The 45914-nt window shown below is 46.1% G+C and carries 50 protein-coding genes, 1 tRNA gene and 1 pseudogene (1 of these 52 only partly in view); 35 read left to right on the top strand and 17 right to left on the bottom strand.

What is annotated here, in order from left to right; translation table 11 throughout:
* Positions 1-222 precede the first annotated feature (222 nt).
* The 7 genes and pseudogenes from rpmH to mnmC all read left to right on the top strand — a co-directional run.
* On the top strand, positions 223-357 hold the full coding sequence (rpmH, locus tag FD960_RS10450; RefSeq protein ID WP_082784010.1) for a 50S ribosomal protein L34: 135 nt from the start codon (positions 223-225) through the stop codon (positions 355-357).
* Positions 358-365: 8 nt separating this feature from the next.
* A complete protein-coding gene (locus FD960_RS10445) occupies positions 366-683 on the top strand; it encodes a ribonuclease P protein component (RefSeq protein ID WP_215299165.1) in 318 nt (105 codons plus the stop codon).
* On the top strand, positions 574-921 hold the full coding sequence (gene yidD / locus FD960_RS10525) for a membrane protein insertion efficiency factor YidD (protein WP_371817431.1): 348 nt from the start codon (positions 574-576) through the stop codon (positions 919-921). The genes FD960_RS10445 and yidD overlap by 110 nt, the downstream gene beginning before the upstream one ends.
* Positions 922-931: 10 nt before the next feature.
* Positions 932-2611 carry a membrane protein insertase YidC gene (gene yidC, locus FD960_RS10435; protein ID WP_215299163.1) on the top strand — a complete coding sequence of 560 codons (1680 nt, stop codon included), beginning with the start codon at positions 932-934 and terminating at the stop codon, positions 2609-2611.
* 41 nt (positions 2612-2652) lie between these two features.
* A complete protein-coding gene (mnmE, locus tag FD960_RS10430) occupies positions 2653-4029 on the top strand; it encodes a tRNA uridine-5-carboxymethylaminomethyl(34) synthesis GTPase MnmE (RefSeq protein ID WP_215300688.1) in 1377 nt (458 codons plus the stop codon).
* Between the two features lie 87 nt (positions 4030-4116).
* Positions 4117-5982, top strand: coding sequence for a phosphoenolpyruvate carboxykinase (GTP) (locus FD960_RS10425; protein WP_215299162.1), 1866 nt, complete (start codon positions 4117-4119; stop codon positions 5980-5982).
* Positions 5983-6024: 42 nt separating this feature from the next.
* Positions 6025-7116, top strand: a pseudogene (gene mnmC / locus FD960_RS10500) (FAD-dependent 5-carboxymethylaminomethyl-2-thiouridine(34) oxidoreductase MnmC); the annotation flags it as partial.
* On the opposite strand, the gene FD960_RS10420 reads toward mnmC, so the two are convergent.
* Together FD960_RS10420 and dprA are read right to left on the bottom strand one after the other, a co-directional pair.
* On the bottom strand, positions 7086-9764 hold the full coding sequence (locus FD960_RS10420) for a DNA topoisomerase III (protein ID WP_215299161.1): 2679 nt from the start codon (positions 9762-9764) through the stop codon (positions 7086-7088). The pseudogene mnmC and the gene FD960_RS10420 sit on opposite strands and share 31 nt — an antisense overlap.
* 223 nt (positions 9765-9987) lie before the next feature.
* Positions 9988-10659 carry a DNA-processing protein DprA gene (dprA, locus tag FD960_RS10415; protein ID WP_215299160.1) on the bottom strand — a complete coding sequence of 224 codons (672 nt, stop codon included), beginning with the start codon at positions 10657-10659 and terminating at the stop codon, positions 9988-9990.
* Positions 10660-10730: 71 nt separating this feature from the next.
* Between dprA and def the strand changes: the two genes are divergently transcribed.
* The 8 genes from def to FD960_RS10375 all read left to right on the top strand — a co-directional run bounded on the left by def (position 10731) and on the right by FD960_RS10375 (position 19608).
* Positions 10731-11246, top strand: a complete 516-nt coding sequence (def, locus tag FD960_RS10410) for a peptide deformylase (protein ID WP_215299159.1) — start codon at positions 10731-10733, stop codon at positions 11244-11246.
* 7 nt (positions 11247-11253) lie between these two features.
* Positions 11254-12258: a methionyl-tRNA formyltransferase gene (gene fmt, locus FD960_RS10405; protein WP_215299158.1), complete on the top strand. Its 1005-nt coding sequence runs from the start codon at positions 11254-11256 to the stop codon at positions 12256-12258.
* The gene (gene rsmB, locus FD960_RS10400) at positions 12251-13564 is read left to right on the top strand and encodes a 16S rRNA (cytosine(967)-C(5))-methyltransferase RsmB (RefSeq protein ID WP_215299157.1); all 1314 of its coding nucleotides are present in this window, start codon (positions 12251-12253) and stop codon (positions 13562-13564) included. Before fmt ends, rsmB begins: the two co-directional genes overlap by 8 nt.
* Positions 13561-14142 carry a DUF4390 domain-containing protein gene (locus FD960_RS10395; RefSeq protein ID WP_215299156.1) on the top strand — a complete coding sequence of 194 codons (582 nt, stop codon included), beginning with the start codon at positions 13561-13563 and terminating at the stop codon, positions 14140-14142. The genes rsmB and FD960_RS10395 overlap by 4 nt, the downstream gene beginning before the upstream one ends.
* Before the next feature lie 74 nt (positions 14143-14216).
* On the top strand, positions 14217-16445 hold the full coding sequence (locus tag FD960_RS10390) for an ATP-binding protein (RefSeq protein WP_371817456.1): 2229 nt from the start codon (positions 14217-14219) through the stop codon (positions 16443-16445).
* 2 nt (positions 16446-16447) lie between these two features.
* Positions 16448-17131: a response regulator gene (locus tag FD960_RS10385; RefSeq protein WP_215299154.1), complete on the top strand. Its 684-nt coding sequence runs from the start codon at positions 16448-16450 to the stop codon at positions 17129-17131.
* 112 nt (positions 17132-17243) lie between these two features.
* Positions 17244-19448, top strand: a complete 2205-nt coding sequence (locus FD960_RS10380) for an OsmC domain/YcaO domain-containing protein (protein ID WP_215299153.1) — start codon at positions 17244-17246, stop codon at positions 19446-19448.
* Positions 19449-19532: 84 nt separating this feature from the next.
* Positions 19533-19608 (top strand) — tRNA-Phe (locus FD960_RS10375).
* Between the two features lie 108 nt (positions 19609-19716).
* Here the strand turns inward: FD960_RS10375 and FD960_RS10370 are convergent.
* The 3 genes from FD960_RS10370 to FD960_RS10360 form a co-directional block, all read right to left on the bottom strand.
* Complete coding sequence (locus tag FD960_RS10370) at positions 19717-20688, bottom strand: dienelactone hydrolase family protein (protein ID WP_072584022.1); 972 nt, start codon at positions 20686-20688, stop codon at positions 19717-19719.
* A gap of 215 nt (positions 20689-20903) precedes the next feature.
* Positions 20904-21380, bottom strand: coding sequence for a Dps family protein (locus FD960_RS10365; RefSeq protein ID WP_215299152.1), 477 nt, complete (start codon positions 21378-21380; stop codon positions 20904-20906).
* A gap of 500 nt (positions 21381-21880) precedes the next feature.
* On the bottom strand, positions 21881-22309 hold the full coding sequence (locus FD960_RS10360; protein ID WP_215299151.1) for a hypothetical protein: 429 nt from the start codon (positions 22307-22309) through the stop codon (positions 21881-21883).
* Positions 22310-22673: 364 nt separating this feature from the next.
* Here FD960_RS10360 and FD960_RS10355 point away from each other — a divergent pair, with 364 nt between their 5' ends.
* The 11 genes from FD960_RS10355 (at position 22674) to FD960_RS10305 (ending at position 31164) form a co-directional block, all read left to right on the top strand.
* Positions 22674-23048: a hypothetical protein gene (locus FD960_RS10355; protein ID WP_215299150.1), complete on the top strand. Its 375-nt coding sequence runs from the start codon at positions 22674-22676 to the stop codon at positions 23046-23048.
* Positions 23049-23181: 133 nt separating this feature from the next.
* A complete protein-coding gene (locus FD960_RS10350; protein WP_215299149.1) occupies positions 23182-23835 on the top strand; it encodes a pirin family protein in 654 nt (217 codons plus the stop codon).
* Between the two features lie 171 nt (positions 23836-24006).
* The gene (locus FD960_RS10345; protein WP_215300687.1) at positions 24007-25110 is read left to right on the top strand and encodes a patatin-like phospholipase family protein; all 1104 of its coding nucleotides are present in this window, start codon (positions 24007-24009) and stop codon (positions 25108-25110) included.
* A gap of 155 nt (positions 25111-25265) precedes the next feature.
* Positions 25266-25697 (top strand): DUF3106 domain-containing protein, encoded by a 432-nt coding sequence (locus FD960_RS10340; RefSeq protein ID WP_215299148.1) that lies wholly within the window; start codon positions 25266-25268, stop codon positions 25695-25697.
* Positions 25698-25858: 161 nt separating this feature from the next.
* Positions 25859-26644, top strand: coding sequence for a hypothetical protein (locus FD960_RS10335; RefSeq protein ID WP_215299147.1), 786 nt, complete (start codon positions 25859-25861; stop codon positions 26642-26644).
* A gap of 161 nt (positions 26645-26805) precedes the next feature.
* Positions 26806-27762: a sodium-dependent bicarbonate transport family permease gene (locus FD960_RS10330; RefSeq protein ID WP_215299146.1), complete on the top strand. Its 957-nt coding sequence runs from the start codon at positions 26806-26808 to the stop codon at positions 27760-27762.
* 172 nt (positions 27763-27934) lie between these two features.
* Positions 27935-28306, top strand: a complete 372-nt coding sequence (locus FD960_RS10325) for a hypothetical protein (protein ID WP_215299145.1) — start codon at positions 27935-27937, stop codon at positions 28304-28306.
* Positions 28307-28530: 224 nt separating this feature from the next.
* Positions 28531-29214 (top strand): haloacid dehalogenase type II, encoded by a 684-nt coding sequence (locus tag FD960_RS10320; protein WP_215299144.1) that lies wholly within the window; start codon positions 28531-28533, stop codon positions 29212-29214.
* Positions 29215-29243: 29 nt separating this feature from the next.
* The gene (locus FD960_RS10315; RefSeq protein ID WP_215299143.1) at positions 29244-29816 is read left to right on the top strand and encodes an SRPBCC family protein; all 573 of its coding nucleotides are present in this window, start codon (positions 29244-29246) and stop codon (positions 29814-29816) included.
* Positions 29817-29869: 53 nt separating this feature from the next.
* Positions 29870-30562: an MgtC/SapB family protein gene (locus FD960_RS10310; protein ID WP_215299142.1), complete on the top strand. Its 693-nt coding sequence runs from the start codon at positions 29870-29872 to the stop codon at positions 30560-30562.
* Positions 30563-30609: 47 nt separating this feature from the next.
* Entirely contained in the window at positions 30610-31164 is a 555-nt protein-coding gene (locus FD960_RS10305; RefSeq protein WP_215299141.1) for a peroxiredoxin, read from the top strand.
* A gap of 20 nt (positions 31165-31184) precedes the next feature.
* Here the strand turns inward: FD960_RS10305 and pagP are convergent, their stop codons facing one another.
* Complete coding sequence (gene pagP / locus FD960_RS10300) at positions 31185-31733, bottom strand: lipid IV(A) palmitoyltransferase PagP (RefSeq protein ID WP_215299140.1); 549 nt, start codon at positions 31731-31733, stop codon at positions 31185-31187.
* Between the two features lie 185 nt (positions 31734-31918).
* Between pagP and FD960_RS10295 the strand changes: the two genes are divergently transcribed.
* From FD960_RS10295 to FD960_RS10285, 3 genes are all read left to right on the top strand, one after another.
* Positions 31919-32476: a phasin family protein gene (locus FD960_RS10295; RefSeq protein ID WP_215299139.1), complete on the top strand. Its 558-nt coding sequence runs from the start codon at positions 31919-31921 to the stop codon at positions 32474-32476.
* A gap of 208 nt (positions 32477-32684) precedes the next feature.
* Entirely contained in the window at positions 32685-33437 is a 753-nt protein-coding gene (locus FD960_RS10290; protein WP_215299138.1) for a transporter substrate-binding domain-containing protein, read from the top strand.
* 74 nt (positions 33438-33511) lie between these two features.
* A complete protein-coding gene (locus FD960_RS10285; protein WP_215299137.1) occupies positions 33512-33751 on the top strand; it encodes a hypothetical protein in 240 nt (79 codons plus the stop codon).
* A gap of 46 nt (positions 33752-33797) precedes the next feature.
* Here the strand turns inward: FD960_RS10285 and FD960_RS10280 are convergent, their stop codons facing one another.
* The 4 genes from FD960_RS10280 to FD960_RS10265 form a co-directional block, all read right to left on the bottom strand.
* Positions 33798-34442, bottom strand: coding sequence for a histidine phosphatase family protein (locus FD960_RS10280; protein WP_215299136.1), 645 nt, complete (start codon positions 34440-34442; stop codon positions 33798-33800).
* A gap of 20 nt (positions 34443-34462) precedes the next feature.
* A complete protein-coding gene (locus FD960_RS10275; RefSeq protein ID WP_215299135.1) occupies positions 34463-34858 on the bottom strand; it encodes a GNAT family N-acetyltransferase in 396 nt (131 codons plus the stop codon).
* Positions 34855-35304 carry an MOSC domain-containing protein gene (locus FD960_RS10270; protein ID WP_215299134.1) on the bottom strand — a complete coding sequence of 150 codons (450 nt, stop codon included), beginning with the start codon at positions 35302-35304 and terminating at the stop codon, positions 34855-34857. Before FD960_RS10270 ends, FD960_RS10275 begins: the two co-directional genes overlap by 4 nt.
* A gap of 109 nt (positions 35305-35413) precedes the next feature.
* Complete coding sequence (locus FD960_RS10265) at positions 35414-35608, bottom strand: hypothetical protein (RefSeq protein WP_215299133.1); 195 nt, start codon at positions 35606-35608, stop codon at positions 35414-35416.
* 128 nt (positions 35609-35736) lie between these two features.
* Here FD960_RS10265 and FD960_RS10260 point away from each other — a divergent pair, with 128 nt between their 5' ends.
* Entirely contained in the window at positions 35737-35961 is a 225-nt protein-coding gene (locus FD960_RS10260; RefSeq protein WP_215299132.1) for a DUF2798 domain-containing protein, read from the top strand.
* Complete coding sequence (locus FD960_RS10255) at positions 35962-36249, top strand: hypothetical protein (protein ID WP_215299131.1); 288 nt, start codon at positions 35962-35964, stop codon at positions 36247-36249.
* Between the two features lie 2 nt (positions 36250-36251).
* Here the strand turns inward: FD960_RS10255 and FD960_RS10250 are convergent, their stop codons facing one another.
* Both FD960_RS10250 and FD960_RS10245 read right to left on the bottom strand, forming a co-directional pair.
* On the bottom strand, positions 36252-37871 hold the full coding sequence (locus FD960_RS10250) for a peptide chain release factor 3 (protein WP_371817455.1): 1620 nt from the start codon (positions 37869-37871) through the stop codon (positions 36252-36254).
* A gap of 66 nt (positions 37872-37937) precedes the next feature.
* Entirely contained in the window at positions 37938-38675 is a 738-nt protein-coding gene (locus FD960_RS10245) for a pseudouridine synthase (protein ID WP_215299130.1), read from the bottom strand.
* Positions 38676-38771: 96 nt separating this feature from the next.
* Between FD960_RS10245 and FD960_RS10240 the strand changes: the two genes are divergently transcribed.
* On the top strand, positions 38772-40106 hold the full coding sequence (locus FD960_RS10240) for a dicarboxylate/amino acid:cation symporter (protein ID WP_215299129.1): 1335 nt from the start codon (positions 38772-38774) through the stop codon (positions 40104-40106).
* Positions 40107-40142: 36 nt separating this feature from the next.
* Here FD960_RS10240 and FD960_RS10235 read toward each other — a convergent pair whose 3' ends face one another.
* From FD960_RS10235 to can, 4 genes are read right to left on the bottom strand one after another with little or no spacing between them, the layout of a single operon-like run.
* Positions 40143-41561 (bottom strand): protein kinase, encoded by a 1419-nt coding sequence (locus FD960_RS10235; RefSeq protein ID WP_215299128.1) that lies wholly within the window; start codon positions 41559-41561, stop codon positions 40143-40145.
* A 7-nt stretch (positions 41562-41568) separates the two neighbouring features.
* On the bottom strand, positions 41569-42321 hold the full coding sequence (locus FD960_RS10230; RefSeq protein ID WP_215299127.1) for a metallophosphoesterase: 753 nt from the start codon (positions 42319-42321) through the stop codon (positions 41569-41571).
* A gap of 38 nt (positions 42322-42359) precedes the next feature.
* Positions 42360-43247, bottom strand: coding sequence for a lipid A biosynthesis acyltransferase (locus FD960_RS10225; RefSeq protein ID WP_215299126.1), 888 nt, complete (start codon positions 43245-43247; stop codon positions 42360-42362).
* An 8-nt stretch (positions 43248-43255) separates the two neighbouring features.
* Entirely contained in the window at positions 43256-43921 is a 666-nt protein-coding gene (gene can / locus FD960_RS10220; RefSeq protein WP_215299125.1) for a carbonate dehydratase, read from the bottom strand.
* 22 nt (positions 43922-43943) lie between these two features.
* Between can and FD960_RS10215 the strand changes: the two genes are divergently transcribed.
* Positions 43944-44240 carry a DUF167 domain-containing protein gene (locus FD960_RS10215; protein ID WP_215299124.1) on the top strand — a complete coding sequence of 99 codons (297 nt, stop codon included), beginning with the start codon at positions 43944-43946 and terminating at the stop codon, positions 44238-44240.
* 3 nt (positions 44241-44243) lie between these two features.
* Here FD960_RS10215 and FD960_RS10210 read toward each other — a convergent pair whose 3' ends face one another.
* A complete protein-coding gene (locus tag FD960_RS10210) occupies positions 44244-45146 on the bottom strand; it encodes an aspartyl/asparaginyl beta-hydroxylase domain-containing protein (RefSeq protein ID WP_215299123.1) in 903 nt (300 codons plus the stop codon).
* Between the two features lie 163 nt (positions 45147-45309).
* Between FD960_RS10210 and FD960_RS10205 the strand changes: the two genes are divergently transcribed.
* Positions 45310-45675: a hypothetical protein gene (locus FD960_RS10205; protein WP_215299122.1), complete on the top strand. Its 366-nt coding sequence runs from the start codon at positions 45310-45312 to the stop codon at positions 45673-45675.
* A 76-nt stretch (positions 45676-45751) separates the two neighbouring features.
* A protein-coding gene (locus tag FD960_RS10200; protein WP_143742185.1) for an HU family DNA-binding protein crosses the window boundary here: on the top strand, positions 45752-45914 show its 5' portion. 158 nt of this gene lie beyond the right edge of the window; only the first 163 of its 321 coding nucleotides appear in the window; its start codon is at positions 45752-45754; its stop codon lies beyond the right edge, outside the window.

Genomic DNA, 45914 nt, shown 5'->3' with positions numbered 1-45914 from the left:
ATTTTTGGAGGATCCATTGTAGCGATCCCATAAAGTTATCCACAAGCTGCAAAAACGTGGAAAACCTGTGGATAACTTGTGTATAAAACTATAAAAGTCATTAAAAACAGAGGTTTAGCTAATTTAAACCACCAAAGTAGAGAAAAATACCTATATATTCATCGGTATCGGTTGACCTTTTGCTTTGCAACAAGGAAAATACGGGGTTTTGCAGGATGAATCATGAAAAGAACATACCAACCCTCAGTAACACGTCGCAAACGTACCCACGGATTCCGTGTACGTATGAAAACTAAGAGTGGACGCGCAGTATTAAATGCACGTCGCGCTAAAGGCCGCAAACGTCTAGCTGTTTAATTTAATCGTTGAACAGCGCTAGGATTTCTGAGTTACTAAAAACACGCCCCAAGACAAGTTTGTATTGGGGTTTGTATTTTGCATTTTCAGAACAAGGCGCAAAGCCAGATTTGGGTATTGCGGTAGCTAAAAAATTAGCTAAACGTGCGGTAGATCGCAACCAATTAAAGCGCATGATCCGTGAAATGGTTCGAGCCGCTCAAGCAACAGGCCTTAATGGTGATGTTGTTGTTAAGCTTAAAAAGCCAATTGGTCGCGAAACCCGCGGCAGACTCAGAAGAAAAGAAAAAGAAGTTCTGCGAACGCAAGTTGCAGGGCTTATTTAACGTGCGCCTGTTAAACAAGGTCGCCATTAATTTGGTGAGGCTTTATCAAGTAACACTCAGCCCATTTGTGGGAATGCATTGTAAGTTTGAGCCCTCTTGTTCGCAGTATGCATGCGACTGTTTTGCTCATTACGGATTTTTTAAAAGCTTTGGAATGATGGTCTGGCGTATTTTGCGTTGCAATCCATGGTCACAAGGTGGTCATGACCCCGCTGTAAAACAAACATCTCATTATTAAGTGAATGCAAATGGACTTTAAAAAAACGATTCTTTGGGCGGTATTTTCAATGTCTGCCCTCATGCTCTACAACAATTGGCAGGTTCATGAAGGTAAGCCATCCTTATTTGGTGGCAACCCAAGCAGCAGTGTTGTCGCAACAAATGACAAGGCCTCACCCACTAAGGTAGACACTCCGGCGCCACTTCCAGGCTCTACCACTCCTGCGATTGCTCAAACCCCCAACATTAATTCTGGCGACATTGAAACATCGGAAAAGTTTGTACTGCAAAACGACGTGTTGGTTTTAGAGATTAGCGCTAACGGCGCAAATGTAGTGGATGCAAAGCTGACTAAGCAGTTGACCGCAGATAAGAAGCCAGTAGAGTTATTTCAGTACACACCAACCCATAAATACTTTGCCCGTTCAGGTTTGATTTCTCTCGGAAATGCAGACCTACCAAACCACACGAGCAACTTTAAATTGGCGCAATCTGGTAAAGATGGCTCAGGCAGACCGTTTATTGTTTTGGCAAGTGAGCGCAATGGTGTCAAGCTTGAGAAAACTTTCATCCTTAACCCCGGAAGTTATGTTGTTGAGATCGGCCATCGCGTAACGCAATCGACCGTCAACACCAATCCATTGGTGCTCTACACAGAGTTGGTGCGTGACGCATCGCAAGAGCAAAAAATTGGACCTTTTGGCGGCGCATTCTCCGCAAGCACATTTACTGGCCCCGCTGCGTATACCGATAAAGAAAAATTCAATAAGCTGGAGTTCACAGCAATTGATAAAAATAAAATTACTATTCCAACCCAGGCTGCTGCTGGCGATCCTGCATGGGTTGCAATCGTTCAGCATTATTTCGCAAGCGCTTGGATTCCTGGCGACAAATTCGCTCGCGATATTTACGCTGGAAGAATTGATAACGGCTTATATCGCATTGGTATGCAAACACCTTTGGGTGTCGTGGCTCCGGGCGCGGTTGTTGTTGAAAAGGCAAGACTATTTGTTGGTCCACAAGAAGAAAGTGTCTTGGAAACAATCGCCCCAGGCTTTGCCTTATTAAAAGACTATGGCTACCTCACCATTCTTGCTAAACCTATTTTTTGGTTGTTAGAAAATATTCATGCCTATGTTGGCAACTGGGGCTGGTCAATCATTCTTTTGACCATTCTCATTAAGTTGGTTTTCTTCCCACTTTCAGCGGCGAGCTATAAGTCCATGGCTCGCATGAAAGAAGTTCAGCCACGCTTGCTCGCTATGAAGGAGCAATACAAGGGTGAGCCACAAAAGTTAAATCAAGCAATGATGGAGATGTATCGCAAGGAAAAAATTAATCCTTTGGGTGGTTGCTTGCCGGTAGTAATTCAGATACCAGTATTTATTTCTTTATATTGGGTGCTCCTCTCTTCTGTAGAGATGCGCAACGCCCCATGGGTTTTGTGGATTCATGACTTGTCAGTACCCGACCCTTATTACATCTTGCCAATCATTATGGCTGTCTCGATGTTTGTTCAAACAAAACTAAACCCAACTCCACCTGATCCAATTCAGGCAAAAGTAATGATGTACATGCCACTGGTTTTCTCGGTGATGTTCTTCTTCTTCCCTGCTGGCTTGGTTTTGTATTGGGTTGTGAATAACCTACTTTCGATTGCTCAGCAATGGCAGATCAATCAAATGTTTGGAAAGAAGCCCGCTAAATAAGTTTTTAGCTGCTGAGATATTAATAGGGGCTATCCGCAATGATGACCAGAAAGTTGCCCATCATTGCGGTTGCTACCGCTCCAGGTAAGGCCGGTGTCGGCGTCGTTCGTATCAGTGGATCCGACTTAAAACCGATTACAAAAGCTTTATTTCATAAAGTCCTACTTCCTCGACAGGCCAATCTGTTAACTCTTCGAGATGGTAGTGGCGAATCAATTGACCAGTTAATCGCAATTTATTTTTCAGCACCCGCCTCGTTTACGGGGGAGGATGTTCTGGAGTTGCAGTGTCATGGCGGACCACAACTTTTAGAGTTGGTCATGAAGCGCTGCCTTGAGCTGGGAAAAGAGCAGGGTCTTGTGATTGCGGAGCCGGGCGAGTTCACTCTGCGAGCTTATTTGAACGACAAAATTGATTTGGCGCAAGCAGAGGCAATTGCTGATTTGATTGATGCTCAAAGTGAGGCTGCAGTTCGTGGCGCAGCTCGTTCATTGCAGGGCGCATTTTCAAGCGATATCAATAGTTTGATAGAAGAGATTACGCAACTTCGAATTTTGGTTGAATCTACGTTAGATTTTCCAGAGGAGGAAATTGAGTTTTTAGAGAATGCGCACGCACGTGATCGACTTGCTGCGGTGATGCAAAAGCTCCAATCCCTGAGGGAGGGCGCAAAACAGGGAAAAATTTTGCGTGACGGGATTCAATTGGTTTTGGCTGGCGCCCCGAACGTGGGCAAAAGCTCATTATTAAATCGGCTCGCTGGAGAAGAGGTTGCGATTGTTACCCCCATTGCTGGCACCACGCGTGATCGCGTAAAAGAAAGCATCAGCATCGAAGGTGTGCCCATGCATATTATTGATACTGCTGGATTGAGGGAGACAACTGACTTGGTTGAGGCTAAGGGCATTGAGCGTTCTTGGGATGCCATTCGTTCTGCTGATTTAGTCATTTTTCTTCGAGATGCTGCCTCAAGCAATTCTTTAGAGGGCTCCACATCTGTAGAACTTCGGAATCAAATACTGGATGCGCTTCCCCCTAAGTGCCCAGTTCTAGAGGTGTGCAATAAATCCGATTTACTGGATGTGACGCAAGCGAGTCAAGAGGGCAAAACCTTATTTATTTCAGCCAAAACGGGTGCTGGTCTCCCCTCTCTAAAGCGGGAAATCTTAGGGGCGGTGGGCTGGGGTGGTGCGCAGGAGGGTGCCATCATCGCGCGCCGACGTCACATAGACTGCCTAAATAGGGCTGCTGAACATTTAGAAAAATCCGAGCAATTCGCAAAAGATGGCAACATTTCGCTGGAGTTGTTTGCAGAAGAGCTCCGTTTAGCACAAGATCATCTTGGGCAAATTACCGGTAAGCTGCTCCCAGACGATCTGCTGGGCAAGATATTTAGTCAATTTTGCATTGGCAAGTAAAGGGTTTGCACTTGCTTGGGCGGCCGTATAAATATGCCCAAAATGTTAAAATCGTGCGATCAAAAATTACTACTTCATAGGACTCTCATGACCACAAGCACTAATGGGCAAATTAATGTCAATGCGCCCGATTACGTAAAAAATCAGCAATTGATTCAATGGGTTGCAGAGGTAGCCGCCCTCACTAAGCCAGACAAGATCCATTGGTGCGACGGCTCACAGGCCGAATACGATGAATTTTGCGAGCTCTTGGTTAAGGCAGGTGTTTTCAAGCGCCTGAATCCTGCGAAACGTAAAAACTCTTTCTTAGCCTTATCTGACCCAGATGATGTTGCACGCGTAGAAGATCGCACCTTCATCTGCTCCGCAAAGAAGGAGGACGCCGGTCCTACCAATAACTGGGTAGAGCCAAGCGAAATGCGCGCAACTTTGAACCCATTATTTGATGGCTGCATGCGCGGCAGAACAATGTATGTAGTTCCATTCTCAATGGGTCCGATTGGCTCACCTATCGCTCACATCGGTGTTGAGTTGTCCGATAGTCCTTATGTGGCCATTAACATGCGCTTAATGACTCGTATGGGCAAAGCGGTGATCGATCAGCTTGGATCCAATGGTGAGTTTGTGCCTTGTATTCATACTGTTGGCAAGCCCTTGGCTGCTGGCGAGAAAGATGTTGCATGGCCTAACAATAAAAATAAATACATTGTTCATTACCCAGAGACTCGTGAGATTTGGTCTTTTGGTTCTGGTTACGGCGGCAATGCACTGTTAGGTAAAAAATGTTTTGCGTTGCGCATTGCATCCAATATGGGGCGCGATCAAGGTTGGTTGGCTGAACACATGCTGATCTTGGGTGTTACATCACCAGAAGGTAAGAAGTACCATATTGCCGCAGCGTTCCCATCTGCTTGTGGAAAAACAAACTTCTCCATGATGATCCCGCCAAAAGGTTTTGAGGGTTGGAAAGTAACGACTGTTGGTGATGACATTGCATGGATCAAACCACGCAAAGACCCAGTCACTGGCAAAACCCGCTTGTTCGCCATTAACCCAGAGTCTGGTTACTTTGGCGTTGCTCCGGGCACAAACCGTCAAACCAATCCAAACTGTTTAGACTCTTTAAACCAAGACGTGATCTTCACTAACGTCGGTTTAACGGATGATGGCGATGTTTGGTGGGAAGGTTTGACCGACACACCTCCAGCACATTTAATTGACTGGCAAGGCAAGGACTGGACTCCGGCGGATGGCGCTGCCGGACGCAAAGCGGCTCACCCAAATTCACGCTTTACTGTTGCCGCTACAAACAACCCTGCGGTTGATCCTAACTGGGATGATCCAGAAGGTGTTGCGATTGATGCTTTCCTATTTGGCGGTCGTCGCTCAAATACCGTGCCTTTAGTAAGCGAGGCTCGTGATTGGGTAGAGGGCGTATACATGGCAGCAACAATGGGTTCAGAAACTACCGCTGCGATTACTGGCCAGGTTGGTGTGGTTCGTCGCGATCCATTTGCGATGATTGCGTTTGCCGGCTACAACATGAGTGATTATTTCCAGCACTGGTTGAACATCGGTAGCAAGCTTGCTGCAGAAGGCGCCGTATTGCCGAAGATCTATTGTGTGAACTGGTTCCGCAAAGATGAGGCTGGCAAATTTGTGTGGCCTGGTTTTGGAGAAAACATGCGCGTTCTCTCTTGGATTTTGGGTCGCGCAGAAGGCAAAGCAAAAGGCACTGAAACTGTATTTGGTATTTGCCCCGAGCACGCTGACATGCACTGGGATGGCTTGGATTTTCCAGTTGAAAAGTTTGAGAAAGCTATTGCAGTGGCGGCGGATGATTGGAAGAATGAACTCAAGCTCCATTCCGAGTTATTCGAGCATCTTGGCGATCGTTTGCCAAAAGAATTGCTTGATGCCCGTAGCAATATTGAAAAGCGTTTAAATGCCTAGGCCACCCCTAGCTTTTAACAGTATTTTAAATAACTGTATTTAATGACCCTACCCCAACACCATGCAATCGTGGTGATTGGGGCGGGCATTGCAGGCGCAACCATTGCCAATGAGTTGCTTGAGCGTGGTGAGGCGGTATGTGTTGTTGATGCCGCATCCTCTCCCGCCACCCAATGTTCCAGCCATGCTTTCGCAATAGCACATCCTCATATTGGGAGGGGTGCCCCTCGCTTATTGCGCTTAACCCGCATTGCTTTTTTAATGGCAGAAGCACGCTGGGGAAAGTGTTGGAATCAGCATGGAATATTTCAGCCGGCAAAAAAAGATAAGGCATTTAATCAAGAAGAGCTTGCTAATTATTTGCGAACCTTAGAACTTGATAGTGACATGGCGCAAGCGCTACCTGCTGATGAGGCAAAGCTCGCGTGTGGAATCGCACAAAATGGCACATGGCTTCCGCGTGGCGCTTCCTTAAGTTTGCCCCAGGTAACATACGACGCCTTAAAGCCCCACCCGAAACTTACTTGTTGTTGGGATACTCCAATAGTTCGATTAGAAAAAATAGGCGATGTTTGGACGCTGTTCAATCAAAAAAATGAAGCCTGCCTTACTGCAAATCAAGTCGTAATTGCCGCGTCAATCGAAAGCAAGAGTTTGCTGGCTAGTATTGATATTCGATTGCCACTCAGACCGGTTCGTGGGCAGCTCAGCATTTTTTCGGTTGCAGCAAACGATCCATGGGCAGATAAATTACCGAATACTGCAATATCGGGCGATGGTTATTGTCTGCCCGCAAAAAAGCTGGAGGATGGCAGTTATCGCTGGATAGTCGGATCTAGTTTTGATGAGGGCGAAAACGATCTAGGCGATTGGAGCTCTAGTGATGACTTTAATCGCGAGCAGGCCAAGGGCTTATTAAATTATGTTGAAGGAAACGCATCTCAACTTCAAAAGGCGGGCAGCTTTGTGGGCGTGCGCTGCGTAGCGGGAGATCGCCTGCCAATCATTGGCGCCCTTACTCAACGCCCAGGGATTTTTATAGCGACTGCCCTGGGGTCGAGAGGTGTGCTTTGGTCTGCGTTAGCAGCCAAATTAATTACTGCTCAAGTGCTTGAGGATGATTTTGCTTTGCTTGCGCGCTTGGGTTTTGCGGCAGATTTAGTTGCCGCACTTGCGCCGGCACGTTTCTTTGCCGGGGCCTTAGCGGCACCCTCCGCCTTAGGAGCTTTAGCTTCAAACTCAAAGCCAATCTTGCCGTCAGCACCCAAAGCCAAGTAGGCTTTAAAGCCACGACCTGTACGGTTGGACTTAAAGTTTGTTAATAGATCGGTCTTGCCTTCTTTAAGTAATTTTTGTACTTGTTCAGCAGAAATTTCTTGTTGCAAAACAACTTTGCCTGTTTTGAAGTCACAAGTTTTGTTGGGCCCAGTATTGTTTTCGCATAAGTAACGCATGCCATCTTCATATACTGCACCAGAACATTTCGGACAAACTCCCAATGCTTGTCGGCCCGTAAAGTTGATTGCCTCAGATTCATCTTCTTGCGTATTGCCAAAATCGAACTCTAGTTTGAAGCCCGCATTTGGATAATCGGCATCATCTTCGGGAATTTCACTGAGCTTAATAATGGCGGCAAATGGTCTACCCATTTTGCTGCGGAAGCCTTGCAGTGGCCCAATCGTTTTTTCGCGCAACAACTCTTCAACTTCTGGATATTCAAATGCGCGACCGCCAGGCGTTTTGCTAATAGTAAAGCCACATTTTTCACAGGCAAAGCGACGATAGTTTTCTTTAACCGGCCCCTTGCAGTGTGGGCAAGGGGTGGACATCGTAGCGTAATCCCCGGGAATGGTATCGCTGTCATATTCTTTTGCGCGCTTAACAATGCGTTGCGTCATCTGTGCGATTTCTTGCATAAATGTGTTGCGATTCATCTCACCGCGTTCTATAAGTGAGAGCTTGTTTTCCCAGCTACCTGTGAGGTCTGGTCTAGTAAGCTCCTCAACATCTAAGCCGCGTAAGAGTGTCATTAATTGAAAGGCTTTTGCAGTAGGAATGAGTTCGCGCGCTTCACGAACCATGTATTTTTCAGCAAGTAAGCCTTCAATAATAGCTGCGCGAGTTGCTGGTGTGCCCAAGCCCTTCTCCGCCATCGCCTCACGCATTTCATCGTCATCAACCCATTTGCCAGCGCTCTCCATGGCGGACAATAAAGTTGCCTCGGTGTATCGAGCGGGGGGTTTGGTTTTTAAAGGAATTGCCGCAATAGATTCATTTTGAACAACTTCACCTTCTTGAACGGGAACCAGCTCGTCATCTGCCTGGTTGGATCTTCCATAAACAGCGAGCCAGCCTGGGTTGACTAGAACTTTGCCCTCGGTTTTAAAGTGATGGCCGGATGCTTCTGTGATGCGTGTAGTTACGCGGAACTCAGCGGCTGGATAGAAAACAGCCAAGAAGCGACGCACAACTAGGTCGTATAACTTCTGCTCTGGTTCGCTTAAAGTCCTTGGGGATTCCAAGGTTGGAATGATCGCGAAGTGATCAGAAATCTTGGAGTTATCAAAAATACGTTTGTTTGGTTTAATCCAGCCGTACCCAGCCTTTGCTTTTGGATCCTTAGGGTCGCCTTGCAAAATTTGTTTAGCAAATGGACGATAGTCTTGCGAATGCTCTGCAAGGTTTTCCATTGTTTGTTTTACCGTATCCAAATAGTCTTCGGGCAATGCTTTGGCATCGGTTCGTGGATAGGTGAGCACTTTATGGCGCTCATACAAAGCCTGCGCCAAGCCCAAGGTATTTTTTGCTGAGAAACCAAAGCGAGCGTTAGCTTCGCGTTGCAGACTTGTTAAATCAAATAGCTGCGGCGCTAGTTGAGTGGCGGGTTTCGCCTCTTCTTTAACATTTGCCTTTTTATCGCGACAGGCAGCAACAATACTTTGCGCCGCGGCTTCGCTCCAAAGGCGATTCTCACGAGCATCTGGCTCGGCTACATCTTTCTTAAATTTAGGGTCAAACCAACGGCCTTCATATATGCCGGCAGCGGCAATAAATTCCGCTTTGACTTCCCAGTAATCCTTGGAGACAAATTTGCGAATAAGCTCTTCACGTTCAACTACGATTGAAAGTGTTGGTGTTTGAACGCGACCAACGGTCGTTAGGAAAAACCCACCACTCTTGCTGTTGAACGCTGTCATAGCGCGCGTGCCATTGATGCCAACCAACCAGTCAGCCTCAGAACGACAGCGTGCGGCATCTGCTAGGGGCTGCATTTCACTGTCACTACGCAATGAAGCAAAGCCATCGCGAATGGCGGCGGGTGTCATGGATTGCAGCCAAAGGCGCTTAACCACTTGCGGCGCTTTAGCATGCTGAGCGATTAGGCGAAATATCAACTCCCCCTCGCGTCCCGCGTCACATGCGTTGATGAGTTCATTGATATCTTTGCGCTTGATCAGTTTTTGCAAAACCTTTAGACGGGATTCCGTTTTGGCGATTGGGCGCAATTCAAAATAAGGGGGGACAACCGGTAGGTTGGCAAAAGACCATTTGCCACGCTTTACATCGAATTCTTCTGGGGCGGCAATCTCTAGAAGGTGGCCTACTGCTGATGAAATAACATAGTCATCACTCTCAAAATAGTCCTCATGCTTTGTAAAGCCACCCAATGCCTTGGCAATGTCATTCGCTACCGAGGGCTTCTCCGCGATGATGAGCGCCTTAGGGTGGTCCGCTGATGAGGTCTTGGAGGTGCTTTTTTTGGTAGATGCTTTAGTAGCCACGCGTTTTGCCTAAATTTGAGCTTGAAATGATGTTTTTCTGGGTAAAACGGACGACCAATTTAAACAAAATCTTGGTCCGGCCATTTCGATGCCCCTTTTTTATTATTAACCGATAAATTGTTAAAAGTCCAAAATCTCCTCTTTTTGACCTCTTTTTAAGGCTTATTGCGGGCGTTGTTTTTATCAAAAACCCTATTTAAAGGCGTTTAAATGGGGTTTTTGCCTATATTTTCAGCTCCTCAAGGATGTCGTGAGGGGTTTGGGTCAGCTTAGCCCCTTGCTGGATTAGTTGGTGGCAACCCCTAGCTTGGGGGTTGTGGATGGGCCCTGGAACTGCAAAAACCTCGCGACCAAGTTCCGCCGCCAACCTTGCCGTGATCAGGGAGCCAGATCTTTCGGCGGCCTCAATTACTAGTACCCCAAGCGAAAGAGCGGCGATTAAGCGGTTTCGACGGGGAAAATGGCTCGCCTTTGGGCCAACTCCGGGCGCCAATTCAGAGATAAGCAAACCCCTTTGGCCTATCAGCCTCGCTAAATCCATATGCTCTGGTGGATAAACCATATCGAGACCGGTGCCGCATACCGCTAGGGTTGTGTAGTCAGGCCCAAGCTGAAGGGCCCCGTGATGTGCCGCTCCATCCACTCCTCGCGCAAGCCCCGAAATAACCAGAAGACCTGCTTTGGATAGGGCCTGCGCAAAATGGATGGCATTTTTAAGGCCATCTCGGCTGGCAGCTCGCGAACCTACGATAGCAATCATGGGCAAATTCAATAGGCGCGGCTCACCATATATATAGAGCGAGCGAGGGGGATCGCTTAAATCGTTAAGGCGAGAAGGGTAGTGGGGATTGGATCGGTCAAGACGGGCGATGTTGGTGTTTGGGGAGGTGGGCATGTGGAGATTTTCTGCTTGGCGCTGGTAAGAACTATCGGGACAGGCGGATTACTCTGTTGGATAATTCCCACATGGCTTTATTAACTGTCCTTTGTTACCCAGACCCACGCTTACTGAAGGTTGCAAAACCCGTAACGCAGGTTGACGATCGCATTAAGAAGATTGTTTCCGATATGGCTGAGACTATGTATGACGCCCCCGGCGTTGGTCTTGCCGCAACTCAGGTTGATATACACGAACAGATTGTTGTCATAGATGTATCCGACAACCAAGATGAATTAATGGTGTTTATTAACCCCGAGTTAGTTTGGGCTAGCCCAGAGAAAAAATCTTGGCGAGAAGGTTGCCTTTCTGTGCCCGAATACTACGATGAGGTTGATCGTCCCGCGGTGGTGCGAGTGAGAGCGCTCGACATCAATGGAAAATCATTTGAAATAGAGGCAGACGGTTTGCTGTCCGTTTGCTTGCAGCACGAGATGGATCATTTGCGGGGCAAAGTTTTTGTAGAATATCTTTCTATCCTGAAGCGCAATCGAATTTCACTCAAAATGAAAAAACGCGCAAAAGAATTAATAGGTCAGCGTTAAGCGCCCAATGAAAATTGTTTTTGCGGGCACTCCAGAGTTCGCTGCGCATGCAATGCGCGCGATTGATCAAGCCGGCCATGAAATTGTTCTTGCGTTAACGCAACCCGATCGTCGTGCTGGCAGGGGAATGCACTTGCAGGCAAGCCCGGTGAAGCAATTCGCTCTAGAAAAAAATATTCCGGTGCTGCAGCCGGAAACATTGAAACGATCTCATTCGGATTTTTTAAAAAGTGCCGCAGCACAAGAGGCATACCTCCGACTGTTAGAGACAGAATTTGATGCGATGGTGGTGGTTGCTTATGGCTTGATTCTTCCACAGGACGTCTTGGATATTGCGTCTAAAGATGATCGATACGGCTGCTTTAATATTCATGCATCTCTTTTGCCTCGCTGGCGTGGTGCAGCCCCAATTCAACGCTCTATTGCGAGTGGTGACGAGAAGACCGGCGTGAGCATTATGCAAATGGATGCGGGCTTAGATACTGGTGATGTTGTATTGGTAAGAGAGGTTGCGATCTCGCCACAAGAAACCAGCGTTTCATTACACGATCGTTTGGCCAATCTTGGTGCGGGGCTGATGGTCGAGGTATTAAATGCGCTTGATCAAAAAGTAAATCTCGAAAGAGTTCCCCAGCTCTCCGTAGGAGTAACTTATGCAGAAAAAATTCTGAAGAGTGAAGCGGAAATCGATTGGCAATTAAGTGCAGTAGAAATTGATCGTAGAATTCGGGCCTTTAATCCCTTCCCTGGGTCAACCAGCACTTTAAATGGCGATGTCTTGAAGTTTTGGAATTCTGCTTTGCCTGATGCATCGCAGATTGTGCAAACGAATCGTCCGGGTGAGGTTTTGGGGCTTAATGCAAGCAGCGTGTATGTTCAGTGCGGACAAGGTGTCATCGAGATTCTAGAAATGCAAAAGCCTGGTGGGAAAAGGATCGGCGCGAGCGCATGTCTTTCACCTTATTACTTGCAAGAAAAAATAATGCAGTTCCAGAAAGAAAAATTTGACTGATTTAAAAACACCACGCAGTCTCCCCCTTTCCGAGGCCATTACGATTTCAGCACAAGCCATTGGCGAAGTGATGGCTGGACGCTCTCTTACTGAGGTACTCGATCAGCTAGACGCACACGAACGACCAATTGTTCAAAGCTTAACCTTCGATGCCTTAAGGAAGTGGGTGAGATCCCATGAGCTTATTAAAGAATTCATTCCGAAAGCTCCGCCGCCAGAGGTGGAGTATGTATTCAGTGTGGCAATTGCATTGTTCTTGCAGAGTGAGTCTGAAGGCAAAGGTTATGCCGCTCACACGATCGTAGATCAAGCGGTGAAGGCTTGTAGTGAGTATGAGCCAACGATGTATGCAAAGGGTTTGATGAATGCGGTATTGCGCAAAGTGAGCCTTGTGGTGCAGGCTGAGCGCGAAAAACCTTATCCACCAGACCCTGTCCCAATGTTTTTTCCGCCTTGGTGGCGAGCGAGCTTAAAACGAAATTATTCGAAAGTTTGGCAGGCCCTGTTGATCCAACAGGCGCAACGCGCACCCTTAATTTTGCGCGTAAATGCTCGTCAATATAGTCGTCAGGAATATCAAGACCTTTTACAACAGGCAGGAATTGCTACAGAGCCAATTACCCACATTGCGGATGTTGCATTAGATTCCGCGTTGCTGTTGCGTGAACCAGTCCCCGTTTCTGATTTACCGGGCTTCTATAGTGGCGCCGTTTCGGTTCAGGATGCTGGGGCACAACTGGCCGCAATCTTGCTAGATCCCAAGCCGGGCGAGCATATTTTGGATGCGTGTGCTGCGCCGGGTGGAAAAACAGCCCATATATTGGAGTTGGCCCAGTGCGAGATGATTGCTCTAGAGTTAGATGGTCAGCGCCTAGGCAAAATAGGTGGCAACTTAGATCGTTTGCGTCTGCAGTCTGATAGCGTGAAGGTGGTGCGTGGGGATGCCTCTAAATCAGCCTGGTGGGATGGCAAACCATTCGACAAAATCTTGTTGGATGCGCCATGTTCAGCATCTGGCATTGTGGCGCGACATCCCGACATTCCATTTTTGCGGCGTGAGGCGGATATTAAGGCCTTGCAACAGCGTCAGCGCGCTATTCTGACGCAGGCGTGGAAGATGCTGAAGTCAGACGGGTTGCTGCTATACGTAACTTGTTCTGTTTTCCCTGAAGAGGGTGAGGAGCAGGCAATCTGGTTTGCGGCGGAGCATGCCGATGCGTTACGATTAAGTGCCCCGGGACAGATTTTGCCGACCGAGTTAAATGACGGGTTTTACTATGCTTTGTTTAAGAAAAATGGGCCATGAGCCAACGTATTAAACAATTCATCTTTGCTTGCTTGCTGGCGATGAGTGTATTTTCTGTTGCCGCCAATGCAGAAGGAATCAAAATTAAATCCGTCGAGCTGGAGCGGGTGGATAACGACTGGCTATTAAATGCCACATTTCAGATTGAACTCGCACCAGGCTTGGAAGACGCTGTGCAAAAAGGTGTTGTCCTGTATTTTCAAACCGAGTTTGATTTAACCCGCTCACGCTGGTACTGGTTTGATGAAAAGCCGGCGCTTGCTCAGCGGCAGATTCGCCTCTCCTATCAGCCCTTGACCCAGCAATACCGTATCGCTTCCGAAGGGTTTACGTTTTCGGCAAAAACGATTTTCGAGGCTCTGCAGGCGGTTGGAAGTATTGGTGGTTGGCGGGTGATTGATAACAGTCAAATAGACCCAAGCAAATCTTATACGGCAGCCTTGAGGATGACCTTGGATATCAGTAAGCTACCTAAGCCATTTCAGATCAATGCCTTGAACAATCGCGATTGGAATGTTTCAAGTGACTGGCTGCGCTTTCCGTTTTTACCAAACGGCCCAAACGTGATTAAACGATGAAGCCTTCTTTTACCTTTCTGGAGTCCGCGACTTTCGAAAAAGAGGTTTGGAAAAGACGCGCTCTCCCGATATCCATGGCAATCATTGGTGCCTTTGCGCTCTTGCTTCTCATTCTGCTATCGATTGCCTCATCTAATACAGAATTTTTTGATAAGTATTTTATTTGGCTCTATGCGGCCAACGTGGTGATTGGAATTTGTTTGGTCTTAGTCATCTTGACTTTGATCGTCGTGATTGCGATTCGGTGGCATAAGGGCCGTTTTGGCACCCGCTTAGTTGCAAAGTTAGCAATGATTTTTGCTTTGGTTGGTGTGGTACCGGGACTCATTCTGTATGGCGTCTCTTTGCAGTTCGTCTCTCGCAGTATTGAAACCTGGTTTGATGTAAAGGTCGAGTCTGCACTGAACTCCGGTTTGGAGTTGGGGCGCGTTACTCTGCAGGTTGCACAAGAAGAGATCTTGGCCGAGGGTAATTTCATCGCTGAACAGGTTACTCAGGTTCCTTCGGGCACAAGCTCTGATCAGGTGGGCGCCATGGTTATGAAGATTCGTAATCAATTTGGTATTCAAGAGGTGAGCCTTTTCAATATGCAGCGCAATATGATTATTTCGAGTGAACTTAAGCCCAAAAAATATTTGCCCGCACCTAGCCCTGATGTGATTACGGAAGCATTTAAAAAGAAGGGTATGACATTTGTAGATCAGATGGATGTGGGCGGACAGCTTGGCTATCGCGTAAGAGCGATTGTGCCCATCGTAAGAAAAAAGCCCAATCAAAGCAAGGTGGACTCTGGCAAAGATGGGGAAGATAGATATTTTTTACAGCTAGTACGATTCATTCCCAGCCCTTTAGCCAAGAATATTCTTGCTGTTGAGTCTGCCTATAGCGAATATCAAGAGAAATCTCTGGGACGCACAGGTTTGCGAAAAATGTTTGTGGGCACCTTAACACTGACGCTATTTTTCGCCTTATTTGTTGCAGTGATTTTGGCTTTATTGCTTGGGCGCCAATTAGCGCGGCCATTATTGATGTTGCTAAAGGGCACGCAGGCGGTTGCTCAGGGCGATCTATCACCCAAACCAGAGTTGGATACTGGCGATGAGTTAGGAATGCTCACGCGTCAATTTAATGTGATGACTCGTCAGCTCGCCGATACACGAACATCTCTACAGGAATCCAAGTCCTTTTTGGAGACAGTTCTTGGCAACTTGACGGCGGGCGTTTGCATTTTCGATAAAAACTTTAATGTGGTCTCTAGCAACGTGGGGGCTGATCGAATTTTTGGGCAGGATTTAACCCAGCTAGATGGTCACCCATTAAGCGACAGCCCTGCGCTAATGGAGTTTGAGCGGGCGATCAAAGAGGGTTTTGCAACAATGAAGCTCGCGGTCGGAGCAGGCGATGATTCGGGGTCTACCAAGCCATCAAAGTCTGCGCCTGTATGGCAAAAGCAGATTCAGCTTCAAAGCACCAATGAATTTGAAAATGAGCTTGGCGTTACTCTATTTGTGCGGGGCACTGAACTTACATCCGATTTGCGTATGGTGGTATTTGACGATATTACGGATGTAGTGAGTGCTCAGCGCTCGATCGCATGGAGCGAGGTTGCAAGGCGTTTGGCTCACGAAATAAAAAACCCACTCACACCGATACAACTTTCTGCGGAAAGGTTGCAGCATAAATTGGCGGGCAAATTAACTCCCGAGCAAGAAGAGATGATTAATCGCAGCACTGAGACCATCATTGGCCAGGTTCAGGCAATGAAAGAAATGGTGAACGACTTTAGAGACTTTGCCAAAACGCCGAGCCCCCAGCTAAAGCCAGTGTCAATCAATGCCTTGACGCAGGAGATTCTGGGCTTATACGAAGGCAGCCCCTTAAAGACCCAACTAGATCCAAGTTGCCCAAATATCATAGGCGACCCAACCCAATTAAGACAGGTTATCCATAACCTTTTGCAAAACGCCCAAGACGCCACTCTTGAAGGCAGGCATCAGGATGCTCCGGTAGAAGTGAAAACTGAGTTGGTGCCTTATGGTGAGTTAAATGGCGTCGGACAGTATGCAGTGCGCCTAACAATAAGTGATTGTGGCTCCGGATTTCCAGCTAAGATATTGGCAAGAGCATTTGAGCCATATGTAACAACTAAGAGCAAGGGCACCGGCCTGGGGTTGGCGGTTGTGAAAAAAATAATAGATGATCACGGCGCGAAAATTGAAATCCGCAACCGGATGCAGGGAGATGAAGTGACTGGTGCACAAGTATCAATTTTATTTATGAATTTGGCAAAAGAGGCAGCATAGGTATGGCAAGTATTTTGGTGGTCGATGATGAGATGGGAATCCGAGAGCTTCTCAATGAGATTCTGACGGATGAAGGCCATACTGTTTATGCGGCCGAGAGCGCCATTCAGGCGCGCACGATACGCGAGCAAATGCGCCCAGATTTAGTGTTGCTCGATATTTGGATGCCTGATGTCGATGGCATTACTTTGTTGAAAGAGTGGTCTAAGACTGGCCAGCTGACAATGCCAGTTGTGATGATGTCAGGACATGCCACGATTGATACTGCGGTAGAGGCGACCCGGATCGGAGCGTTAAATTTTCTGGAAAAGCCCATTGCGCTGCAGAAGCTTCTCAAGACAGTGGCCAAGGCCCTAGAGAGCTCTCCAAAATATGTTGAGCCTGTCGAAGAAAAAATTTCTCACGTAGCCCCAGCATCAAACTCAAGCCCTAAAGCATCGAGCACTGAGCCGGTGTCGGCTGTTCCAGAGGGTGAGTACATTAGCGGTATTGCCAAGACCTACTTCGATCTACCCCTGAGAGAAGCGCGTGATCTATTTGAGAAGGCCTATTTTGAGCATCAAATGATCATCATGGGCGGCAGCATGACCAAGATTTCTGAGTACACTGGTCTTGAAAGAACCCATCTCTATCGCAAACTCAAGGCCCTGGGCATCGATACGTCTCGTAATAAGGGCGAACAATAAAGTCTTAAAGCAGCGGGCAGTCTATTGCTTAAATTGCGTTTATAAAAAGCATCGATGTTGCGGCGGATAATAGCGCTCATCCCACTTGTGCAGCATTTTCGGAACTAGCCCCATGGAAATTAAAGTCAACTTTCTCGATAAGCTCCGCCTTGAGGCTAAGTTTGATGACTTCACTGTCATTGCTGATCAGCCCATCCGATATAAAGGTGACGGCTCCGCTCCCGGCCCCTTTGATTACTTCTTAGCCTCATCTGCTTTATGTGCAGCCTATTTCGTGAAGTTATATTGCGACACTCGTAATATTTCTACCGAAAATATTCGCCTCTCACAGAACAATATTGTTGATCCAGAAAATCGTTACCAGCAGATTTTTAAGATCCAGGTTGAGTTACCTGAAGATATCTCTGCCACAGATCGCCAGGGAATTTTGCGTTCTATCGACCGCTGCACTGTTAAAAAAGTAGTGCAGGCTGGACCAGAGTTTGTCATTGAAGAAGTTAAGAGTCTGGATGCAGATGCGCAGACGCTCTTAACCTTAAAAGCCGCCCCGGATGCCAGCACCTATATTGTGGGCAAAGATCTCCCGCTAGAGCAAACCATAGCCAATATGTCTAGTGTGTTGGCGAACCTGGGAATAAAAATTGAGATTGCCTCGTGGCGCAACATTATTCCTAATGTTTGGTCTTTGCACATTCGTGATGCGCACTCTCCTATGTGCTTTACCAACGGGAAGGGCTCAACTAAGGAAAGCGCACTCGCATCAGCCTTAGGTGAATATATTGAGCGATTAAGTAATAACCATTTTTATGCCGGCGCATTCTGGGGAGAGGAAATTGCTAATAGTGCATTTGTGCACTATCCGAATGAGCGCTGGTTCAAGCCGGGCAAGAATGATTCACTTCCGACGGAAATTTTGGATGAGTACTGCCGTAATATTTTTAATCCTGATGGTGAGTTGCGTGGCTCGCATTTGATCGACACCAATTCTGGAAATGCAACGCGTGGTATCTGTTCGTTGCCATACGTGCGCCATTCGGATGGTGAAATTGTTTATTTCCCATCAAACCTGATTGAGAATTTGTATGTGAGTAATGGGATGAGTGCAGGCAATACGCTAGCCGAAGCACAAGTGCAATGCCTGTCGGAAATTTTTGAGCGGGCGGTAAAGCGAGAAATTCTGGAAGGTGAGATTGCTTTGCCTGATGTGCCGCATGAAGTGCTGGCTAAATACCCTGGCATTCTGGCTGGCATTCGAGGGTTGGAGGAGCAAGGCTTTCCGGTTCTGGTAAAGGACGCCTCGCTGGGAGGGGTGTATCCAGTGATGTGTGTGACCCTAATGAATCCCCGAACAGGTGGTGTATTTGCTTCTTTCGGTGCGCACCCAAGCCTCGAGGTGGCGCTAGAGCGTAGTTTGACGGAGTTGTTACAGGGCAGAAGCTTAGAGGGGCTAAACGATTTACCCCCACCCACTTTTGCAAGCGAGGCGGTAACCGAGCCAAATAATTTCGTTGAGCACTTTATTGATTCCAGTGGAATAGTGTCTTGGCGCTTTTTCAGTGCTAAATCAAATTATGAGTTTGTTGAGTGGGATTTTTCTGATCATGGTGAAAACTCTAACGCTAAGGAAGCAGCAACTTTATTCGACATTCTTGAAGACATGGGTAAAGAGGCTTATGTCGCGGTATATGACCAGCTGGGCGCGATTGCTTGCCGGATTTTAGTGCCAGGGTATTCTGAGGTTTACCCAATAGAAGATCTCATTTGGGACAACACCAATAAGGCCCTATTGTTCCGTGCCGATATTCTGAACTTACATCAACTAAATCATGTTGATTTAAGCGCGCTACTTGAGCGTCTAGAAAATAACGAGCTTGATGAGTACGGTGATATCGCTACATTGATCGGTATTGAGTTCGATGAAAATACGCCTTGGGGTCAGTTAACCGTTCTGGAGCTAAAGCTATTGATTCAGCTGGCGTTAAAGCGTTTTGATGAGGCGCATGAGCTAGTTGGTGCCTTCCTTCAATATAACGACAATACCGTTGAGCGCAAATTGTTTTACCAGGCCCTAGATGCGGTACTGGAGATCTTGCTGGATGATGATTTGGAGCTTGATGACTACATCACCAATTTCCGCCGCATGTTTGGCAACGAGAGAATGGATGCCGTAATCGGCTCAGTAGATGGTGGCGTGCGTTTCTATGGCCTGAACCAGACCAGCGTCAAACTGGAGGGGCTTGATAGGCACCATCGCCTAATCGATAGTTACAGAAAATTGCATGCAGCTCGAGGCAAGGCCCTGCCTATAAACGGATAGGATTTAGAGCTTTTGCCCGGTGGTTGACGCAGTTTTCTGCATTTTCTGGGTCAGAAGGCAGTTTCATTTATAATTCCAAGTCTTGGCCTGGTAGCTCAGTCGGTAGAGCAGAGGATTGAAAATCCTTGTGTCGGTGGTTCGATTCCGCCCCGGGCCACCAAGAAACATCAAAACCACCTTCGGGTGGTTTTTTCATTTGTGGTTTTGTGACGTCGTTTAAAACGACAAAAGATGAGGGGGCAACTTTCACCCCCTTATTGTGGCAAGCCTAGTTCTTGAATAGATTTGCTAAGAACGCATCAATTTCTCGAGTTGCCTTTTGCGTAGCATCATCATCTTTGCCCACGTGAGGGTTTAACTCAACGCAAGCATCAGAGTATTTGAACTCTTGATTTGTTTGGGTGTTAATCAAATTGCCCGCTGTCTTTTCAACAATCCTACAAGACCTAACAGTTTGTGCGTCTTTTGAAACTACAGGAGGCGCGGCCCCCAATGGAGAATCAAATGCGTGTGGGCCAAAGTCATACTCAAACATCTCTACATTTTGGTTGGCCGCTTTTAATTTACCTACGTAATCTCTACAAGCAGTTATAGGGTTGTAGTCATCTGTGATGCCGTGATGAAGCTGAATAGGCTTACCAGTAGTCTTTGTGTCACTGATGTAGCTTGTCACACAATCGGCATAAAACGGAATGTGTGCGGCAAATACAGTTCCACTCTTATTCCACATCTTATTAAATCGCTCTACGCTGGCGAATAGAGTTGCTTGCCCGCCCCTAGAAAAGCCCATCATTACAAACTTGTTGGAATCAAGACGTGGGTGCTTAGCCAAAATTTCCATTGCTTTATAACTATCAAGAGCAAGATTCAATCTGCCAAGTAGGGCTTGATTAGGGCCCACAACCGTTAGACCTCTTCCTGTAAAGCCATCCATACTAAATGTGGCATAGCCTTGTCCTAGGAAGTGATTGGACCAATAGTCGATGTTTGCCCCCATACCGCTTGAGCCGTGTACCAAAAAGATGACTGGAATTTTTTGACTTACTGGTTTGGGTGGAAAGCGAAGAATGCCGTTAACAGTTACCTCCTTGCCATTTTTGTCCCCGAGCAAAAACTGCTTGTCAGATATTGTTAAGCTCGGAATGGAATAGATTTCTGAGCGTGGCGGGTAAACGATATCAGTCCCAGCCTGCGAGCAAAAAGATACAGCCGCCAGAAAGACTACAAGTAAATACTTCATTAGATTTTGTCCCCAGTGTTTTTATTGATTTATATTGCCAAAAAATAGTAGCAGAATCTACGCCGAAGATCCTTAGTGGAAAGCCCTTGGAAGCTAGAGTCAGACATCCTGGGCCCTGGTCGATTCCGCCCCGGGCCACCAAGAAACATCAAAACCACCTTCGGGTGGTTTTTTCATTTGTGAAGCAATGTCGCTTTAAACGACATTGATTGGATTCACTCCTCTAATAGGCTTCTTAGCATCCAAGCAGTTTTCTCATGGATATCTTGTCGTTGAGTCAGAAGATCTGCTGATGGTTGATCGCTTGCTTTTTCAACAAGGGGAAAAAGTTTACGAGCAGTTTTTGCCGTAGCTTCTTGAGCCTTAACAAGATGCCTCACCATATCTATTGCCATTGGCACCCCTTCAACTTCTTTGATTGAGGTCAGTTTTGAGAACTCTTTATAAGTGCCAGGCGCTGGCTCCCCGAGTGCTCTGATGCGCTCTGCGATTAAATCGAGCGCCGCCCACTGCTCCGTATATTGAGCCATGAACATAGTATGAAGGGTGTTAAACATTGGGCCCTTCACATTCCAATGAAAGTTATGCGTCATCAAATATAAGGAATAGCTGTCAGCCAAAAGCTCTGATAGTCCTTTGGCAATGGCTTTTCGATCTTTTTCGTTAATGCCAATATCTATTTTTGTGCTCATTCTATGCCCCTGTTTTTTGTAAAAATTTTCATGTGAAGTTACTCATCCGCTCATCATGCGCCACTACGCAACCAAAAGATAGGGCGGCGCTGTAGGCAGCGGTCAACATCCCCCCAATCCAGCTACAAACACCACAGCCCTTTCTTTTATTTGGGCTGAGTTTGAGGCTTAAGGACTGTTGCCAAATCCTGCTCATATATGTGATTAATGAAGTACAAGCCCTCAGCTATTGCTGCCAATCTATTTTGAATTTTCATTTTTAACTCCATCTGTTGTTGGTTGCGATGAAGCTATCTTGTTCCTTATGGAGATACCAGTCCAACGAATTTAAGTGAACTAGGATATCGAATAAATCGATGAGCAGATCTAAATCCTCGGCCTTGGTCGATTCCGCCCCGGGCCACCAAGAATTTCAATAGCCCACTTGTTGGGCTATTTTCTATCGAGGCTTGGTAGGGTTAGAATCCATTAATCTCGCATATCCCATTAAGAAATGTCCTTCAAAAGGACAGTTTTGTAACTTGAACTCCATTGCTATAAATCATATTTTGATGGGTTGGCTTAAAGCCGACAGTTAACAAAAAATCATCCATTTCTAGATTCTTGTCTTCTTCAAAAAATGATTTCACTTTTGCTCTTAACTTAAAGTCACCCACATGTATTTCTGTAATGGTTTTCCAAATATCGCCGCAGATTGCTTTTAGTGGCTCTGGAAGGTTGTAATAGTTTCCATCCTCGGCAGGCTTGGGTATTTCAGAGTCTGCGTCGTAAGTTAAGGTGCTGTAGTGATAAAGATAGCCCAAACGAATTTTGTTTACGCCTTGAAGATAGGTAGTAGTTTCTTCATAAGACTTAAAGCAATCAAATTTAATAATTGATGTTGCAGTCAAATAGCCATTGGCTAGAAATTCATGAATACGATCTTTCATTTGCTCATCCAGCCCTATCATTGCTTAGCCAGCCAAAATGGCGCTGGATATTAGATTAAGTGCACATATTAAATACCTAGTGCTTCCTTTAGCTGATGTATCGCTACTGGTTTATACCGATAACCCCATCTGTTGCTGCTTCAAATGGATAGGTATAAGGGTAAATCGCTATGAGATGCTTGGATATAATTAGACACTCTCGGCGCCAGTGGATTCTGCTCGTGGGCCATCAAGAAATGCCAAAACGCCCTTCGTGCATGTTTATGTTTGGTGCGCAATCCCGACTAAATTACTAATCATTGCGTTTCCCTTTTTAGTTCATCAATAAGGGCGTAAAGTGAATTAGGCATACAAGGAGATTGTGATGGCTGACACGAAGGCAAGCTCTTACGAGCAGGGTTTAATGGACACCATAATGGCGTTAAGTAGGGAGGTTTCTAACCTACGGCAAGCCTACGAGATCATTTATCAGCGCATCCAAGCGATTTCCACGCTGGCTGATAAGACCACAGGCGATGCCGTAAAAGAATCTATCAATGCCGAAGAGTTAGCAAGACTGTCTTTAGTCGCCGCAAATGTTGCCAACAAGGCAGCCCTTGTATTGGGTGACGGTACTTTAATAGACGCTACTCAAGCCAGCGTATTAACAGCGGAAAAGGCACATAAGGTAGCTGCCGCATCCACAATCACCAATGCCAACAGGCAAACGGGGGGCGGAGCATTAAAGACCGATAATTAGAGTTAGACATCCTCGGCTCTAGTCGATTCCGCTACTGGCCACCAAGAAACATCAAAACCACCTTCGGGTGGTTTTTCTATTTTCTGAGTAGTATGTAAATAATCTCTCAAATACTCATAGACAGGCAATTGATATGTCAGTCAACACACAACTTCGCAGTCCCGATGCTACTATTGGTAGAGGAGAGGGTTCAGGCTTCTCCGGCGTGCAATGGCGTGAAGAGCCTGGTGCAGGAGTGGTATTGCTATGCGATAGCTATGTAATGACAGCGCCAACCTTTCCTTTGCACCCCCATAAACATATCAGCGCTGTAGCTATTTTGTTTGAAGATACAACAGGGCAAATGTACTCCTCTGATAGCGTTGGCACAAATCATCACTTTGGTGCGGGCGATGTGCATTGGACTCTTGCGGGTAGTGGTGTTGAACACACCCAAACACCAGAAGACGGCTCTAAGATTCATGCAGTACAAATGTTTATTGATTTACCACAAGAGCTTCGCAATTCATCGGCACAGACTTTTCATCTTCAAGCAAAAGACGCGCCAATTTATGAGGCAGAAAATTATAGAGTTCGTGTTTTAGTGGGCACTGTATTTGGATTGAGTAGCCCACTCGCGATTGCGCAAGATATTTTGATTGTTGAGGGCTGGAGTAAGTCCGATTTAACTATTCCTGTGCCTTCTGGCTGGAGGGTTTGGATATATGATCGCGATCACGAGCGCGCTGGTTACGCCAGAGAAGCAGTGGTCAACGGCCATTTCTTGATGGTGGCTTCCCCTTCGTGAAGCCCTTTTCAGCCTAATTTGTCGCTTTAAACGGCAGTTCGAAAGCGGGATAAGGCATCTTAGGCCCTAGTTGATTGCGCTCCGGACCATTAAGAAATACCAAAATCACCTTTGAGTGGTTTTGGTATTTGGGGATCTGCTATAAATTAGTTATCTATCAATGGAGCCAGTATGACTCAATCGTCCCGCCGTAATTTCTTAAAAACCTCTGCTGTTGGTGTTGCTCTTGCTTCTAGTGCGCAAACTTTTGCTCAAAGCTCAAGTCCATCTAAAAAGACTATTGCCGAAGTAGCAGCCTTGGTTGCCAAAGATGATATTCAGTCAACAGCAGGCTGGAATGATGGCTTAGTTCATCCCATCCCGTTTAAGAATCCATTTGCTCAGAATAAGGAGCGAGGTCTGGCTCTAGGCGGTGGTGGCTTCCCATTGATTGCTTGGTATGCCGGGTACCTCACCTCACTCAAAAAGAATGGCGTTGATCTGAGCATTGCCGATGTGATGGTCGGCACATCGGCCGGTTCTTTTTGTGCCGCGATGCTCAAAGCAGGACACTTATGGCGACTTGAGAGCGAGATTGATCTATTTGCGGAATTTCCAAAACTTCTTGCGCAAACGATGCCGGCAGTTCAATTTAATGTCTCTCAATTGAGGGCGCAACACGCTCAACTGACTGCTCATGATGCCGCTCCCGCCACAATTCAACGTATTGGTAAAGCGGCTATGGCTTCTTTGAATCCTGATGGCGCAGCTAATTATTACAAGGTAGCTAAAAAGTTGCTAACCACCACTACCTGGCCTTCTGACGGTGTATTTACTACGGCAATTGATTGCTTTACGGGAGAGCGCTTAGTAGTTTCTCGTCAAAACAATCTCCCCATAGATGTTGCTTGCGCCGCGAGCTCTTCGGTGCCCGGTCAGTTGGGGCCAACGTTTTTGAAGGAACGTTTATGTATGGATGGCGGTATCTACCAAACTAGCACTCATAGCGATGTGATTGCTGGTGTGAAACGCGCCATAGTGATTTCGTTAGGAGATGGCTCTATTAATGAGCAAAAACAAGGTTTGCGAATTTCTTCCCTGCCTAATACCCTTAATCAGGAAATCAAAGATTTAGAGGCTGGCGGAACAAAAACAAAACACATTGTTGTTGGACTTCCTCCTGGTATCAGTAAAGTAGAAAACCTGATTGATCCTAAGTGGATTGCGCCGTATTTTAAGTTCGGCCATGACAGAGGAATTGTAGATGCGCCGATGATGAAGGCGTTTTGGTCTTAAATGGAGAGGATCGAATATCCTCGGCACTGAGTGATCCCGCCCCGGGCCACCAAGAATCACCAAAACCACCTTCGGGTGGTTTTTTCATTTGTGCTGACGGATGAAGATCCGTTGCCTAGGATTAGAATGAAAAATAACCAACAAGAGGGGGCGTTATGAGTTCTAAGAAATTTGCGGTGGGACTGCTATTTGGCATGTCTGTATTTTCTTTGGCTAGTGCGGCGATACCTGAACCACCAAATCCGTTGGCAAATATCAACTTAACATTTGATCAGCGCCTTGAGCAAATGAAGCAAACTGATGCTGCCTTACTTAAGGCAACCCCAGAAGAGCGTAAAGAATACTGGCACAAGATGCGCGATCAAATGAAAGCTTTAAGCCCTGAAGATCGCAAATTGGTTCACGAAAAAATGAAGGCTCAATGGCAATCAATTACTCCTGAGCAAAAAGAAAAAATGAAAGCAGAGAGAAAGGCTTTCTTTGACGGGCTCACCCCTGAAGAGCAATCGGAAATGAAAGCCCGTAAAGCCAAATGGGAGAACATGAGTCCTGAGGAAAGACAAAGGTGGCATAAACAATCTAGCTAGGATTGCCAGCCTAGGCCCTGGTCGATTGCGCCCTGGGCCACCAAGAAACACTAAAACCACCTTCGGGTGGTTTTTTCATTTGTCCCAACGAAGGCGATTCATTAACCAAAACAAATGGCGTGGCATACAAAGGCGCAGATATTTGTTTATGATTGCTTCAAATGAAAATCCACCACGTCATATCATCGCTCACAATATTATGTGGCCTGACTCTTGTAGCCCCTTCAATCACTTATGCTTATCTACAAGATGAAATTCAAGTTTACGATGATGAAATTAATGCGAAGGGCGAATACAGTCTTGAGCTTCATCTGAACACAACACCTAGAGGAAATCAGCAACAAGGCTATCCAAATGAGGTCGTAAACAATAACAATACTCGCGTGACACCTGAACTAGCCTACGGCCTCGGACATGATCTAGAGGCGGGGTTTTATCTGAGTTACTCTAATAACAATAATTCGTTTAATTACGCTGGTGTTAAAGCAAGACTTAAGTGGTTGCCTTATCAAGAAGAAAAAGGCGATCTATTTTTTGCGGGAGTAAATTTTGAAGTTGCTGACACGCCTTATCCTTATGAGCCGTCGCGTTATAACGGGGAAGTGCGATTCATCATTGGCAAACATATTGATGAATGGCTTGTAGCATTTAACCCCATCTTTGATCAGGCGCTATCACAACCGCAGATTCATCAGGGGCCAGTATTTGCAACAGCAACCAGAGTTTCGCGTAATGTAACTACCGATTGGGCTTTGGGTGGTGAACTCTACACCAATGTAAATCAAGTTAATCAGCCGATTGTCTATCCCAATATGAATAATGTGATTTACGCCATGATGTACTTTGACGGTAAGCCGATTGCATTTCAGGCTGGCATCGGCAAGGGCATCAGTCATAACGCCGATCAAACTACATTAAAGGCAATTCTGTCCATTCCTTTGCCGTAATTGTTGCCCCGGTAAATAAAAGGAACTGGCATCCTGGGCCTGCTTGATTCCACCCGGGGCTACTAAGAAACACCAAAACCACCTTCGGGCGGTTTTTTCATTAAGTCCTCAGGCTGTGTGGGGCTAATGCAAGATTTTCTAAAACTACCTAAGATGTTGATATGAGTAATTTCTTAGATCCAGCAATTCTCTTTTTTGTTTTTGGTGTTTTTGCTGGCACTGTTAAATCTAATTTAGAAATTCCTCAGCCCATTGCCAGATTTTTATCTTTGTATCTCCTGATGGCGCTGGGCTTGAAGGGTGGCTTTGCGCTTCATAAATCAGGCTTTACTCTTGAGATTGGTTTAGGGCTTGGCTTGGCAGTATTTCTGGCAATCATCATTCCTTTGATGGGGTATTTAGTTCTCAGGACCAAGCTGAATAATTATGATGCTGCCGCTATTGCTGCGACTTATGGCTCGGTTAGCGCTGTCACCTTTATCACCGCAACCCAAGCGCTTGATCAATATGGCATTGCCTTTGGCGGGCATATGGCTGCCGCAATGGCTTTAATGGAGTCGCCTGCAATTATTTTGGCGATCTTGTTGGCCAATAGGGCGAGAGCATCAGCTACAAATTCAAAGCAGTCCACGAGCATGTCAAAGATTCTTCACGAATCATTTACTGATGGCGCACAACTTCTATTGTTGGGCTCAATGGTTGTTGGTTTGGTGAGTGGCGATAGTGGGCAAAAAATAATGGCCCCGTTTTCAATAGACTTGTTCAAGGGGATGCTTGCCTTCTTCTTGCTTGATATGGGCTTGATGGCGGCTAAGAACTTTGAGGGATTAAAAGGTAAGCCGCCAATTACTTTGTTTTACGCAATTGGAGCGCCTTTAGTCCACGCATCCATCGCATTGGGACTATGTAAGCTGCTAGGCTTGCCTCTGGGCGATACAGTCCTGTTAATGGTGCTTGCTGCAAGCGCTTCTTACATTGCTGTGCCGGCAGTATTAAGGCATGCACTTCCCGAAGTAAATCCTGCTTTATATATGGGGATGTCATTGGGCATTACCTTCCCCTTCAACATCATTCTGGGAATTCCTCTGTACACCTATGTAGCTGGGCTTACTTATTAATAGGATTTAGCATCCCCTGTCCTGGTCGATTCTGCCCTGGGCCATCAAGGAGCGCCAAAACCCTTTCGGGCAGTTTCTTAGCCTGGGGTTAATACTTTAGCTCTACTCAGTGCGCTGAAAACATTCACATCCTTTATAGTTATAAAAAATAAAACTATTAAAGAATATTGATTTGAAGAAATTATTGATGGCTCTGCTATTGGTTATGCTGGGCGCTTGCTCAAAGAGTGATGGCGATTTGACTCTGTCTTGTTATGGAACGAATATTCTTAATGCTGTAGACAAAACCAGCAATAGAGATGATACGAGAAACTGTATTTTTGTAGGCAAGAAGTTAGCCGGCTATGAGTGTGAGTGGAGCTCAAAAACGATCGTATGTTATGAAGCAAAGGATGACTCTGAAAAAAGAAGCAGATCTCATCTCATTTATGAGAAATTGACGGGGAGTTTTGTGGAGTTACATACTGAAAGAGCTAGTTTAGGCAATGCATTATTGGGCAGGAATATTTTTATTGGCAAATGCGCCACGCCAATTTTTAATTAATCTAGCGAAATTCTAGTTGAGGTGAGAGCCAGTTACCCTTTCTCCGCTTGCAATCTCGTTTCTAAAGAATGGTGCAGGTAGGATTGACTATTCTGGGCCGCGGTCAATTGCACTTTGTCACACCAAGAAATGCCAAAACCACCTTCGGGCAGTTTTTTGCCCATGGGATGCAAGGCTGTCGATTTAAACGACAATGTAAGTAGATAAGATATCCAGGAGACAACATGTATAAGCTCATTGCTTTTGATGCGTATGGCACATTGTTTGATGTGTATTCCATGGGCCAGTTGGCTGAGGAATTATTTCCGGGCCATGGCCAAGCATTTGCCTTAATGTGGCGCGATCGTCAAATTGAATACACCCGCCTAGTGACTATGAGCGATCCCAATCCGAATGGGAGTAAATACTATCTTCCATTTTGGGAGCTAACAATTCGTTCCTTGCGCTATGTTTGTACGCGGATGGGCTTAAGGCTCACTCCTGACTGCGAAAAGAGGCTGATGGATCAATATGCCAAGCTCACTAGCTTTGAAGATAGCCTAAGTGTTCTCAAAAGCATTAAAGAAAAAAGTTTATCAACGGCCATATTGTCTAACGGCAGTAAAGAGATGCTCGCTACCGTAGTGGAAAGTAATGGGATAAAACCCTATCTAGATAAGATCGTCACAATTGAAGATGTTCGTCTATTTAAAACGGCTCCTCAAGCTTACGAACTTTTACTAAAAGCATTTCCTGTGAAGAAAGAAGAAATTCTCTTTGTATCCAGTAACGCATGGGACGCTCTAGCGGCCAAATGGTATGGCTTTGATGTGTTCTGGGTCAATCGCTTGGGCCACCCATTTGAAGAGATTGGCGATCCGCCAAACTACGAGGGCGGATCCTTAAGTGAGGTGCTGGATGTTATTTAATTTCGCAACCATCATCGCGTGAAATAGAAATGAAGATTGCCCTTGGGTCCGCCGTATTTTTTCTTTCGTTGATTTCCGGTGTCCTTGCGCAAGAGACGGCGACTCCAATAGACTTGCGCCTACTTGTGGCGCGCAACGGCGATCGCTTTCAAATTAACGCTAGCTATGAGGCGCCTATAAATGCTTGTGAAGCCTTTGCATTTATTACGGATTATGAGGGCGCTAAATATTTACCGGGGATTGTTGACTCTAAGGTTGTATCGCGATCTGGAAACAAAGCAAGGGTGACTCGTTTATTGGAAGAGCGAATTTTATTTATTCCATTTGAAATGCGTTCAGAGCTGGAATACACAGAAGTGCCCAACAAAACACTCCACTTTGAACAACTGAGCGGGGACACAAAATATTACAAGGGAAGTTGGCGCCTCATTCCCGATAAAGGCTTCACGACCTTTGTTTATGATGGTCAGGTAGAGCCCAACTCACTCATTCCTTCGGTTGTCATTGAGTACTTCATAAAAAATATTCTTCGTCGTCAATTTGAGGCGATGGCGGAAATGGCATCTCAACGAAAATCGCTGACAAGGCTAAGCTGTAAATAGTGGCACCCAGATATCATTTGCTCTTGGCTTAAGGAGTGGTCTAGAATTTACCGATGAACCCTACTTACCCTGTCATCACCATCCACTTATTAACCGCGATGATCGCGGGTGGCATTATTGGCATGGAGCGTAGCTTTCATGGGCGACCCGCTGGCTTTAGAACACATGCTTTAGTGTGTTTGGCGTCAAGCTTATTAATGATGGTTACTGTATTTCAAGGTAGCTGGATCCCGGAAGCAAGTGCAGATTTATTTAGAACTGATCCCACCCGCATGGCTCAGGGCATCATGACTGGCATTGGTTTTTTAGGGGCTGGTGTAATCTTTAAAGAGGGGCTTAATGTTCGAGGTCTAACAACGGCTGCCTCCATTTGGATTACGGCGGCCATTGGAATTTTGTTTGGAATTGGATTTTATTATCCGGCGATATTGGCAACTACTTTGGCCTTAATTACGCTTTCTCTATTTAGATGGATTGAAACCAAGATACCGTCACACTATTACGCCAATAATACGATTGCCTTTTACAGAGACAAAGTGCCAAGCAAGGGGGCGATTGAACAATTGTTAACACGCCATGGCTTCAGGGTAGAAGGCGTTAGCTACCAAGTATCTGAAGACGGCCTCTTGTTTGAATATAAGATGACTATACGCACCAATGATCCTGATAATTTAATGAGACTTGCAGAACATTTAAATACTTCGGCAGATGTGAAGCGTTTTCAAATTTCCCCCACTGGAGATTAAGAAACTGTTTGTATGCCAGACACCTTTTCGGTTAGAGTGATTGCACTATGACCAATCTCAATCAACTGCCAGTAGACCTTCCCGTCCCCCAGGATGACGGGGCCACTAATCATTTAGTGGGGATGAGACTTCCTGATATTTTGTTGGCCGCCACTAAAGGTGGGTCTGTAAATGTGGCGGAGGTAAAAGGCAGGCTAGTTATTTACTGCTATCCCATGACCGGCCAGCCCAATGTCCCCTTACCAGACGGCTGGGATCAAATTCCAGGAGCTAGGGGATGTACTCCGCAAAGCTGTGCATTTAGAGATCACTACCAAGAGCTTCAATTACTTGGTGCTGAGGTGCTTGGGCTGAGCGTTCAGACAACGGAGTATCAGCAGGAAATGGCTGACCGCTTACACCTACCATTTCCAATACTCAGCGATGTGAACTATCAATTTCAGCGGGCATTAAATTTACCCACCTTTGTTGCTGCAGGAATGACGCTCTTAAAGCGGGTCACTTTAATTGCTGATGATGGAGTGATTCGAGCTGTTCATTACCCCATTTTTCCAAGTGATAGTGATGCGCCCTGGGTTATCAATTATTTGCGGGCTAATTAAAGAAATAGCCCATGGGGTTTTTAGGGCAGAGTGTACTTGGCCCAAGTGAAGATGACATTGCCAACGTTTTGTCCACCCGGAACATAGGCGGCTTGAATGCTGAGATCTTTATAGCCAATTGATGCAATTGGAAGTACGCCGGGAAAAGGAATGTAATTCATGATGTCTTGTCGCGACATGATGAAGGCTGTAGCACCAACTCCGTATTTCCAATCCACGCTGCCACAAATGCCCCACATTGGAATCCAGCCATATCCCACCATGTACTGATAGATGCCATGTGAGTCCTTGAAAGTCATCCCATAAATGCCTTCCCAATTACCATTCTCATTAACCAGGCCTTTGCCAAATCCAATGCCCAATGGATAGGCGGTGTATTGGTTAATCTTTTCTTGAGAATAAGCGAATGGTAGGTGGTAGGTATACAGGGGCACATACAGCTCATAGCTGCCCTTGTCCCAAACCTCTTCAAGGTGATTCGTTGTGCTCTGAAACCACTCGGAAGCAGTTTCTCCATTTGCCTGCGCAACAGACATGCACAGCAGCAGGGTAAAAAATATCCGACGCATTCTTTGGGATCTTTGAGGCAAATAGAGTCAAAACCGATTTATGAGCACTCTAAATGCTGTTTTTACTTATAAATAATAGAAGAGGTCAAATTATTATGTTGCTTTGCAGCAATTATTCCTTGCTTTGCTTGAAATAGGCTATTAATATGGTGCAGTGCAACAAATTAACCTTTAAAGGAAATATCATGTTCAAAAATCAATTTGCAGACAATCAAGCTAAATCCGTTGAAAGCGCACGTGCTTTAGGTCAGACAGCGCTTGAGAATGCTCAAGAATTAGCAGAAATTAATTATCAAGCAGCCCAACAGGCTGTGGCAAATGCGCAAGCAAAGGCTGCTGAGTTGTTGAAGGGCAAGGATGCTAAAGCTGCTCTAGAGCTTTTGCAGAGCCCAGAAGTGCAAGAGGCTGTTGCTCAGGTGGCTGATTATCAGAAAAAAGTAGCTGCAGTGTTGCGCCGCGGCAATCAAGAATTAGTAGAGGCTGTTGAGGCTGCAATCGATCAATCACAAGATGATTTGAAGAGCTTTGTAGCTGCGGCAACTTCAAAGGCGCCAGCAGGTTCAGAGGCATACGTAAGTGCATTTACATCGGCATTTAATACAGCGATGCAAAACTTTGATCAAGTGCGCTCAAGTACTCAAGATGCATTTGCAAATTTTGAGAAAAGTGTTGATACGGCAATGAAGGCTGCTCAAACCCCATTTGGTCAAACTCCAAAGGCAGCAAAAAGTCGCGCTAAATAATTAGTAAGCAGAAAAATAAAAAGCCCCAAGGCGCTAATCTTGGGGCTTTTTTATGGGCTTCAGTAGGAAAGCTTTTAACAATCGCACCCCCGCCAGCATCTAAAGCGGCGGCGTATAGCAAATGGATGCAATACTATTTAAAACGTGCGCGTGTTGTTTAGCCTTAATTCCTTGTTAAGATCATTCATCTTATTTAAACAAATTCAATATGAGAATCCTACGTATATTTATCGCATTAATGGTGGCTGCATTCATCTTGAGCGCATGCTCTAAAGAAGAGCCATCAAATGTTATTAAGGTTGCAGTATCTCCCACCATTCCCCCAATGCTTTTTGAAAAGGATGGCAAATATACCGGGATAGATCTTGAGCTATTTGAGGGCTACTGTAAATCACGTGGTTGTACATTTAAGATGACTGCATATGATTGGTTGGGCATGCTTGGTGCGGTAACTAGTGGCCAGGCTGATGTTGCTTTTTCAGGAATCTCCATTACCGATAAGCGTAAAGAGGTGATGGATTTCTCTAACCCGTATTTCACTAGCACTTGGCAGATCATTGGGCTCAAAAATCGCCATATCAAAATTAGCGATTTATCACAGCTCAAAAAATATACGATCGCCTATCCAACTGGTAGTGTGTTTGACGATTATGTAAAAACGGTATTGCAGCCCAAAGGCTATTATTCTGTTGATCAAGTAAAGCTCTACCCTTCGCCAGCAGAGGCATTAATTGCCTTGCAAAATGGAAGTGTGGATCTGGTATTTGTAGACAATGTGATGTTGGTGAATTATCAAAAGTCTTTGAACTTGCCAGTCAGTAGCAGTTATCAGGTAGTTGGATTTGATAATTTAGGATTCGCGTTTAAGAAAGGTTCAAAGTTGCGCGATGACTTCAATCTGTATCTTTCAGAGCTTGGTCCACAAAAGTTAAATGCCATTATTGAGCGTTGGACACAATAAATTCGAGCTGATTCCTGGTAATGGGTTAAAGTGCACATTAAGCCAAATACTTAAATAATTAATAAGGAAAAAATATGTCCCATCATGACAAGTTAATCGCCGCTTTTGAAGCCTATCAGTCAGAGAATGAAAAGTTCCAGGGCAAGGGAATTAAAGCTTCCGCAGCTAGAGCTCGCAAGGCTTTGCAGGAGATTGCCGGTTCTTGTAAAGAGCGCCGTAAGGAAATCACTGCCGAAAAAGAGGCGCTTGAGGGTAAGCCAAAAGGCGAAGGAATGTCTCAAGATGCTGCACGTCACGCACACATCAGAAAGTAATTTCTAATCGTTAAATTAAAAGCCACCTATATGGGTGGCTTTTTTATTAGAGGTCTACGTTGTCTAGTGCCAAGCCATCAAGATGGCTCGTGTCCGCCCATCGCTCTACCGCCCAGCCATTCTCATTGTGTATAACCCAGTTTAGAGAGGCGTTTGGTACTGATGCCACGCGCTCGGCGCTTAATGCTTGGGCGCTGGCAAGACGAAAGATCATATCAAGCGTGCCACCATGGCTGACAAGCAAAATCGTTTGCCCTGCGTGTTTTTGCTGTATAGCTGTCAGAGCCTTTTCAACGCGTAGGGCAAATTGAGCGATGCTTTCTCCGCCATCTAGTTCGTGATCTAGCTGGCGACTAATATGGGCCTGCCAAATATCGGGTTTTGCCACGGGCGCGTCTTGAATGGTCAGGCCTTGCAATCCTCCAAAATGGCGCTCGCGTAGAGCCTCCATCGAGATTGCCGTCAGCCCCATTGATTCAACAATCGCATGGGCGGTATCCGCTGCTCTTTTAAGGTCACTGGTATATAGGGCGTCAAATGAAAGCTGAGTATTTTTAAGTGCCTGTGCCATTTGTCGGGCCTGTGCTTCGCCTCGAGCATTTAGCGGGATATCGGTGTGACCTTGGAGGCGTCTTTCGGTGTTCCAATCGGTTTCACCATGACGAATCAGGCATAGTCTTGTTGTAGTCATTTGCAATAGGAGGTGAGAAATTATTTCTTAAGCATCCAGGCGCGAGGATTATGCTCAAAGCCAATATGTTCATAGTAGGTATTGGCTTTAGGTGCAGCCAATAAAACAATCATGCATTCGGGACCAAGTCGTGACTTGGTCTCTTCGATGAGACGCTTGCCAATTCCTTGTCGTTGATAATTTTCATCAACAGCAAGATCGGCTAAGTAAGCAACGTAAGAAAAGTCGGTGAGGGTGCGACTTATGCCCACCAGCTTCTCACCATCCCACGCTGAGACGATGAGATTGGCATTAGCAAGCATATCTGCAAATGTGTTGATGTTGTGAATTGGACGTCGCTCCCCAAGTGTTGAGCGCACGTATAAATCAATGGCCTGTTCAGCGTTAATGCTTGCGTTATCAAGGTAAGTAATCATGCTGATTTTGAGACGGAAAGCTCTAGGGCGTCGCCCGGTAAAAGTGTGCCGGATTCTAAGGCCTCGGCTCGTAGGCCACCTCTGCCCTGAAAAGCCTTTAAGAAATCTTGCTTACCCAATAAATTAGCGGGGCGTTCACATGGAACACATAGTTCCGTTCCTTTAAAGGCCAGCCCGCCCAAATAAAATACTTTCCCAACAAGGGTGTTGAGCGCATCAGAAGAAAAATTCAGAATAACAATATTGCGCCGAGTTTCTGTTTCTGCAAATAGAGCGCTAGTGTTCTGTTCAAGATATTGGTTTGCATCAGCGATGCCAGACAAGGTGATTAAGCTGATATGGCGGATCTTGGGCTTGCTGACAGAGAATGCTCCAATGCCGGCTGCGTAGCGATCGCCTTGTATTCCCTGACCAGCAATAATATGGGCTTGCTGAATTTGTTCCATGGGCGCCCCCGCAACTTTAGCGATATGGATGGAATGAATCTGGGGCAATAACTTATTCATTACAGAATAGTACACAAGAAAAAGCCCCGATAATTTCGGGGCTTAGTATTTAGGCAGCCTCGGGAGTAACGACTGGCCCAAGTTTATTGAGCGCCCGCTGAATCTTGTCTTTTTCTTTAGGCTTGGTGCTAGATTCAAGCAGTTTGCTAAGCTGTGTCGTATTGAGCGGACCCAATCTTGCTTTACCGGTTTTAGTAAGTATTGAGTCATTTTTTCTATTTCGTTGATTTTGGCCGACAGCCATAAGTTTTCCTAGAGTATTGGAATGATGAATCTTTGATTTTTTTCAAATGATTCTCCTATCTAGGGCGCACAATAGTGATCACGGTCCAGAATAACAGTTAAGCCGCTCAGGCGCTATGATTGGTGCTTATGAATGTTCCAAATCTAATCTTTGCCATCATTATGGGTGGGCTGATGTCTTTGAGCATTACCTTGGCCACAACATTTGTCAGGGTGGGTGCCGCTCAAAATTTCTTTTGGGTGTGGCTTGAAGTATGGCTAGTTGCGTATCCAGTGGCAATTGTCTGTATTCTGCTCTATCGGCCGATTGCCAGTAGGCTGACAAACTATTTTGTAAATAAATTAAATCAATAGATGAAATATCTTTTCCTACTGATTGGAAGGAGTGCAATGGATTGCCCAAAATATATTTTGTTTGCTATTGGTGCGCTGAGTTTAAGTGCCTGTGCTGCCGTCTATACAGATGCTTCTGATGCCAATCATGTGACATTCTTAAACAGCGATGGCGAATCCATTACCTCGTTAACGCAAAAGGCTAATGCTTATTGTGCTCAATATGGAAAGACCGCAACTTTTAGAAAAAGTGATACGCAATTGGTTGCGGTGTTTGATTGCAATGCTCCACAAGCCGGATCACGCTAAATTTAACCTGCTAGATCTGATTGATAGATTAAGCCTGCATGCTCTCTAAGGGCGTGGAACTGAATAGATTCCCAGCGCTGTTGCGCAACATCTAACTCTGATTTGTGGGACGCTAAAAATACAGATGCACCCACTACATCCTCCGCCATGCGGTGAATATTTTCCTGAATGAATTTCTTGAGTGCAACAGGATCTTCCGAGCTAACCCAGCGTGCGAGGTTATAGCGTGCCGGCAGTAGTCGCACCTCTGCGCCATATTCGGTTTGTAGGCGATGACTAACTACTTCAAACTGTAATTGCCCGAATGCGCCCAACAGCATGGTGCCGCCAGTCATGGGGCGGAACACCTGAATCGCACCTTCTTCTCCAAGCTGCATGAGGCCGGTGCGCAATTGTTTGGAGCGAAGAGGATCTGCAGACTCGACCATGCGGAAAATTTCAGGGGCAAAAAATGGCAAGCCCGTAAATTGCAGTTGCTCGCCTTCCGTGAGGGTGTCGCCTAGCCTGAGTAAGCCATGATTTGGCAACCCAATAATGTCCCCTGGGAAAGCTTCATCTAGGATATCGCGACGTTGTGATAGAAAAGAGAGTGCATTGTTGGTGCGAACCTCTTTGCCATTGCGACAAATTTTAAGTTTCATGCCGCGCTGAAAATGTCCCGAGCAAATACGCAAGAAAGCAACGCGATCTCGGTGGGCTGGATCCATATTCGCTTGAATCTTAAATACCACTGCCGAGAATTTATTTTCAGCGGGGCTTACTTCTCTTTGTAATGCTTTGCGTGATCCTGGTGATGGCGCAAGCTCTACCAATGTATTGAGAATTTCTCGCACGCCAAAGTTGTTAATCGCTGAGCCAAAAAATACTGGAGATTGGCGACCCGCCAAGAATGCCTCTTTGTTAAAAGCAGGCATCGCATTCTTAATGAGATCCACTTCCGCAAGAGCATTCTCTAGATCAGTGCCCAAGCGCTCTTTTAAGGCGGGATCATTGATATCCACAATTGCATGTGAATTTTCGGTAACGCGATCTTCACCAGCTTTGAACATGCGCATTTGCGAGTTGGCGATATCAATCACGCCGGCAAATGACTTACCCATGCCTACCGGCCAAGTAAAAGGAACCACCTCAATACCCAAGGCGGATTCGATCTCATCCATTAATTCCATGGGAGGCTTTACTTCGCGATCCATTTTATTAATGAAGGTGACGATAGGCGTATTGCGAGCGCGACATACTTCCAGTAGGCGTAAGGTTTGTGACTCGACGCCATTGGCCGCATCAATGACCATTAGGGCGGAGTCAACCGCCGTTAATACGCGATAAGTATCTTCGGAGAAGTCTTGGTGGCCTGGAGTATCGAGCAAATTAATAATGCAATCGCGATACTCCATTTGCATCACCGAGCTCGCTACTGAAATGCCGCGCTGCTTCTCAATTTCCATCCAGTCTGATGTCGCATGCCTACTAGCCTTGCGAGCTTTGACGCTACCGGCAATTTGAATCGCGCCTGCGTATAGCAGCAGTTTTTCTGTGAGCGTGGTCTTACCAGCATCTGGGTGAGAGATGATGGCAAAGCTACGACGTCTTAAAACTTCTGCGCCAGGAGTGCTGGAGGTGATGGTATCGATGGTAATTCTGCGCTCAACTTAATCTAGTAGACAGAATTATAAGCGGGTAACTGCCGCTCAGAATTGCTCTTCTGGTCTGACAAAGCGCCATTTGCCGGGCGGTAATGCCCCCAAGGAGATGCGTCCCATGCGGACCCGTTTTAAACCCAATACTTTGAGTCCAACCATTTCACACATCCGGCGAATCTGACGCTTTCTGCCCTCGCGTAAAACGAAGCGGAGTTGATCTTCGTTTTGCCAGCTTACTTGTGCGGGCTTTAAAACGACGCCATCTAATTCCAAACCATGCCTTAGTCGATCCAAATCGGCAAATGAGAGGGCGCCCTCAACACGCACTAAATACTCTTTTTCAATTGGACTGTTCTCTCCGATCAGGAGTTTCGCAATACGACCGTCTTGGGTCAGCACCAGCATGCCCGTAGAGTCGATATCTAGACGACCTGCTGGCGCAAGGCCGCGAGTATTAAAGCGTGGATTACGTCCTTTATCCAGCGGACTAGCAAAGTAGTTTTCTGGGGTGATGAGGGAGGCTGCGGGTTGATATTCCTGCTCGTCATCAAAATGAGAGATAAAACCAACGGGCTTATTCAGAATGACGGTTACTCGTGAGGCCTGCTGGGCTTTAGCCCCAGACTGCAATTCGATTTTCTGATGACGAAATGCGCGTGAACCTAATTCATTCACCACTTCACCATCAACTGTCACCAAACCTTGCTCAATATAGGAGTCGGCCTCGCGGCGAGAACAAAGACCTAGCTCGGATAGTAACTTGGATACGCGAATTTTTTCTTCCATAGCCATATTATCGGGCAAGGAGCCCATTGCATGGGCTAAGGGTATCATCGGATTAAGGCAGTAACCCAGCACAACACCGTCTATGGAATAAAGGAAATGAAATTGACAACCCCATTAAAAAAGCCACCAATTTATAAAATCCTTTACTTTCAAGTGCTTGTAGCCGTAGTAGTGGGTGTTTTGTTGGGCCACTTCTACCCTTCTCTAGGGGTGGATATGAAGCCATTTGGAGATGCCTTTATTAAAGGCATCAAGATGCTCATAGCCCCCATTATTTTTTGCACCGTTGTGCTTGGTATTGCTGGCATGGAAGACATGAAGAAAGTTGGCAAGACTGGCGGCTTAGCGCTACTCTATTTTGAGATTGTCAGCACAATTGCCTTAGTTGTTGGCTTGGTCGTGGTCAATGTTCTCCAGCCTGGCGCCGGAATGAATATTGATCCCGCCAGCCTGGATACAAAAGGTATCGCAGCATATACCGGCCCTGGAAAGATGGGGACAACCACCGAGTTTTTGCTCAACATCATTCCAAATACCGTAGTGGATGCCTTTGCAAAAGGCGAGATCTTGCAAGTACTTTTCATTGCAGTGTTATTTGGTTTTGCGCTGCATAAGTTTGGCGGCAGAGGAACCATGGTATTTGATTTGATTGAGAAGACATCCCATGTTCTTTTTGACATCATTGGCATCGTGATGAAGTTTGCGCCGATTGGTGCGTTTGGCGCTATGGCATTTACCATCGGCAAATATGGAGTTAGCTCTTTATTCTCCTTGGGTAAGTTGATGGGTGCTTTTTACATTACCTGCTTGCTATTTGTTTTTGTGGTGCTGGGCATCATCGCGCGCTTGAACGGCTTTAGTATTTTTAAATTCGTGCGCTATATCAAAGAGGAGCTCTTAATCGTTTTAGGCACCTCTTCTTCCGAGTCTGTTTTGCCGCGCATGATGGAGAAGATGGAGCTCTTGGGCGCCAAGAAAAGTTGTGTAGGCTTGGTGATTCCAACGGGCTATTCATTTAATCTAGATGGCACCTCTATTTACTTGACGATGGCGGCAGTGTTTATTGCTCAGGCAACGGATACGCCAATGACGATTACTCAACAGATCACGCTCTTACTGGTTCTATTGCTAACCTCTAAAGGCGCTGCAGGGATCACTGGTAGCGGCTTTATCGTCTTGGCTGCAACGCTCTCTGCTGTAGGCAATGTCCCGGTAGCGGGCTTGGCCATTATCTTGGGCATTGATCGATTTATGTCTGAAGCGCGCGCATTAACGAACTTAGTGGGCAATGGCGTAGCCACAATCGTGGTGGCGCGATGGACTGGCGAGTTAGATCACAGGCAATTAACTTCAGCGCTCAATCGCGATAGTTGGGTTGAGGCGCAAGAGCCAGAGGCCATTCTGGATCAGAACCAAGAAAAGATGCATTAATTCTTGGTCGGGTTACCTAGATCATTTCGTGATGATCTAGGTTCTGACAATATGAACACTGCAAGGAGCTTCCTCCACAATCTTGGTCATTGATGTTCGCCAAGGCGTGACTTTATTTGGAAGTTTATGTGAGGCGCCAATTAAGATAAGTGACGCGTCATTATCTTTTGCAAACTCAACAATGCGACTTGCGGGATCAAGCGCTTCGAGCACGTGATAAGAAATTCTCTCCGGTGGTAATTTCAGGGGTTTGGCCCATTCCATTAGTTGCACCAAATGGCCGCGCACAATACCGCTAGCAGTCTCACTCTCTTGATTGCCCTCAAATGTTGGTGTACTTGCAATAGTGCTAATGCATACCAGGCGACTTTCTGGATAGGCCTGCAATAAATTCTTAGCAGTCGTTTGCATGCGCTCACGCAGATCTTCGTCTGACTGACGGGTGTCGATCGCCGCAATCATTAAGGGCGCATCGTAGTTACCCATGCTGGGGCGTGGACTGGGCGAAGGTTCGTAGCCAGCCGCACGGAACATGCGCTTGAGATTCTCCCAAAAACTCAAGGGGTCAACACGATCAGCTCGCTCAGTCAGGGTAACGCTTTCATGATCGCGCAATACTTGGCGCAGACGTGTGGCACTTTGATAGCGATCAGCCGCCCTAGGCTCAAGACAGCGCAGTACCACTTCTTGTAGCCAGCGCGGAATCTCTTTGCGTAAGGCCCTAGGGGGAAATGCTTGCGCCCACATTCTTTTCCGTAGGCCACTCATGGACTGAGGATTTCCGAAAGGAAGTTCGCCCGTGAGTAATTCATACATGATGACGCCAATGGAGAAAATATCGCTTCGGTGGTCTGTGCGAATTCCGGCAACTTGCTCTGGTGAAATATAAGGCGCTGAGCCGATGCCCTTGCGCATTTCTTCTGCCAACAAGTCTGGGAAGCGTGCGTGATGCGATAGACCAAAGTCAATGAGCGTGAGCTTGCCCTGATCGTCAATCAAAATATTTTCAGGCTTGATATCAAGATGTATCGCATCTTGAGCATGTAGAGATTGAACAGCTTGCGCTAGGTCCGCGCCAATCCGAATGACTTCATCGATGCTAAATTGCTTACCTTCTTTAATGAAGTCCTCTAAGGGGCGGCCTGCGACGCGTTCCATTGCAATGTAAGGGCGCGTAGCCATATTGCCGGAGCCAAGATATTTTGGCACATAGGGGCTTTTCAGTGAGCGCAAGATAGTGAGCTCGGTTTCAAAGCCAATCAAGCTTTCAACGGGTTGATCTCTGCCTACCCGCGGGATCTTCAGAAGAATGGGTACATCGATCCCCTCTTTGGTTGCGGAGAATAGGCTGGCCATTCCGCCACGATGCACTTCCGCGCCTAAAACAAATCCATCAACCACTTTACCTTCTTGAAAAATCTCATCAACTGCTTCTATATCGGTATTCATTGCCATGGATAAATTATCTGCCGGTGATTAGTCGGTTGGCGAGATCTTCAGGTAAGCCAGCGCGACGGACTTTTTCCGCTGCCGTGAAATGATCATAAGGGGTGCGATAGAAAGTAAGCGCCTCCGAGCCTGGCTCAAATATCGCAAAGCATGCTTCTGGATTGCCATCCCTAGGTTGACCTAGGGAGCCAACAACGCCCACCCATTGGCGATGCTGCAATACGGGAATTTCATCGCCCGGATGCGGGGCAAAGCGAATGAGTTTTCCGACGGCGCTCTGATAGAACAATGCTTGTTCATGAGCATGCCCAACAAAGGTGTAAGTCTTTCCGGAGTGTTGTACGCAACGCCAAGCACTCATGCTGTCAGTGACGTAATTCCAGTCAGAAGGATTGTGCGCTGAAGCATGCACAAAACACATACTATCCTCTTGAATGATGAGCGGTAAGTCTTTTAGAAACTGTATTTGGGAGTGGTTGAGCTGAGCCTTAGTCCACTCAATGGCGGCATTGGCGCTCGCATTCATTTGCGAGCGTCGATCTTCAAAAACCGCTTCATCATGGTTGCCCAAAACGGCGATTGCCTTATTTGCATTGACCAGCTCACCAATCCGATCAATGACGGCCCCAGGGTCTGCGTTGTATCCAACCAGGTCGCCCAAAAATACCATCCGTGTGACGCCCAGCTCTTTAGCTTGCTCCATGCAGGCATCAAAAGCTTCTAAATTGCTATGTAGGTCGGCAAACAGCCCAATACGCTCACTCATTTTTTAATGATAGGACAAAAGCGCCCCCAGAAAAAGTATTAATACGGACTTGCTTCGTTCAATGGGCGATTTTTAAAGCGCTTATGAACCCAATAGTATTCGGCAGGCCTGAGACGAATTTCTTGTTCGAAGATTTGGTTGAGACGAGCGGTGTCTGCCTGTGGATCATCTGTTGGGAAGTTTTCAAGCGGCTTGCTAATGGCGCAGATATAGCCCGCCTCATTTTTCTTGAGGGTGGTGATCATCATGCAAACTTGCGCACCCGTGATTTTGGCAAGCCTAGACACTGCTGTAATTGTATTAGTTTGAATATTAAAAAATGGTGCAAAGGTAGAGTCTTTCAATCCCAGATCAATATCTGGCGCAATGATGATAAAACTCCCCGTGCGGATTTCTCGGATCATTTCGAGAGTATTGCCCTGCCGATCAATGGAATTTCCACCAAAACGATTTCTCCATTCAATAATTTTTTTATTAAAGAAGGGGCTTTTCATCCTCTGGAAAAATCCTGAGGTACGTGGCCATCCTTTTTCTTCAGAGAGGGCGCTCAAAATAATGCTCCCCTCAATACCAATGAAGTGCATATTAACTAAGATACGCGGTTTTCTATCGGCAAGATCCACTTCCGACTGAATCTCAATCATATGCTTGAGCTGTTTTTTTGTGCCGAGCCAAATAATACTTTTCTCAACCAGGCTACGACCAAGGAGTCGCCAATGCTGTTTGCGCAGTTGATCAATTTCTTCTGCGCTTAACTCCGGAAAGCAGAGTTGAAGATTTATTTCAACAACGCGATTTCTCTCGCTGGGAATGTGGGCCGCGATGTAGCCCAAGACATAGCCGATTGAGACCAATATCTTATAAGGAAGGGCTACCAGAAATCTGAGGAGGGCCACCCCAGAGTGATTTGAAAAGTTTTTAAACAAAGCCGAATTTATTCAGCGTCGTATCGCGTTAATGTTTTCGCGTAACGAGCTTCCATCTCTTCAGTAGAGCTACTGGACATCCCTAGATCATTTACAAGGCCGGTATCTAAACGATACGCCCAGCCATGCACTGTCAGTTCTTGGCCTCTGGCCCAGGCATCCTGCACGATGGTTGTTTCGCAGACGTTAATCACTTGTTCAATAACATTGAGTTCGCAAAGTCGATCCTGACGTTTAGGTGTCGGAAGCAACTCTCCTAAATATCTCTCGTGCTTTTGGTGCACATCTTTAACGTGCCTGAGCCAGTTGTCTGCGAGGCCTACGCGCCTATCGCTTAACGCGGCGTGTACGCCGGCACAGCCATAATGCCCGACTACCAAAATATGTTTAACCTTGAGCAGATCAATTGCAAATTGAATAACAGATAGGCAATTGAGATCGGTATGAACTACAACGTTAGCAACATTGCGATGAACAAATAGCTCACCTGGCAGCAGATTGACAATGTCATTGGCAGGAACGCGACTATCTGCGCAACCAATCCAGAGATATTCAGGGGCTTGTTGGCTGACTAGTCTTTTAAAAAAGTCAGGATCCTCTGCAACCATGGATTCTGCCCACTCACGATTATTGGCAAATAGCTGGTCTAAGGCGTTGGAGTTCTTCATAATCATGCTTTGAGTTTAAAGTACTTTGATGACACCCATTTGGTTAAAACAAACCCCCACTGGCATTGCACTTCATTTGCACTGCCAGCCGGGCGCCAAGCAGACCAAGGTCGTTGGATTGCACGACGGTTGTCTTAAGATTTCTCTTCAGGCCCCTGCTGTTGAAAACAAGGCCAATGAAATGCTTTTATCGTGGCTCTCGAAGCAGTTAAAGGTGCCGCAAAAGCAAATTCAGTTTCTTTCTGGTCAAAACAGTCGCAAAAAGCGGGTAGAAATTTGGGGCTCCATCACTCCAGAGCAAATTATTGAATGTTTGAGCCCTTAACTCTTACCAAAAGATGGCCCACAAAATTCCGAGAATCAGCACCCACTTACCAATGTAATAGACGCTCCGATGTTTTGCTTTGAGTTTCTTGGCTTGCGCTCTCAAGTGATAAAAGTACTTAAATAGAATATTTACAAAGCCTACTTTCTCACCCTCTACATTTTGAGAGGAAGCAGCGCTCATGACATATTTTCCAAACCAGCGATTTAAGAGTTGAACTGGTAATGTATAAACAGGCCGCTCTACATCGCAAAATAAAACAATACGCTGTTGATCTGTTTCATTGGCAGCATAGTGAATATAGGTCTCATCGAACATTACCGGCTCGCCGTCTTTCCAGTAATAGCGTTCGCCATCGACATCAATAAAGCACTTGGGATCATTTGGCGTAACCAATCCAATGTGATAACGCAAAGAGCCTGCATACGGGTCGCGATGGCGAACTAAAGTTGCGCCTGGCGGCAAAGAGGCGAACATAGCCGCCTTAACCGATGGAATGGACTTTAGGAGTGCGACTGTTTGAGGGCAGTTCGCCTGAGCCGAAGGCAATTCTTTGCCATACCAATATAGGTGGAAGCGCTTCCAGCCGGTGCGAAAAAAAGAGTTAAAGCCGATATCGTTATAGCCAGTGGCAGCAGCAATAGCCCCATCCGCATTTAAGGCAAGTGCTTCATCTCGAATGGTCTCCCAGTGATCTTGGAGAATTTGCATCTCGGGAAAGTCTTTTACGGGAATGAATGCCCCGGCCTTAGTTTTTGAGAATAAATATAGAAGGCTATTAATGGGGGCTAGGAGCACTTGATAATCTGTAAGTGATCGAACTAAACCAAAACGCACTTTGCCTCTGAAATAGACGTACACCGCGGAGACAATAAAAATTACAAAGATGAGGTGACGTAGTTCCATGAAATTTACCGATTAGCGTTAACACTAATATTTTAATTTGCTTGGCATGCCAAATGATGCCTATTTTTGTAATGACTATGCTCAAATACTAATTAGGGCTTCAGTTAGTCCAAATAAATGCCCATTATTGGGGCTGCAGGGATGATTTATTAAGGAAAATCACATGAATAGATTCGTAAAGTGGCTTCTAAGCCTTATTTTGATTGGTTTGGCTGGCTTAGCCGCCTATACCTGGATTATGCTCAATTGGAGCTATGGAAGTGGCGAAAGAGCTGGATATGTGCAGAAATTTTCTAATCGCGGCTATTTATGCAAGACCTGGGAAGGGGAGTTAGCCATGGTTTCGATGCCTGGAACGATGTCAGAAAAATTCCTCTTTACGGTGCGTGAAGATGCAGTAGCGCAAAAAATTAATGCTAATTTAGGTAAAAAAGTGGCACTAAAATACGATCAGCATATTGGGCTTCCTACAACATGTTTTGGGGATACCGAGTATTTTGTGTCTGATATCACCGTTTTAGAAGAGTAAAAAGCGGTAGTGAAAAAAATTGCTGTGACGCAGCTTTATTTTTGTAATTTTTTGTGGTTAAAATCATGCAAGCGCACTGTGCGCTGACATCAATATCTATAAGGAGCTTCACTTGAACAAAGCAGAACTAATCGCAGCGATTGCTGACGATGCTGAGATCTCAAAAGCCAAAGCTGAATTTGCATTGAATTCTGCTATTGAGCAAATCATTAAAGCCGTTACTAAGGGCGACTCAGTAC

This window comes from Polynucleobacter sp. AP-Nino-20-G2, assembly GCF_018688235.1.
Classification (GTDB): domain Bacteria; phylum Pseudomonadota; class Gammaproteobacteria; order Burkholderiales; family Burkholderiaceae; genus Polynucleobacter.
Note: the sequence above shows the minus strand (reverse complement) of the source record. Positions and strands in the feature narration are given on the sequence as shown.

Bases quoted from the DNA above. Each gene is read 5' to 3' on its own strand.
- rpmH (WP_082784010.1), top strand. From the start codon at position 223: ATGAAAAGAACATACCAACCCTCAGTAACACGTCGCAAACGTACCCAC.
- yidD (WP_371817431.1), top strand. From the start codon at position 574: ATGGTGATGTTGTTGTTAAGCTTAAAAAGCCAATTGGTCGCGAAACCC.
- yidC (WP_215299163.1), top strand. From the start codon at position 932: ATGGACTTTAAAAAAACGATTCTTTGGGCGGTATTTTCAATGTCTGCC.
- mnmE (WP_215300688.1), top strand. From the start codon at position 2,653: ATGACCAGAAAGTTGCCCATCATTGCGGTTGCTACCGCTCCAGGTAAG.
- FD960_RS10425 (WP_215299162.1), top strand. From the start codon at position 4,117: ATGACCACAAGCACTAATGGGCAAATTAATGTCAATGCGCCCGATTAC.
- dprA (WP_215299160.1), bottom strand. From the start codon at position 10,659: ATGCCCACCTCCCCAAACACCAACATCGCCCGTCTTGACCGATCCAAT.
- def (WP_215299159.1), top strand. From the start codon at position 10,731: ATGGCTTTATTAACTGTCCTTTGTTACCCAGACCCACGCTTACTGAAG.
- fmt (WP_215299158.1), top strand. From the start codon at position 11,254: ATGAAAATTGTTTTTGCGGGCACTCCAGAGTTCGCTGCGCATGCAATG.
- FD960_RS10395 (WP_215299156.1), top strand. From the start codon at position 13,561: ATGAGCCAACGTATTAAACAATTCATCTTTGCTTGCTTGCTGGCGATG.
- FD960_RS10390 (WP_371817456.1), top strand. From the start codon at position 14,217: ATGGCAATCATTGGTGCCTTTGCGCTCTTGCTTCTCATTCTGCTATCG.
- FD960_RS10385 (WP_215299154.1), top strand. From the start codon at position 16,448: ATGGCAAGTATTTTGGTGGTCGATGATGAGATGGGAATCCGAGAGCTT.
- FD960_RS10380 (WP_215299153.1), top strand. From the start codon at position 17,244: ATGGAAATTAAAGTCAACTTTCTCGATAAGCTCCGCCTTGAGGCTAAG.
- FD960_RS10370 (WP_072584022.1), bottom strand. From the start codon at position 20,688: ATGAAGTATTTACTTGTAGTCTTTCTGGCGGCTGTATCTTTTTGCTCG.
- FD960_RS10365 (WP_215299152.1), bottom strand. From the start codon at position 21,380: ATGAGCACAAAAATAGATATTGGCATTAACGAAAAAGATCGAAAAGCC.
- FD960_RS10360 (WP_215299151.1), bottom strand. From the start codon at position 22,309: ATGAAAGATCGTATTCATGAATTTCTAGCCAATGGCTATTTGACTGCA.
- FD960_RS10355 (WP_215299150.1), top strand. From the start codon at position 22,674: ATGGCTGACACGAAGGCAAGCTCTTACGAGCAGGGTTTAATGGACACC.
- FD960_RS10350 (WP_215299149.1), top strand. From the start codon at position 23,182: ATGTCAGTCAACACACAACTTCGCAGTCCCGATGCTACTATTGGTAGA.
- FD960_RS10345 (WP_215300687.1), top strand. From the start codon at position 24,007: ATGACTCAATCGTCCCGCCGTAATTTCTTAAAAACCTCTGCTGTTGGT.
- FD960_RS10340 (WP_215299148.1), top strand. From the start codon at position 25,266: ATGAGTTCTAAGAAATTTGCGGTGGGACTGCTATTTGGCATGTCTGTA.
- FD960_RS10335 (WP_215299147.1), top strand. From the start codon at position 25,859: ATGAAAATCCACCACGTCATATCATCGCTCACAATATTATGTGGCCTG.
- FD960_RS10330 (WP_215299146.1), top strand. From the start codon at position 26,806: ATGAGTAATTTCTTAGATCCAGCAATTCTCTTTTTTGTTTTTGGTGTT.
- FD960_RS10320 (WP_215299144.1), top strand. From the start codon at position 28,531: ATGTATAAGCTCATTGCTTTTGATGCGTATGGCACATTGTTTGATGTG.
- FD960_RS10315 (WP_215299143.1), top strand. From the start codon at position 29,244: ATGAAGATTGCCCTTGGGTCCGCCGTATTTTTTCTTTCGTTGATTTCC.
- FD960_RS10310 (WP_215299142.1), top strand. From the start codon at position 29,870: ATGAACCCTACTTACCCTGTCATCACCATCCACTTATTAACCGCGATG.
- FD960_RS10305 (WP_215299141.1), top strand. From the start codon at position 30,610: ATGACCAATCTCAATCAACTGCCAGTAGACCTTCCCGTCCCCCAGGAT.
- pagP (WP_215299140.1), bottom strand. From the start codon at position 31,733: ATGCGTCGGATATTTTTTACCCTGCTGCTGTGCATGTCTGTTGCGCAG.
- FD960_RS10295 (WP_215299139.1), top strand. From the start codon at position 31,919: ATGTTCAAAAATCAATTTGCAGACAATCAAGCTAAATCCGTTGAAAGC.
- FD960_RS10290 (WP_215299138.1), top strand. From the start codon at position 32,685: ATGAGAATCCTACGTATATTTATCGCATTAATGGTGGCTGCATTCATC.
- FD960_RS10285 (WP_215299137.1), top strand. From the start codon at position 33,512: ATGTCCCATCATGACAAGTTAATCGCCGCTTTTGAAGCCTATCAGTCA.
- FD960_RS10280 (WP_215299136.1), bottom strand. From the start codon at position 34,442: ATGACTACAACAAGACTATGCCTGATTCGTCATGGTGAAACCGATTGG.
- FD960_RS10275 (WP_215299135.1), bottom strand. From the start codon at position 34,858: ATGATTACTTACCTTGATAACGCAAGCATTAACGCTGAACAGGCCATT.
- FD960_RS10270 (WP_215299134.1), bottom strand. From the start codon at position 35,304: ATGGAACAAATTCAGCAAGCCCATATTATTGCTGGTCAGGGAATACAA.
- FD960_RS10265 (WP_215299133.1), bottom strand. From the start codon at position 35,608: ATGGCTGTCGGCCAAAATCAACGAAATAGAAAAAATGACTCAATACTT.
- FD960_RS10260 (WP_215299132.1), top strand. From the start codon at position 35,737: ATGAATGTTCCAAATCTAATCTTTGCCATCATTATGGGTGGGCTGATG.
- FD960_RS10255 (WP_215299131.1), top strand. From the start codon at position 35,962: ATGAAATATCTTTTCCTACTGATTGGAAGGAGTGCAATGGATTGCCCA.
- FD960_RS10245 (WP_215299130.1), bottom strand. From the start codon at position 38,675: ATGGAAGAAAAAATTCGCGTATCCAAGTTACTATCCGAGCTAGGTCTT.
- FD960_RS10240 (WP_215299129.1), top strand. From the start codon at position 38,772: ATGAAATTGACAACCCCATTAAAAAAGCCACCAATTTATAAAATCCTT.
- FD960_RS10235 (WP_215299128.1), bottom strand. From the start codon at position 41,561: ATGGCAATGAATACCGATATAGAAGCAGTTGATGAGATTTTTCAAGAA.
- FD960_RS10230 (WP_215299127.1), bottom strand. From the start codon at position 42,321: ATGAGTGAGCGTATTGGGCTGTTTGCCGACCTACATAGCAATTTAGAA.
- can (WP_215299125.1), bottom strand. From the start codon at position 43,921: ATGATTATGAAGAACTCCAACGCCTTAGACCAGCTATTTGCCAATAAT.
- FD960_RS10215 (WP_215299124.1), top strand. From the start codon at position 43,944: ATGACACCCATTTGGTTAAAACAAACCCCCACTGGCATTGCACTTCAT.
- FD960_RS10210 (WP_215299123.1), bottom strand. From the start codon at position 45,146: ATGGAACTACGTCACCTCATCTTTGTAATTTTTATTGTCTCCGCGGTG.
- FD960_RS10205 (WP_215299122.1), top strand. From the start codon at position 45,310: ATGAATAGATTCGTAAAGTGGCTTCTAAGCCTTATTTTGATTGGTTTG.